This is a genomic window from Rhizobium sp. S96 (genome assembly GCF_030382195.1).
Classification (GTDB): Bacteria; Pseudomonadota; Alphaproteobacteria; order Rhizobiales; family Rhizobiaceae; genus Rhizobium.
In genome coordinates, this window is the sequence record NZ_JAUDRY010000008.1 from 170271 (window position 1) to 226689 (window position 56419).

The window sequence follows — 56419 nt, forward strand, 5'->3', positions numbered from 1 at the left end:
GTGGGAGGACAAGCTACTAAAGCATGTCCCCGAGGCTCCAGTGATTGCCCCAGCGAGCGTCGATCTCGTCGTCGACGTTCTGGTAGCGGATATCCGTCGATAGCCTGATTCGGTTGGCGGCGCTCTGGTTCGCCGTCGAGGCGTGGATCATGTAGGGACTGTGCAGCACGACGTCGCCCGCCTCGTAGTCGGCAACGAGCCACCGCGTATCGAAGCGTTCGGCCATCTCCGGCAGGTCCTTGGATACCCAGCCGCCCGCCGTCATGTTCCGGTTGAACGCACTGATCCTTTCTTCCGGCGAGAGCTCCTTGCTCTTCTCGTGAAACTCGCCCTCCATGCGCGTACCGATCGCATGCGACCCCTCGAGATAGACCAGCCCTCCCATCTCGACAGGCGTATCGCCAAGCGGGATCCACGCCGTCACGATCCGGCTGGTGCCACCGCGCAGATAGACGAGATCGTAGTGCGCGGGCGTCACCACCGGCGTTCCCGGGCGGGTGAACCGCATGATCTTGCGCTTGTGCAGGTAGGAGATACCCGACAGGAACTGATCCATGAAATCCGCCAGGCGTGGCTGCGCACAAAAGCCTTCGAAAACGACCGAGCGCACCAGCGACATCAATATCCGGTCGGCCAAATGCTTCTCCGGCTCCCCGCTGGCGGCCAAGCCCAACACCGGGTCAGACCCGGCTTCGGTCAGCCCGGATTTTTCCAGATGCGAGAACACCCAGCCGCGAAACGCCAGCACGTCATCCCGCTTCAGAAACCCTTTCAGCCACACATACCCGTGCTGATCGTAGCGCTCCCGGATTGCCTGCAGCCCGATCGCCGGATCGGTCGGCATCAGCCTGCCCATCCGGTTCGGCGCCGTCGACAGCCGCTTGCCCTCGGCAAACAGCTCAAGCGCAGCCTCGTTCGTGGATTGAAGCGCAAGACTTGACATTTCGATCGCCTCCCAAGCGAATGCAATATCGAATTCTCACTCGGAAACATGACAAAAGCCATGGACGGAAAAACATGCTGGACTTTTCGCTCATGAACGACGCAGCCATCGCGCTCTATCGCTCGCCGCCGGCCGGTGCAGCGAGCCTTGCCGTGACCGGCTTCGGACGCCAGCGCGTCGCGACCCGAATAGATAACCGCCGACTACCGACGCATGCCGTGGTGCTGGTGGAAAAGGGAAGCGGCATGTTGCGGACGGAGATCGCCGGCACAGTGGAGGTTACCGGCCCGGCGCTTTTCTGGCTTCCCGCCGGAACACCGCATGGCTATGGGCCCCATCCGGGAGAAAGCTGGCAGGAGCGTTGGGCATTGTTCACCGGCACCTTCGCCGACGAGTGGATCCGCCAGCGCCTGATCGACGAGGCTGCGCCCTTGGTGCCACTCGAAAACCTGCGCGAGATGCAGCATCTCTTCGCCAGCCTTCATACCGAATTCGCCGAAGACAATTCGCTGGGCCTTGCCGCATCGGCGGCGACCTTGCACCGGATCGTCGTGGAAACCGCCCGGCAGGCAGCCCGCGTGGCAGAAACCAGGAAGACAGATGCGGTCATCGAGGAGGTGATGGAGGCGCTGCAGCAGCGGGCATTCCACCCGGTCGACATGGCAGCACTCGCCAGGGAATTCGGCCTCTCACCGGCGACCCTGCGCCGCCGCTTCGCTGCGGCAACAGGTCTGTCACCCAAGGCCTTTCAGCTGCGTCTGCGCATCGACCACGCCAAGCAGCTGCTGACAACATCGGCCCTGACAATCGACGCGATCTCGCTTGCCACCGGCATCGACGACGCCTTCTACTTTTCCCGGTTGTTCCAGGATCGCGAACGGTGCTCGCCGAGCGAATTTCGCCGCCGGCACCGCCGCGCCTAATCGGATCAGCCGGCCGCCAGTTCCTTGTCGATCGCCTGCAGCAGCCGCTGGTCGTCGGCCGTAACATCGGGCGCGAAACGGGCGACGACCTTGCCGTCGCGGCCGACGAGGAACTTCTCGAAGTTCCACAGCACGCCCTTGTCGCCTTCGGTCGCGAGGCCGCGATCCACCAGCTTCTCGCGCATCGGTCCTTCGCCCGTGGTCGGCAGGCCCATGCCCGTCAACAGCTTGTAGAGCGGATGCTGGTCGTCGCCCTTGACCGAGATCTTCGAGAAGATCGGGAATTTCACGTCATAGGTCAGCGTGCAGAACTCGACGATCTCGGCGTCCGTGCCCGGCTCCTGCCCCTTGAAATTGTTCGCCGGAAAGGCAGCGATCACGAAGCCGCGCTCGCGCTTGTCCTCGTACAGCTTTTCCAGCCCTTCGTACTGCACCGTCAGGCCGCACTTGGACGCGACATTGACGACAAGGACCACCTTGCCGCGATATTCGCTCAGCGTCGTTTCGCGGCCATCGGCAAGCGTCACCGGCACAGACAAAAGATCGGTCATTGAAACTCTCCAACATGAAATTGCGACGGGGAAGCTATACCCACTCATGCGTTTGTCCAGCGGATAGATCAGCGCGCGCCTGCAAAAGTTCGCGAGCGACCGACGATCGGAACTTTGACCGGCCCCCGGCATTGATAAGTGGTTCTTCCGGCACAGTTATCGGGTGAAGAAACGCCTCGCCGCCAGCCCAGATCCTCGGAGCAGCATGACAACCCCGCAGATTCTCGCCTTCAGCGTCATTGGCCTCATGATGGCGGTCTTCATATGGGACCGATTTCGCTACGATCTTGTGGCCTGTTGCGCACTGGTACTGGCGGTTTGCGTGGGCATTGTACCCTTCGACAAGGCATTCTCCGGTTTCAGCGACGATATCGTCATCATCGTCGGCAGTGCGCTCGTGGTCAGCGCTGGCGTTGCCCGTTCCGGCATCGTCGACATGATGATCAAGCGCTTCTTTCCGAACCTCAACACACCGCATACGCAGCTTGCGCTTCTGCTCGTGGTGGTCGCGGTGCTATCCGCTTTCATCAAGAACATCGGCGCGCTGGCGATCATGATCCCGGTCGCCTTCCAGTTTTCGCGCAAGAGCGGCAAGCCGCCATCGCTCTACCTCATGCCGATGAGCTTTGCAGCACTGCTGGGCGGCCTCATGACGCAGATCGGCACATCGCCCAACATCGTGGTTTCGCGTTTGCGTGCCGAAATCACCGGCCAGCCGTTCACGATGTTCGACTTCACCCCTGTCGGTGCCACGCTGGCGCTGGTCGGCGTGGTTTTCCTGATCTTCTTTCATTGGCTCGTGCCCGAGCGCCGAAACGAAAATCCTTCGCTGGAAGAGGCGCTGGATACCAAGGCGTATTTTTCCGAGGCCACGATCGGCGAGGCATCGCCCGCCGAGGGCAAACCGCTCAACGACCTCCTGAAACTTGCCGATGGCGATGCGGTGGCCACCGCCATCCTGCGCGGTCATACCCGGATGTCGCCGTTTCCCGACGTCGTGCTGAAAAGCGGCGACACGGTGCTCCTCGAGGGCAGCCCGGATGCACTCGACCGCATGGTCTCGAACGCCAAGCTCAAACTATCCGGCAAGCCGATCGCCGAACCGACCGAACGCAGCAACCTCATCTCCATCGAGGCGGTCATAACATCGGAATCGCAGCTGATCGGCTGGTCGGCACGGCAGCTGTCGCTGTCCAACCGCCGAAACGTCAATCTCCTCGCCGTCTCCAGGAAGGGGCACCGGCTGAACGAGCGCTTGAGCGAAGTGCGGCTGCGCGCCGGCGACGTGCTGGTGCTGCAGGGCAGCCGCCGCACGCTACCGGCCTTCCTGCAGGAACTTGCCTGCCTTCCGCTGGCTCAGCGCGAGATCATGCTCGGCACGTCACGCCGTGCGTACCTGCCGCTGCTCATCCTGCTTGCGGCAATGGGCGCGACGGCGACCGGCTTCGTGCCCGTCGCTGTCTCCTTCTTCTGCGCGGCCCTCGCAATGGTCGTCTTCCGGGTGATCCCGCTGGTCGATGTGTACAAGGCGCTTGATGCGCCGATCCTGATCATGCTCGCCGCCCTGATCCCGGTATCCGACACCTTGAGAGCAACAGGCGGCAGCGAGCTGATCGCAGGTTGGCTCGGCCATCTCGCCGCCCAGATGCCGCACTACGGCGCGCTGGCACTGATCCTGATAACGGCAATGGCGGTGACGCCCTTCCTCAACAATGCCGCCACCGTGCTGGTCATGGCACCGATCGCGGCGAGCTTTGCCCAGACGCTCGGCTACAAGCCCGACGCGTTCCTGATGGCGGTCGCCATCGGCGCCGGCTGCGATTTCCTCACCCCGATCGGCCACCAGTGCAACACGCTGGTCTTCGGCCCGGGCGGCTACCGCTTCAGCGATTATCCGCGTCTCGGATTGCCGCTGTCCTTCATCATCATTTTCGTCAGCGTGCCGCTGCTGCTCTTTGTCTGGCCCGTCACCTGAGCTGCCTGGGCGGCATTTTCCTTGACGTGTGCAACCGAATATGGCCTTAAAGCCAGCCAAACGGACAATTGGCGGAAGAAGCACCAAAAATGCCCTTTTCCGGCCGGTTTCCTGATCCAGTTATCTGCATTCTTTCCGGCCGAGCGTCGCTTTCTCAGGGAAAGCCGTCCGGCATCTATTTGACGGGCACATAAAATGACAGCTTCCGGCGTCCGCGTCCGCATTGCTCCCTCGCCGACCGGCGAGCCGCATGTCGGCACCGCATATATCGCACTCTTCAATTATCTTTTCGCCAAGAAGCACGGCGGCGAGTTCATCCTGCGTATCGAAGACACCGATGCCACGCGCTCGACACCAGAGTTCGAGACCAAGGTGCTCGACGCTCTGAAGTGGTGCGGCCTGAAGTGGTCGGAAGGTCCGGATATTGGTGGTCCCTATGGCCCTTACCGCCAGAGCGACCGCAAGGATATGTATCAGCCCTACGCCCAGCAGCTGCTGGACAAGGGCCATGCCTTCCGCTGTTTCTGCACGCCTGAGCGTCTGACCGAAATGCGCGAAGCCCAACGCGCCGCCGGCAAGCCGCCGAAGTACGACGGTCTCTGCCTCAAATACTCTGCCGAGGAAGTCTCTTCCAAGCTCGCATCGGGCGAAAGCTCCGTCATCCGCATGAAGATCCCGACCGAGGGCTCCTGCGACTTCACCGACGGCGTTTACGGCGACGTCTCGATTCCGTGGGACAGCGTCGACATGCAGGTCCTCATCAAAGGCGACGGCATGCCGACCTATCACATGGCCAACGTCATCGACGACCATCTGATGAAGATCACCCACGTCGCTCGCGGCGAGGAGTGGCTGGCCTCCGTGCCGAAGCACATCCTGCTTTATCGCTACTTCGAATGGGACCAGCCGGTGTTCATGCACCTGTCGCTGATGCGCAATGCTGACAAGTCAAAGCTGTCGAAGCGCAAGAACCCGACTTCGATTTCCTATTACACGGCGCTCGGCTACATCCCCGAAGCGTTGATGAACTTCCTTGGCCTGTTCTTCGTGCAGATCGCCGAAGGCGAAGAGCTGCTCGATATCGATGAACTCGCGGGCAAGTTCGACCCTGAAAACCTCTCGAAGGCCGGCGCCATCTTCGACATCCAGAAGCTCGACTGGCTGAACGGCCGCTGGATCCGCGAGAAGATGTCGGAAGAAGAGTTCCAGAGCCGCGTACTGACCTGGGCGATGGAAAACGATCGCCTGAAGGCCGGCCTGGCGCTGTCGCAGTCGCGCATCTCGAAGCTCGGCGAGCTTCCCGATCTGATGGGCTTCCTTCTGAAGTCGGACCTCAACCTCGATCCGTCCGCCTTCGCCAAGATCAAGTCGCCGCCCGAAGAGATCCTTGAGATCCTGAATACCGTGCAGCCGGATCTGGAAAAGATCCTCGAGTGGAACGTCGAATCCATCGAAGCCGAACTGCGCGCCATCGGCGACCGCATGGGCAAGAAGCTCAAGGTCATCGTGGCCCCGCTCTTCGTTGCCGTATCAGGCTCGTCCCGCTCGCTGCCGCTGTTCGACTCGATGGCAATCCTCGGCCGTTCGGTCGTGCGCCAGCGCCTGAAGCTTGCCGCCCAGGCCGTTGCCTCCCTCGTCGGCCCGAAGAACTGAACCGGACGTTTGCATCATGACTGAAAAGACCGAAACAGCGACCCTTTCCTCCGACGCAACCGAAGTCCGCGCCCAGAAGCTGAAGCTGCTGCGCGAACAGATCGGAGACGTCTATCCGGCGCATTTCCACCGGACGATGACAAACGCCGAGCTGGCGGAGAAGTACAAGGACCTCGAGGCAGACGTCGAGACACAGGATGTCGTGACCGTTGCCGGCCGCGTCTATTCCTCGCGCAACTCGGGCATGTTCATGGATATCCATGACGCCGGCGGCAAGATCCAGATCTTCAGCCACAAGGATGTGACGCCGGAAGAAGCCCGCAACATGCTGGGTATGATCGACATCGGCGACATCATCGGCGTAACCGGCACCGTGCGCCGCACCAAGCGTGGCGAGCTGTCGATCAACGCTCGCGAAATCACCATGCTGACGAAGTCGCTGCTCCCCATGCCGGAGAAGTGGAACGGCATTGCCGACGTCGAGATCCGCTACCGCAAACGCCACCTCGATATCCTCAGCAACGAAGAGTCGAAGCTCCGCTTCCAGCAGCGTTCGAAGATCGTCTCCGGCATCCGTCGTTTCATGGAAAACGACGGCTTCATGGAAGTCGAAACGCCGATGCTGCATTCGGTTTACGGCGGCGCCACCGCCGAGCCGTTCAAGACGCATCACAACACGCTGAAGCTCGACATGTACCTGCGCATCGCGCCGGAACTGTTCCTGAAGCGTACGCTGGTCTCCGGCCTCACCGACAAGGTGTTCGAGATCAACCGCAACTTCCGCAACGAAGGCGTCTCGACCCGGCACAATCCTGAATTCACGATGATGGAATGCTACTGGGCCTACGCCGACTACGAGGACATCATGGACCTCGTGGAGCGGCTGTTCGAAGGCCTGGCGCTGTCGATCCACGGTACGACGGACTTCCCCTTCGGCGACAAGACGATCTCCTTCAAGGGTCCGTTCAAGCGCGTTCCGATGCCCGATGCCGTCAAGGAAGTGACCGGCCTCGACTTCCTCGCCATGAAGACGGACGAGGAAGCCCGCGCTGCTGCCAAGGCTGCCGGCTTCGAAGTCGAGAAGGATTGGACCTGGGGCGAATGCCTTGCCTTCATCTTCGAGGAGAAGGTCGAGGGCACGCTGATCCAGCCGAGCCACGTCACCCACTTCCCGAAGGACATCTCGCCCTTCGCCAAGGAAGTGCCGGGCGAGCCGCGCCTCGTCGAGCGCTTCGAGACCTATTGCAACGCCTGGGAACTCGGCAACGCCTTCTCCGAACTTAACGATCCGGAAGAACAGCGCCGCCGCATGGTCGAGCAGCTGGAGCAGGCGCATGCCCGCGGCGAAAAGGAAAAGCAGCTGGACGACGAGTTCCTCGATGCGATCGACCAGGGCATGCCGCCAGCAGGTGGCCTCGGTATCGGCGTTGACCGCCTGATCATGCTTTTGACCAACGCGCCGTCAATCCGCGACGTCATCCTCTTCCCGGCTCGCCGCAGCAAGACGGACTGAGCAGGTTCAGGAATACCAAAAGGCGGCGTGACCCATCGGTTCCGCCGCCTTTTTCTATGGCATGAAATCAGTGGCCGGCGGCCGGTGCGGCCTCAGCCTCGGCTGCGGGCGCTTCGGCGGGGGCGGCACCATGCCCGCCGCCTTCTGCCGGCTTCTCTTCCTTGGCTTTGCCCTTGGCGGGCTTGCCTTCGCCCTCACCGCCTTCAGTCGCGGCGACAGCGATCGGATCGATACAGTCCGAATAGTCCTTGAACGACGCGTTCAACGCCGTGATCTCGTCTTCCGGTAGATCGACGCGCTCGCCAAAGAAGAGGCCGTTCGAAGCGGCAGCGCCATCATAATAGCGCGCGGTATAGGTCTTGCCGTCCAAGCTTTCGACGATCGGATCCGGGTGCGGGATATAGACCACGTCCGCGCCGATGGCCCGGCCGCGAATATCGGAGCGCAGTGTCGGGCCATTCGTGTCGAGCACGACGACCTGCACGAGATCCGGCTTCTCTGCCTCGTAGACCGCCTTGGCCACACGCAGGGCCGTCTTGACCCGGGTCATCCCGTCCGTCGGCTCCGTCTTGATGTACTTACGGATCCAGACGCGGTCCTGCTTCTTGATGGTGACGAGGTTGACGTCAGTGCATGCGGCTCCGTTCACGGTCTCCGCTGCGGGACCGAGTAAATTGTCCTTACCGATATACAGTGCTGCACCGCCGGAAACGCCCGCGAGAAGGGCAATTCCGCCGATGATCAACACCAATTTCCGGGAAGGCCGGAAGATGCGCAGTAAGGCCTTCACGCCAACTGCTCCGCCATCAAGAGACTCCAACGAGATACAATCGCGTCCGACGCTAGAGAAATGACGTTTCTGAATGCTTAAATACCGACCTCAACTTTGCGTCAGTACGGGATTAATCCCAAAAAAGGTCCAAGCTTTTCGCATGCTTGCCACTGGGCTCGCCCCCATGCTCTAACAGCGCATGGTCTTCACGCTTCGCCAGATTCAGTATTTCGTCGCCGTTGCCGAGCAGGGGTCAGTAACGCGTGCCGCGCAGAACCTTTCGATCTCGCAATCCTCGGTTACGGAAGCGCTGAAGGAGCTGGAAACCGACCTCGGCGTCGAACTGTTCGACCGGCATCCGCGCGGGCTGTCCATTACCCACAATGGCCACCAGTTCCTGCGCCACGCGACGAAAATCCTCGCCAGTGTCTCCGACGCCCGCGGCAGCTTTTCCGGCAAGCAGAACGAGCTGTCCGGCAAGCTGAACATCGGCGTCACCTCGCTCGTGGCGGGCTATGTTCTCTCCGATCTGCTGGCGCGCTATCGCCGCGCCTGCCCAGGCGTGGAGGTCAGCGCCATCGAGGACAATGGCGGCTACCTCGAACATCTGCTCGTGGGCGGTGAGCTTGACGTCGCCGTCATGGTCATCTCCAACCTGCGCGACCGCATGGCATTGCAGGCGGAGATATTGGAAACCTCGCCCTACCGTCTCTGGCTGCCGCTCGGCCACCCGCTGGTCTCCGCGGATATCATCTCGATTGCCGATATCGCGCGCGAGCCGCTGATCATGCTGACCGTTGACGAAATCGAGGAAAACACCGGCAAGCTGCTCTCGGCCCTTGGCGCGCGACCGCATGTAGCCTTCCGCACGCGCTCGGTCGAAGCGGTGCGCAGCCTTGTGGCAACGGGCGCGGGTGTCGCGCTCCTTCCCGATCTCGTCTACCGCCCCTGGTCGCTGGAAGGCGACCGCATCGAAAGCCGCGACGTCTCCGGTTCGCTCCCGGTCGTTCAGGTCGGCATGGTCTGGCGCAAGGGCTCCAGCCTGCCGCAGGCCGCACGCGACTTCGTCGGCATCGCCGAAGCGATGCGTTCAGGCCGCACGCGATAGCCAGATATCGGAAATTCCGATAGCGGCTTTCTGATAAATGAATTTGCGAAAGCGGCTTTTTCGCGTCACCTTTCTCACGGGAACAAAACGCCGCAAAAGCGGCATCCAACCGGGAGACAGACGATGAAGTATCTTCTGAAATCGTGCACGGTTGCGCTCGCGAGCTTGAGCTTCGTGACGCAGGTTGTGGCCGCGGAACCGCTGAAGGCTTTGGGCAAGGGCGAAGGTGCGGTCAGCATCGTGGCCTGGGCTGGCTATATCGAGCGCGGCGAAAGCGACAAGAATTACGACTGGGTCACCGGCTTCGAGAAGGAGACCGGTTGCAAGGTATCCGTGAAGACGGCAGCGACCTCCGACGAAATGGTCTCGCTGATGAACGAAGGCGGCTTTGACCTCGTCACCGCCTCGGGCGACGCCTCGCTTCGCCTCGTCGCCGGCAAGCGCGTCCAGCCGATCAACACCGATCTGATCCCGAGCTTCAAGAACGTCGACAAGCGCCTGCAGGACGCACCCTGGTACACGGTGAATGGCGTCCATTACGGCGTTCCCTATCTCTGGGGACCGAACGTCTTGATGTATAACACGGACGCCTTCAAGGATAAGGCACCGACCAGCTGGAACGTCGTGTTCGAAGAACAGAACCTGCCGGATGGCAAGTCCAACAAGGGCCGCGTCCAGGCCTATGACGGCCCGATCTACATCGCAGACGCTGCCCTTTACCTGATGGCGCACAAGCCGGAACTCGGCATCAAGGATCCCTACGAGCTGAACGAAGACCAGTACAAGGCGGCCCTCGATCTGCTGCGCGGCCAGCGCAAGATCGTCTCCCGCTACTGGCACGACGCCATGATCCAGATCGACGACTTCAAGAACGAAGGCGTGGTTGCTTCGGGTTCGTGGCCGTTCCAGGTCAACCTGATGCAGGCAGACAAGCAGAAGATCGCCTCCACCTTCCCTGAAGAAGGCGTCACCGGCTGGGCCGATACCACCATGCTGCATGCCGACAGCGAACACCCGAACTGCGCCTACATGTGGATGGAACATTCGCTGCAGGCAAAGGTACAGGGCGATGCCGCTGCCTGGTTCGGCGCCGTTCCCTCCGTCCCGGCTGCCTGCAAAGGCAACGAGCTGATGACCGATACCGGTTGCGCCACGAATGGCTATGACCACTTCGACAAGATCAAGTTCTGGAGAACCCCGACGGCAAAGTGCACGACGCAGAGCGAATGCGTGCCCTACCACCGCTGGGTATCGGACTACATCGGCGTGATTGGCGGGCGATAAACCCGCGCAATGGCGAACTCTCCCTCCCCGCCCGGAGGGAGATGTCCGAAGGACGGATGACGCGGGAGACGCAAGAAGCGAGCGTCCCAGTGATCAGCGAAGACGAACTTAGCCGCGCACTGCTCGTCCGCCCTTCGGATGACCGACCGACTTGAAACAAATGGCACAGCCAATCGACCGAACCACCACGCTTGGCAGAGTGGGCATACCCATGCCCTCTCGACACTTCGCTCTCCCTCCGGGGAAGAGAACAAGACGAGCAAATCGGAGCCTACCATGACCCCCGCAGTCCGTTTCCAACAGGTCTCACGCCATTTCGGCCAGGTTCGGGCCGTCGACAGCGTCGACCTCGAAATCGCGCCGGGCGAATTCTTCGCGATGCTCGGTCCGTCCGGCTCCGGCAAGACCACCTGCCTGCGCCTGATCGCCGGCTTCGAGCAGCCGACCGGCGGCCACATCGAAATCTTTGGAGAGACGGCCGAGGGGATCCCGCCCTATCGACGCAACGTCAACACGGTCTTCCAGGACTACGCCCTGTTCCCGCACCTCAACATTCTCGACAACGTCGCCTACGGGCTGATGGTCAAGGGCGTAGCCAAGGCCGAGCGCACGAAGGCCGCCGAGCAGACACTGGAGCTGGTAAAGCTTCCGGGCTACGGCGCGCGCAAGCCCGGCCAGCTCTCCGGCGGACAGCGGCAGCGCGTGGCGCTCGCCCGCGCCCTCGTCAACAAGCCGAAGGTCCTTCTCCTTGACGAACCGCTCGGCGCGCTTGACCTGAAGCTGCGTGAGCAGATGCAGGAAGAGCTGAAGAGCCTGCAGCGTGCGCTTGGCATCACCTTCGTCTTCGTAACCCACGACCAGGGCGAGGCCCTGTCGATGGCCGACCGCGTCGCCGTCTTCAACAACGGCGGCATCGTCCAGGAAGGCACGCCGCACGACATCTACCGTCGTCCGAAAACGCGCTTTGTCGCCGATTTCGTCGGCTCCTCCAACGTCATCGCGCCAGACCTGATGACCGCGCTCGGCGGCGAGAAGCGCTGGGCGAGCCTGCGTCCAGAAGCGATCCATGTCACCGGCGACGGCGTCGAGGCCCGCGTCGAAAATGCCAGTTTCCTGGGTGCGGCAACCCGTCTGACGGTTGCGACCAAAGGCACGCGCCTGCATGTGATGCTGCCGGCCGGCGCCAATGTTCCCGATGTCGGCGCAAACGTCCGTCTGGCCTGGCAGCCTGTCGACGTACACTACATGGATGACGCAGCATGACCGTCCTTGCTCTCACCAAGCCGGCGGCGCTGCGCGAGACCTCGATCCTGCCGGGGCGGGGCGGGCTCTTCGGCCGGCTCTCCGACGCCTTCTGGCGGCACCCGAAGCTGCTGCTCATCCTGATGCTGACGCCGCCACTGCTGTGGCTCGGCATCATCTATATCGGCTCGCTGATCGCGCTGCTCCTGCAGAGCTTCTTCTCGATCGACGATTTCTCCGGCCTGGTGAACTACGAGTTCACGCTGGCGACTTACGCTCAGCTGCTCAGCCCGACGAATTTCGACATCATCATCCGCACCATCCTCATGGCGGCGCTGGTGACGCTGGCTTCCGCTGTCGTTGCCTTCCCGATCGCCTATTATGCGGCCCGCTACGCGCAGGGCAAATGGAAGGCGCTGTTCTATCTCGGCGTCATGCTGCCGCTGTGGTCCAGCTATCTCGTGAAGATCTACGCCTGGAAACTCATCCTCGCGAAGGAAGGCATCCTGACCTGGATCTTCGCCAAGCTGCACCTGTCCTGGCTGCTCGACGGCATCCTGAACCTGCCCGTCATCGGCGGCAACTCGCTGTCGGTCAGCTATCTCGGCACCTTCCTCGTCTTCGTCTACGTCTGGCTGCCCTACATGATCCTGCCGACACAGGCGGCGTTGGAGCGTGTCCAGGGCAATCTGATCGAGGCCTCATCCGATCTCGGCGCAACGCCAAGCCAGACGTTCCGCAACGTGCTGTTCCCGCTGGCGCTGCCCGGTATCGTCGCAGGATCGATCTTCACCTTCTCGCTGACACTAGGCGACTACATCATTCCGCAGATCATCGGCTCGTCGCGTCTCTTCATCGGCCAGGCGGTCTATGCCCAGCAGGGTACGGCCGGCAACGTCCCGCTCGCCGCCGCCTTCTCGGTCGTCCCGATCTTCATCATGGCCATCTATCTCTGGCTAGCCAAGAAACAGGGAGCCTTCGATGCGCTCTGACCGTTCACAGCGTTCGCCGCTGCTCCTGAAGATCGCCGCCGGCGGCGGCTTGCTCTTCCTGCACCTGCCGATCCTTCTGATCTTCGTCTACGCCTTCACGACGGAAGAGAAGAGCTATCAATGGCCGCCGCCGGGCCTGACCCTGCAGTGGTTCCCGATCGCCTGGAACCGGCCGGATGTCTGGGCAGCACTCGGACTGTCGGTGCAGGTTGCCGTCATCGCCACATCGATCGCGCTGGTGCTCGGCACGCTCTGCGCCGCCGCCGTCAGCCAGACGAAGTTCTTTGGACGTGAAGCAATCTCGCTGCTGGTCATCCTGCCGATCGCGCTGCCCGGTATCATCACCGGCATTGCGCTACGCTCCGCCTTCAGCCTGTTCGACATCCCGTTCTCGGTCTGGACGATCGTGCTCGGCCACGCGACCTTCTGCGTCGTCGTCGTCTACAACAACGCCGTCGCCCGTTTCCGCCGCACTTCCGGGTCGCTGATCGAAGCGTCGATGGATCTTGGCGCCGATGGCTTCCAGACCTTCCGGCATGTGATCCTGCCGAACATCGGCACGGCGCTTCTGGCCGGCGGCATGCTGGCCTTCGCGCTGTCCTTCGACGAGGTCATCGTCACCACCTTCACCGGCGGCCAGCAATCGACCCTGCCGATCTGGATGCTCGAAGAACTCATCCGCCCGCGCCAGCGCCCTGTTACCAACGTGGTCGCGATGGTCGTCGTGCTCGTCACCTTCCTGCCGATCCTGGCAGCCTACTACCTCACTCGCGACGGCGACCAGGTCGCCGGAGCCGGCAAATAAACAGGAAGCGGGATAAGCCCCATCCCGCCCCTCAAAGACAAGGGAGAACATAATGGACACCGCGATGCTGATTGGGTCCCGCTTCGAAGCGGGCACGGAAACGGAAGAGCACATCCTCAATCCGAAGACGGGTGAAACAGTGCTTGACCTGCCGGAAGCCTCGCTTGGCCAGATCGACGCCGCCGTGGACGCAGCGGAAAGCGCGTTCAAGCACTGGTCGCAGACGACGCCGGGCGAACGCTCCAGCTACCTCCTGAAGATCGCCGATGCGATCGAGAAGGATGCCGCAGGCTTTGCAGCACTCGAAGCGTTGAACTGCGGCAAGCCGATCAATGCCGTGCTCAACGACGAAATCCCCGCTATCGTCGATTGTTATCGCTTCTTCGCAGGCGCGGTGCGCAACCTGCACGGCCCAGTCGCTGGCGAATACCTGCCCGGCCACACCTCGATGATCCGCCGCGACGCCGTCGGCATCGTCGGCTCGATCGCCCCCTGGAACTACCCGCTGATGATGATGGCGTGGAAGCTGGCGCCGGCGATAGCGGGCGGCAATACCGTCGTCTTCAAGCCCTCGGAACAGACGCCGCTGACAGCCCTGAAGATGGCGAAGCTGCTCTCCGCAATCCTGCCTGAAGGCGTCGTCAACGTCATTCTCGGCCGTGGTGAAAGCGTCGGCAACGCGCTGATCAACCACCCGAAGATCTCGATGCTATCGATCACCGGCGACGTCGCGACCGGCAAGAAGGTGCTGCAGGCCGCTGCCAAGACCGTGAAACGCACGCATCTGGAACTCGGCGGCAAGGCGCCTGTAATCATTTTCGACGACGCCGATATCGATGCGGTCGTCTCAGGCATCCGCACCTTCGGCTACTACAACGCCGGCCAGGATTGCACCGCCGCCTGCCGCATCTATGCCGATGCGAAGGTCTACGACAAGTTCGTCGCCGACCTCTCCTCGGCCGTCTCCTCGATCAAGTTCAACCAGGCCGATGATACCGAAAACGAAATCGGCCCGCTGATCTCCAAGCGCCAGCGCGACCGCGTCGAAAGCTTCGTCGCCCGTGCCGGCGAGCACAAGCACATGGAAATCACCACGGGCGGCAAGACATCAGGCGACAAGGGCTTCTTCTACACGCCGACCGTTATCGCCGGCGCCACACAGGAAGACGAGATCGTCCGCCGCGAGGTCTTCGGCCCCGTCGTGTCTGTCACCCGCTTCACGGATGTCGAAAATGCGGTCACCTGGGCCAACGACAGCGACTATGGCCTCGCCTCGTCCGTCTGGACCAAGGATATCAGCCGCGGCATGAAGACCGCCGCCCGCCTTCAGTATGGCTGCACCTGGATCAACACCCACTTCATGCTCACCAACGAAATGCCGCATGGCGGCCTGAAGCAATCAGGCTACGGCAAGGACATGTCCGTCTACGCACTGGAAGACTACACGACCGTCCGCCACGTCATGATCAACCACGGTTGATCAGCGATTAAGCACGGTTGATCCGCGCGTGCCGGGCCAGCCGCCCGGCGCGCAACCCAAAAACAATAAATACGCAAAGGGGAGTCCACATGAAACGCCGTACCATTCTCGCCGCCTTCGGCGGCTTCTGCCTCGCCTCGACGCTTGCCACGGCACCTGTCTATGCCGCCGACCAGACGCCGCTCGAGGTCGTCCAGCAGTATCTCGCCGCCTGGAACGCCCATGACTCGGCCAAGGCTGCCTCCCACTTCGATGAAAAGGTGAGCTACTACGACGCATCCGTCGGCAAGCCGACGGTCGGAAAGGCCGAAGCCAAGGCCGGTGTCATCGACAGCTTCATGACCGCGGTGCCAGACCTGAAATGGGTGATGCGCGGCGATCCGATCGTCAGTGGAAACAAGGTTTCCTTCGAGTGGACCTTCTCGGGCAACAACAGCGGACCTTGGGCGGATGGCACCAAGGCCACCAACAAGTCCTTCTCCTTCGACGGCGCGTCTGTTTTCGTCATCGAAAACAACATGATCAAGCAGCAGTCGGATTATTACGATGCTCTCGGCTTCTACAAGCAGCTGGGCTTGATGTAACCGACAACAAACCTTCGGCGCCCGCAGAAAAGGGCGCCGTTGGCCTACCGCCTAGCCCACAGTCCGGCCTGTGCTGATTGCAGCGACCGCAATGGAACAAATTTCCTCGCACCGCGTCATCTAGACGATGGACACAGAGGAAAAAATCCATGCTTAAATGGGCTCTCATATTTTTCGTTATTTCGCTGCTCGCCGGCTTCTTTGGTTTCTCCGGGGTTTCGGCGGCAACCGCGACGATTGCCCGCGTTCTCTTCGGCATCGCGCTGGTGATCTTCCTGATCTTCCTCATCCTGGCGCTGATGGCCGGACAGGCGATCCTTTAACCTGTTTTCGTCCGTTGCGCGGCAAATAGAGGCACCGAGTCCTTGAAGCCTTTCAGCGACACGGCGCCCAGTCCCTGAAAAGCAAGACCACGTTCTGCCGCTTCCGCGGCAGTTCGTGTATTTGGGCAAACGAGTGTCTGCGACGGCCCGGCAACCGCTGAAACGCGGGCCGCGAGATTGACCGTCCTGCCGAAAATATCGCCGTCGCGCGGTACCACCTGCCCTGTCGCCACACCGACCCGTACGGGAGGAAGATCGTGCTCACGGCTTTGCTCGACCAGGCAAAGCGCTGCCTCGACCGCCGAAGCCGCGTCCGGGAACAGCATCATCACACCATCCCCCAAAGGCTTGACGATGCGTCCCTCGCAGGTGCCTGCAAGCCGTTGAGCGATCGCCTCGAAGCGAGCGGCCTTCTCCGCAGCAGGCGCGTCCCCGATCTCATGCGTCAGGCCGGTGAACCCCGAAAGATCGGCAAAGGCCACCGCCGGAAGGCTCTCCTCCTCGCCCTGCTCCATGCCATGTTCGCGCAAGGCTTCCTGAAGCCTGCCGACGATGTTGTCGAAAACCGCCTCCTCCAGCACTCTTCGTTGCAGCAGGAACAGCACGCGAAATCCGATCCGCTGCAACGCCAGACGCCGACCCGCCGAGATCTCCAGAAGCTGATGATAGCTGACGCCGGCATTCAGCATCGGCTCCTCGACCTCAGCGCGGAAGAGGTCACGCATGGTGTCGACGCAACGACGCACCGAATGGCCGAAGACGCGCAATACACGCTCCATGCCGGCGGCCGATGCGCCGAGCTGCATGCATTCGGCGATAAGGCGCACGAACTCGACATCGTCCTCGCGAAGCGGATGCCCGGGTGACAACAAGGGCAGGCTTGCGCTGGCTCTGAGACCATTCACCGTATCGAGATCGACATTTCCAGCCGCGACTTCATCGTCGACCGATGCGCTTGTCATGGTCACCGGCTCGAACATCAGTTGGCTGGCGAATTCGAACGAGAAGATCTGCCGTTTCAGCCCCTCAGCCAGGACATCGAGGCCGATGCCGGCATCCTGCAGCGCCAGGATCAGCCGAAGCCTGCTGACATCGCTGAGGGTGTAGCCCAGCGCGCCGGGGTCGAGGATCTGCCGTTGCTCGAGAACGGTGAGCCGCGCTTCATCGCAGCCGGCAAGCATCAACAATCTCTCACGCGTCAACGCTTCCATCGCGGCAACCTCTGGATAAAGAGACTGCTTTTTACATCAAAGCCGTGTGCCTCTCCACGCAGCCAATCGGGTTAGAGGAGGCTTGCTCCGACATTGATGGCAAGCGCCAGGATCGTTGTGTTGAACAGGAATGACAGGATGGAATGCAGCAGTGTCAGCTTGCGCATTCCGGTAGATGTCGTTGCCACATCAGCGGTCTGCGAGGCAACGCCGATGGTGAAGGAGTAATAGAGGAAATCCCAGTAGACTGGTTCCTCTACCCCCTCGGGGAACTTCAGCCCCTCACCCTTGTCGTCCCCACCATAGAAGCGATGCGCATAATGCACCGTGAACAGGGTATGCAGAAACACCCAGGAGATCAGGATGGTGACGATTGCCGCCAGCGCTCTTCCAAGCGCAACGCCCGGCGCCGCCTCCTTCACGGAATGCAGTTCGAGGCCGATGCCGGCGATGCTGGCAACCGCTGCCGAGATCGACAGGAAAAGCAGCAGTGTGTCGGAGAAGTCTAGATCTTCGGACCTTTTGCGGATCGACGCGACAGTTGCCCTCAGCATCCGCCGCCACGTGGCGGCAATGAAGACAACCGCGGCGACGTTCCAGCCCGCCAGTACGTTGCGGGCGTTGACCTCGCGCGTCGTTAAAAGCAGGAAAACCAGCAGGCCGACGAAGAGAGCAACGAACACGGCGGCATGCTTGCGTATCAACTGCACCAAGCGGTTTGTCTGGCCGTGTCGTTCGTATGCCATGAAATGCTCCGCCGGTACGAGATTACCTTTGATATCAGCTCGATACCGGCAAGAGCAATATAGGGCTCAGCCCGTCCAGCCGCCATCCACGACGTGGATCTGACCGGTGGTGAACCCGGCCTCATCACCAGCGAGATAGGTCACCAGCGCAGCGATTTCCTCCGGCGTTGCAATCCGTCCCATCGGCTGGCGGCCGATGAAATCCTTCAAGGCCTTCTCGTAGTCACCGGTGGCACGCAGGCGATCATGCAGCGACGGGCTGTCCACCGTGCCCGGGCAGATCGCATTGGCGCGGATGCCCTTGGCGACGAAATCGGAAGCGATCGACTTGGTAAGACCAATCACCGCCGCCTTCGAGGCGCTGTAGGCGAAACGGTTGGGAACGCCTTTCACGCTCGATGCAACTGACGCCATGTTGACGATCGAGCCCTTCCCTTTCGCGAGCATGCCCGGCAGGAAGGTCCGGCAGGTCGTGTACATGGCCTTGGCATTAAGGTTGAAGGAGAAATCCCAATCCTTCTCCTCGCATTCCAGAATCGTCCCGGCATGGACAAAGCCGGCGCAGTTGAAGAGAACGTCGATCGGACCGACCTCGGCCGCGAAGGCGCGAACGGCATCGCCATTCAGGACATCGAGCACATGCTTTTCAGCGCCCTCCAGCGTGGAAAGCGTCGCCTGGTTAATGTCGGTGGCATACACTTGGGCGCCGAGTGAGATGAAGCGCTCCGCGCTGGCGCGACCGATACCCTGCCCGGCCGCCGTGATGACGACCTTCTTGCCTTCCAAACCGTGGCTCATGACCTCTCCCATATGCTGTGGCGCTTGCGGCGCATTCATTCATATGCAAACATTATATTCATTATGCCGTCAATCACATTGTCCCAGACAGGATGCTGACTCAGCGCACGGGAGGCCTGTTCAGCGTGGCGCCATCGGGCGCGAAATCCGGTGTTTGGGAAATAGGCGGCGGAAGCCAGAGCATGGATGGGAGGAACCGCATGCTGTTCGACACACACCTGCACATCATCGACCGGGGGCGGCTTGACTACCCCTGGCTTCCCGATGTGCCGGCGCTCAATCACGATAGCCTCTATGAAGACTATGCCCGCGACGCCCTGCGCTGCGGCATCACCAATGTCCTGCACATGGAGGTCGATGTCGCGCCACAGCAGATCGGCAGCGAGACCACCTACGTCAAGGAAATCAGCGCGCGCCCGGGCAGCCTCGTGCGTGGCGCCATTGCCGCATGCCGTCCGGAGGAGGATGGCTTCGCCGCCCATCTGGAAAGTTGCCTCGCCGATCCTTTCATCAAGGGCTTCCGCCGCGTGCTGCATGTGGCGCCTGATGACACGTCGGAACGGCCGCTCTTCCGTGACAACATCAGGCGCTTGGCAAATACCCGCCTGACCTTCGACCTCTGCGTCTTCCCGCATCAATTCGAACGCATCCTGACGCTGGTCGATCTCAATCCGGATGTGCGTTTCATCCTCGACCATTGCGCCAACCCGCCGATCAAGGACGGAATGAGCACCCTCTGGCGCCAGGGAATCACTGAATTTTCCCGCCGCCCCAACGTCACCGCGAAAATCTCCGGCGTCATCGCCTATGGCGATCTCGAAGGATGGTCGGCTGAGAGCCTGCGTCCCTATGTCGAGCACACGATCCAAAGCTTCGGCTGGGACCGCGTCGTCTGGGGTAGCGACTGGCCCGTCTGCACGCTGGGCGGAGGCCTGACGCCATGGGTGGCGGCAACCTATGCCCTGACCGCTGGCTGCAGCGCCGACGAGCGCGACAAGCTCTACCAGACCAACGCCAAACGCATCTGGTCGGTCTGATCGCAGAACGACCCGTGCCAAAACCGAGACAAGTGGATTTCACTCAAATCCACTTGCGGGTACTATGTGACGCGTTTGCTTCCAGCGGTTGTTTCCATATGCAGGAGACTTCAGGCATGGCCGAGACATCGATACACCGCCGCCTCGCCGCAATACTCGTCGCCGACGTGGTCGGTTACTCGCGGATGATGGAGGCCGACGAGGTCGGAACATTCGAGCTACTGAAGGAACGCCGCGCTCAGGTGCTAGACCCCGTCATACGCGACCATAGCGGTCGCATCGTCAAACTGCTGGGTGATGGAGTTCTGGTCGAATTCGCCAGCGCAATCAACGCGGTCGAGGCCGCGCTAGCGCTTCAGCAAAGGATGACGGAAGCGAACAAGGGCCTTCCCGAGCAAGGACGGGTCGTGCTCAGAATCGGCATCAATCTCGGCGACGTGATCGGCGAAGGCTCGGACATCTACGGGGAAGGCGTCAATGTCGCAGCGCGGCTCGAAGCGCTGGCCGAACCGGGCGGAATCTGCCTCTCCGAAAAGGTCCACAATGAGGTTCGAGGCAAGATCCCCGTTGCCATGAAAGACTTGGGACTGGTGCAGCTCAAAAACATTGCAGCACCAGTCAGGATTTTTGGCATGGAAACCGCTCGCACGATATCATCTGCCATCCCCCCACCTGGAAAGGAGTTCACAACCGTCGCCATTCTCCCGCTGACAAACATATCGGGAAGCGCGGAACAGGACTATTTCGCGGACGGCATCACCGAAGACATCATTACCGAACTGAGCCGGTTCAAGAACCTTTCGGTCGTCGCACGAAATACGACATTCGCCTACAAGGGCCAGTCGGTGAATGTCGCCGAGCTCGGCCGGCAACTCGGCGCGGATTTCATCCTCGAGGGTAGCATACGGTTGCTCGGGCAGCGAATTCGCGCCACTGTGCAACTCATCGACGCGCAGACGGGCGCGCAGGCATTTGCCGAGAAATTCCATCGCTAAATGGCCGACATCTTCGCTGTCCAGGACGAGATCGTCGAAGCGATTGTCGGCCGGCTGTTCTTCAATCTTCAGGATGTCGCTGGCGTCGTCCGTGGAAGAACCTCCACGACAAGCATCTCCGCGTATACGTCCTGGCTGCGAGCTGGTGCGGCCTGGCGCAACGGCGACGAGCCAGGTGCCCGCGCACACATGCACGAGGCGATACGGATCGATCCGCAATATGCGCCCGCGCTCGCATCACTCGGGCTGCTTTACGCATACTGGCGGTTCAGCGAGCCAAGTGCGGCGACAGATCTTGAACGCGACGAGCAATGCCGACACTTCATCGCGCGTGCGATCGCCCTGGACAAGAATGATCCGTTCGTCCTGACGAGCGTCGCTGCCAGCCTTTTGCTGATCGGTGACATTCAAGATGCCCTTCGCTACTCGGAGATCGCCATCTCCATCAGTCCGCGAGACATAAACGTTCTTGTCGCCAGGGGCATGATCGTCTCCTACGCCGGAAGGCATGAGGAAGGCCTCGCCATGGTCGAGCGCGGCTGCAAGTTCGAGCCGATCTTGCCTCCGGCGTTTCTTTCGAGCCCCGGAGACTGCTACTATCTGGCACGCAGGTTCGACGAAGCGCTGACTGCTTATGGAGCACTGATCGATCCGCCGTATTTTTTCCGGTTAAATCAAGCCGCCTGTCTCGCCCAGCTCGGCAGAACAGAAGAGGCTTTCGTCATGGCGCGGCAGAAACCCCATGCATTCGACGTCGAGATTTATGCTCGGAACACAGTAAAGCTATGTGCTTTGCCGGAAGATGGGAGACTTTGGCTCGACGGCATCCGCAAAACGGGACTACTTGCTTCTTCCAGCAGTCTCTAGCGATCGGCCAAAAATAAAGGGCGGCGCCATCGGCACCGCCCTCTCTGTTCGAATGCTGGAAAGCCTTAAGCGGCGGCCAGCTGCAGTTCCTTCTGAACCATCGCACGCAGCGTGCCGAGATCCTTGGCGAAGGCGCGGATGCCTTCGGCGAGCTTTTCGGTCGCCATTGCGTCTTCGTTCATCATCCAGCGGAAGGTCTTTTCGTCGATCGCGATCTTTGGAGCAGGCTTCGTCACCTCAGGCGACAGCTTGCGCTCGAGCTTGCCCTGATCGTTGGAGAGCTCGTCGAGCAGGTTCGGCGCGATCGTCAGGCGGTCGCAGCCGGCCAGCGCTTCGATTTCGCCGGCGCTGCGGAACGAGGCACCCATGACGATCGTCTTGATGTCATTGGCCTTGTAGTAGTTGTAGATGTCGCGGACGGAGAGAACGCCCGGATCTTCCTCAGGCGTGTAGTCCTTGCCAGTGGACTTCTTGTACCAGTCGAGGATACGGCCGACGAAGGGCGAGATCAGGAACACCTTGGCATCGGCGCAGGCAACGGCCTGAGCCTTCGAGAAGAGAAGCGTCAGATTGCAATCGATGCCTTCCTTCTGCAGGACCTCGGCGGCGCGAATGCCTTCCCAGGTGGATGCAAGCTTGATCAGGATGCGATCCTTCTCGATGCCGCGTTCCTTGTAGCCGGCGATGATGCTGTGAGCCTTTTCGATGGAAGCCTTGGTATCGAAGGACAGATCGGCATCGACTTCCGTCGATACGCGGCCGGGAACCAGCTTGGAGAGCGCGGCGCCGACGGAAATCGCGAGGCGATCCGCGACCGCAGACGATACGGCTTCGGTGTTGCCGCCCTGCTTCTTGCCCCAGGCAACGGCTTCCTTGATCGCATCGGCGAACATCGGCGTGCCGAGCGCCTTGAGAACGATGCTCGGGTTGGTCGTGCAATCGACCGGCTTCAGGCGGGCAACAGCCTCGATGTCGCCGGTGTCGGCAACGACCGTGGTAATCTCGCGGAGTTGGTCAAGCTTGGATGTCATGATCGATAGTCCTTTTGACTTGAGCTGCGAACCGGGACGAAACCGCCCGGAAAAGAGGTGATCTACGGACATGTCCGCACATAAAACTGGGCCGCTTCTGCGCGATAGGCATGACGCAAGTCATCGCTGGTGACCTGCCGTTTGCCTGCACCTTTCCTCCTCGAACAGACAGTGCGACGTGTTGCAAAGACTATCGCTATTCCAGTCACTATATGTCAAGGACATTTGTGTATTTCAATTGACATAAGTGTCACACCCGTCATTATCGGCGCACATGCTCATGCCACGGATCTCGGAAGAGATAGGGCGCAATTCGGTTCGGAGGAGATGTGGTCAAGCTCAAACGCGGCACGCACACCGCTTATTCGGAAGCCTCCTCCCTCAGACTGCGCGCGGCGTGGCTCTATTATAACCAGGGATTGACGCAAAAGGATGTCGCCGAGCAACTCGGCATCAGCCGCACCACCGTCATCCGTTTGCTCGACGAGGCGATGAAGCGCAGCGAAGTCCAGATCTGGATCAACGATTCGATCGGCGACTGCGTCGAGCTTTCGGTGAAGCTGGAGCGGGCTTACGGCCTCGATGAGGCGATCGTCGTGCCCGCACCCGCGAGCAGCGATGCGAGCGCGCTCGCCAAGAGCGTCGGCCTGGCGCTGGGGCAATTCCTGTCCGAGGCCATACCCGACAACTATACGATCGGCGTTGGCTGGGGTCGCACCATGACGGCCTCGCTGTCCAGCTTCCGTCCGCCGCGCCGCGACAATTGCAAGGTCGTCTCGCTGCTCGGCGGCATCGTCGCCGTGCACCAGACCAACCCGATCGATTACACCTGGCGGCTGGCAAGCCAGCTTGGCGCCGAATGTTACATGTTCCTCGCGCCGCTGCTGGTGGATTCCACCGAGACCAAGCGCAACCTCATCGAAAAGTGCGGTCTCGACGCGATCTATCGCCTCGCGGAAACCCTCGACCTCGCCATCGTCAGCTGCGGCGACATCGGCCCCCACTCGACGTCCCTGTCGGAAGGCTGGATATCGAAGGCTGAATTGCAGGAACTGATCGATGCCGGCTGCGTCTGCGATACCATGTTCAATTTCCTCGACAAAGACGGCAACACGGTCGACCATTCGATCAACAGCCGCGTCATGTCGGTCGATCTCGATACGCTGAAGAAGGCAAAGCATATCGTGCTGTCCTCGGGCGGCGCTCACCGCGCCGTCGCGATCAGCGCCACCATCAAGCGCATCGGCTGCAACACACTGATCACCGACGAGAGCGCGGCAAAGGCGCTGCTGGAACTCGCCGAGGCAGCCTAGAACCAGACATCGCCGACCGTGCGCCCGTCCAACGGCAGGTCGTCGAAACTGTGCAGTCCATCGAACCGCTGCAGGGGCACGTCGTCGACATCGGCCGGCTCGGCAAGGCGCAGATTGACGGCAATCCGCGTCCGTCCGTCGTCACCTGAAGTCAGGCTGCGCCAGCTCACGAGGTTTCCACAACGATTGCAGAAGTTGAAGGAAATCTGTCGGGAGCCGCGAATGTAGGAGGTGAGCGACGCGTTCGGATCCTCCACATGAATGCCCTCGCCGTCATAATCGTAGGCCCAGAGCACGCCGTAACGGCGGCAGACCGTACAATTGCAGATCGTCGCGTCCGGAATGTTGCCCCGGAAGGTCCAACGAACCTCTCCGCAGTGGCAGGATCCGTGGGTTATCTTGCCAGCGCTATGCTCATGTTCATCCCCAGCCATCGACGCCTCCTCAGCGCAACCGGCACAGCCGCGACAATTGCGATTGCGCCCAGTTGCGCGCGAAGTCCTGCGTATCGGAAAGCCCCGACAGCAGACCGCCCATTTCGCCGTCTATATCAAGGTGAGCGTCGGTGATCTTGCAGGCCGCCGGGTCGAGCGACACGGTGACGGTCACCTTGCCGTCCACCGGATCCATCTGAAAGAGCGAGTCGTTGCCAGTCTCGCAGGTCAACAGCGCCGTTGCCCTGACGGACGCCAGACCATTGTCTTCCGCGCAGACATCCGCGGACAAGACCTTGAAGCTGCTTGTCCGATTGGGGCCCACCGGAAGCTGTTCGCATAAACGCGCGGTCGAAATCGCCTTCGCGACGGCCGGCCATTCCGGACTCTCGGTCGCCGATTTACAGGCTGCCCAGGCCGGGGCCAGCGATACCGCAAATAGGCCAATTGCAATCAAGACGATCCTGCAAGGCATCTCCCCAGGCTTCATTCCCGCCTCCTCCAGACCCAGCCAGAGGATCAAACCCGTGATTCCCGGATTTTTGATGGCAACGATGGGAGCTCGTCGAAAGAAGGGCCCTTTTGGCGGCTCCAGCCTCAATGCGGAAGCTCCCTAGCCTTGTTGGTTCCAATGGCGACAGGCAATTGGCGAAGGAAATGAACCAGGGCCGCCGTCCTACTCAATGACTTCGGTGACCGCTTCACGACGCCAGCAACATGCGCCTCGCCCGGCTGAGCGCTCGCTTCTGGCACGATCTGATCCTCACGCGCATCGGGAGCCGGCCGATAGATTTTACCTTGGTCGAGAGAGAGAATGGTCAAGGTCGTCAGCATCGTGAACCCTCCTGGCAACTCGCGCTCGGTAGCGCGGCAAGGAGCAATCTCGATCAGACGATCGTTTTGTGTCATTAAGCGAGGCGTAAAAAGCTGCAAAATATTCCAAAGGTGCTGACCGCTGTCAGCCTTCGGGCAGGCCAGCGAGCCGCAGCCCGTCGAGGATGGCGGCAAGACGGCTCGGATCCTTGGCGGGCTGCCCGGCCCTGATGCTCGCAATCGTCACCCCCGGAGCCATCCTCATCAGCTCATCCAGGAAGTGATGCGCCTCAGGCATGCGCCCGAGATGCGCATTGGCCGCGATCAGCATCCAGTAGGTCGGATCGAAGTTCGGATTGACGGCAAGTGCCCGCGTCGCCGAAGCCACGGCCTCCTCATAGTCCCCCAGAACGACCTGCGCATGCGCTGTTCCGCACAGCGAGAGGTGCGCAAACATATCGCGTGGCGAAAGCCTGCTTGCCCGGCGCAACAAGGCGAGCGCCATGCTCAGCTCTCCACAATGGAGCGTCGCCACCCCAGCCGCAGCGACGACGAGCATATTGTTCGGATTGGCCTCGACGGCTGCGGCGAGGACGGCCATCCCCCAATCATATTCCCTCGCCACCTGCACCAGCGCCATGGCGCAATGCGCCATCACGGTCGGATCGCCGGCCGCCTTCTCCAGCCCGCCCCGCGCAAACTCGAAACAGGCCTGGCGATCATTGGGGCCGACGGACGGCCAGCCCATGGTGATACGGTGCTCCAGCGCCCAGGCGGCAAGGCCGAGCAGTTGGGCATTGTCGGGCTCAAGTGCCAGGGCTTCGGTCAGCAGCGCATAGGCCTGTACGTTTTCGCCGATCGATTCCGCCAGGATCTTGGAGAGTGCCGATAGCGCGGCGTCGTAGGCTGCGATGCTGCCCGGCCGCTCTCGTCGCGTACGCTCTATTTCCGCTGTGCGGATACGTGGCTCGACAACCGTTGCGACCTTCTCGGTGATCCGATCCTGAAAATCGAACACGTCGTCGAGCTCACCGTCGAAATTCTGAGCCCACAGATGCGCGCCGCCAACTCCGTCGACCAACTGAGCCGTGATCCTCAGTCGATCCCCCGCCCGCCGAATGCTGCCTTCCAGCACGTAGCGGACGCCCAGTTCCTCCGCCACCTGCCGCACGTCGACATTACGGCCCTTGTAGACGAAGGAGGAGTTGCGGGCGATGACGGAGAAGCTTCGAAAGCGGCTGAGTGCCGTTATGATGTCGTCCACCACGCCATCGGCAAAGTAGTCCTGATCGGCACCGGCCCCGAGATTGGCAAAGGGCAGAACGGCAAGCACCGGCAAGGGGCCATCAGTTTCCTCTGATGCCGCACCCACCCCGGCGAGGCGATAGCCGACGCGTGGCACCGTTGCGATCCACTCGTCGCCTGTCGGCATTCTGCCGAGCGCCTTGCGGAGCGCTGCGATCTGGACCGTCAGATTGCCTTCCTCGACCACCAGCCCCGGCCAGCCACGCTCCATGAGCTCCATCTTCGAGACGGTTTTCCCACCGGCGTCGAAAAGGGCTTCGAGAAGAGCCAGACCGCGCTGGCCGAGAGCAACGGATTTTCCGTTCCGCTGCAGCGTTCCGCCGGCGGAATCGAGGACAAACGGACCAAAAGCCTGGCGGGACCGTATCATGCGGACAATATATCGCACGGCCGGCACAGTGAAAACCGGCAACTCCGCGCGCCGTTGCCCGCGTCGGCCATCCTCGTGATGGCCGACCCGCTTCAATCAGGCGTGCCCGTATTCCCAGCCGAGCATTGCGCGCTTGCGCGTCAAACCCCAGTGATAGCCCGTCAGGGCTCCGCTCTTGCCGAGTGCGCGATGGCACGGGACCACGAAGGAAATCGGGTTCGCACCGACCGCAGCACCCACCGCGCGCATCGCTGTCGGCTTGCCTATGTCGTTGGCGATGTCGCTGTATGTCACCGCTTTGCCAAACGGGATCTTCAACAGGCTTTCCCATACCCGCACCTGGAAATCCGTGCCGATCAGCACCACACGCAACGGCTGGTCGGATGTCCAGCGGCCCGGCTCGAAAATCCGCTCGGCGTAGGAGACGGTCGCCTGCCGGTCCTCGACGTATTCCGCATTCGGCCAGCGGCAGGTCATATCCTCGAGGCAGGCGGCCTCGTCGCCGATATCGCTGAAGGCAAGGCCAGCGAGGCCGCGATCGGTGACCATGACCAGCGCGATGCCGAAAGGCGACGGGTGGAAGCCATAACGGATGGTCAACCCGCCACCACGCGCCTTCCATTCGCCCGGCGACATTGCCTCATGGGTCACGAACAGATCGTGCAGGCGGCTCGGGCCAGAGAGACCGACCTCGATCGAAGTCTCGAGCAACGGCAGCTCTTCCTTGCGCAGCAGGCGCTTGGCATGGTCGAGCGTGACGGCCTGCAGGAAGGCCTTCGGCGAGAGCCCCGCCCAGCGGGTGAACGTCTTCTGCAGCTGTGTCGGCGACTGCTTGAGGCGCACGGCGATCGTTTCCAGCGAAGGCTGGTCGCGATAATCCTCGGTAATCAGCTCGATGACCTGGCGAACGGTCTCGTAGTCGGGACCGTCGGGCGTGATGTCATTGTTCAGGTTGGCTATCATGTTCATGATCTTTCTCCTTGTACCAAGGAGATAGTCAAGTGGGGCCCGCCGAGCCACCCGTTTCTTGCGTTGCGGCTATATGCGTTGCCTGACCGTCGCAAGCGCCCTCTTGAACGCCTTGGCGAAGCTCTCGCGATCGTCAGGGTTGAGAAACGAGCCGATATCCGTGCCCTGCCCGCCGCCCGAGATATGCATGGACAAAATGCCGATCTCCTCGTGACGGCGCACGAAGAAGCGCGTCCAGAACGGGTTGAAATGATGCTCGACCACTCGTCCGGACGGCGCAAACTTCCGCACGGAGATATCGGTGCGCGAGACCATCACTTCCTCGCGCACCCGGCCGGAGCGGTAGTTCAGCCAGAACGCACCGTAGAGCAGCAGGAAATCCAGCCCGAAGAAGAAGCCGATCGGCCACGCGCCCGTTACAATGAAGAACATGCCGTACATCAAGCACACGCCGCCCGTCAGCAGCAGAAGCACCTTGAAACCCTTGCGGCCAAGAGACCGGTAGGGAAAGAGTTCGGCTGCAAAAACAGGCTGTTCGTCGGCTCTGTCGGCGTTGCTTTCCATCATGGCTGCCGAGTATAGATTTTCCATGCCCAATCCGAAACTCAAATCCGCCGCCACATCGTCGCAGACGACGAAAGTGATCGTTCGCCGCAAGACGTCGAAAGCTGTCCGCTCCGCCTATACCGAGGCCGAGCGCGAGGAGATTTTTCGCCGCTTCTCGATCCAGCGTCCTGAGCCCAAGGGAGAGCTGGAGCATTCCAATCCCTTCACGCTGGTCGTGGCCGTCGCCCTTTCCGCGCAGGCAACGGACGCCGGTGTCAACAAGGCAACGCGCGCGCTTTTCAAGGTCGCCGACACGCCGCAGAAGATGCTGGATCTCGGCGAGGAGCGGGTTCGCGACTACATCAAGACCATCGGGCTCTACCGCAACAAGGCAAAGAACGTCATTGCGCTCTCACGGATGCTGGTCGACGTTTTCGGTGGTGTGGTGCCGCAGACGCGCGACGAACTGGTGATGCTTCCGGGGGTGGGCCGCAAGACGGCGAATGTCGTGCTCTCGATGGCTTTCGGCCAGGCAACCATGGCCGTAGACACCCACATATTCCGTATCGCCAACCGCATCAAGCTCGCGCCCGGCAAGACGCCCGACGAGGTCGAGGAACGCCTGATGAAGGTGATCCCCAAGCATTACCTCTACCACGCCCATCACTGGCTGATCCTGCACGGCCGTTACACCTGCAAGGCGCGCCGCCCCGAATGCGAGCGCTGCGTCATCGCCGACATCTGCAAGTCCCCCGAAAAGAGCTGTGATATTCCCGCACCGCTGGTCGAGCTTCCGCCCCAGGTGATCGGCGAAGCGGTCGAGTAAGGCGCCGCCTACGGCATGCGGACCCCAAGGTCCTTTCGCGACAGCAGCTTGTGCAGGTGCACCATCATGCCGGCGGCAAACAGCGGCGTCAGCAGGTTGACGATCGGAACGGCCAGAAATGCGGCGATCACGAGCCCGGCGAGAAACACGGTCGTTGCATGCTTGGCGCGAAACAGCCGCGCCTCCTCGGGCGACCTGAACCGCATGGCGGCAAACTCGAAAAACTCGCGACCGAGCAGATAGCCATTCACCAGAAAGAACGCGATCAGATTGACGCCCGGCACGAAGAGCAGAAGAACTGCCACGATATTGCCGGCAATGACCACACCGAGAAACTTGATCGAACTGACAAGTGCGGATGCGAGCGGCATCGCCGTGCCGGGGGTGTCTTCGCGATAGTCGCGTTTCTCGATCACCTCCGCCACATCATCGAGGAACAGGCCGGCAATCAGCGCTGTCACAGGCGAGAGCAGAAGCGCCAATCCAAGCGCCAACCCGATGCCTGCCAGCACCAGAAAGACAAAGCTCAGCCACCCCGCCCAGTCCGGCAGCGCAGGAAAGAAGCTGGCAATCCAGGGAAATACCAGCGTGATGAAGGTGCTGCGCAGCGCAAGCCATAGACCGACAAGAACGAGGATCGTGAGCCCCAGCACCTTCCAGAACACCGATCGCGTTTCCGCCGCGAAAAGATTAGCAACTGCAAGGCGCGCGGCGTGAAAGATCATTTTGACGTCTCCGGTTGTGGCCAAGATGTATGAATCTGATCTTTGAACGGCAAGGCTGAAAATAATTGGGTGCTTTGTCGGAAATCTTGTTCAGAAATACATATTAATATATAGTCATCTAACATTAGAAATTGCTTTGGCCTGGGCAGCTTCCGGAATATTTGCAAACGGCAGGGTTTTCCTTGTGCATCCGAGAAACGGGTCCGGAAGATCAGGAAAGGCGCCGTGGAAGACTTCGTTCACAAACTCCGGCAGTATGCAAAATCCGGCACACCGGCGGAGCGGCGCATTGCAAAATACTTTGCCGAACATCTGAGCGACCTGCCATTTGAAACCGCCGCATCCGTAGCCGACAGACTTGACCTCAGCCCCATGACGGTTGGGCGTTTTCTGCGCGCTCTGGGCTACCAGGGGCTAGACAGCGTCAAGGTCCAGATCCGCGAGGTTTCCCCCGTTTCGGCCACACAGATGCAAGCGTCCATGACCGAACTGCAGACCGACGTCGCGGAAGGCAAGCCGCTTGCAGTGCTGGTGTCGGAGCAGATCCAGGGTCTCCACCACATATACCATCTCACTGGTCAGTCGCAGTGGCGCGAGGCGGTATCGATGATCGGCACGGCGCGCGAAGTCTTCGTTGCGACGCATGCGGGTCTTTCGGGCTTCGCATCACACTTCTGCCAGCAACTGACGCAGGCCCGAGACGGCGTGCACTCGCTCGATGGCACCGGTAGCCGCTTCGCTGAGCTTTTCGCGCGCTTGAACGGCGATGATGCGTTGCTGATCATCCTCGACAGCCATCGCTTCGGCAAGGCCCGCCTTCTGGCGCGCACAGCAAGGCGATACGGATACAAGGTCATCCTGATCACCGCTCAAAGTACCAACTGGATGCCTGACCAGGCCAACCTCATACTTCCCCTGCCCGCAGCCCGCACCGGCGATGCCGACAGCCTGCCGCCCCTGATGGCCCTGCTCGACTGTCTGTCGACAGCCGTTATCCTTGCGGCGGGCGACGAAGCGACACAGCGCACGCGACGCATGGGCGAGTTCGGCACCATGCTTGGCGAAGGCTCAAACCGCTGACGCCTGCGTAAGCGCCAACGGATACGCGGAAGCTCACTCCATCGTCTCCAGCTCGGCGCGATGCCGATACATCGCCAGCAGACGGCGGTAGTCGCGATCATAGATCGCGCGCTTGTCCTCGTTGGGCAGCAGAACATCGCCCCCCGGATACATCGCAAGGCCAGCGCTGGGCAGATCCCCATGTAGCCCGCAGGACACGGCCGCCGCCATCGCGGTCCCGAGCAGCACCGCTTCGTTCATCTTGGGAACCACGACCTTGCAGCCGGTCGCATCCGCATAGAGCTCCATGAGGACAGGGTTCTTCACATGACCGCCGGCCAGGTGAAGTGTGTCCGGCGCATAGCCGTAGTCCCGCATCTGCTCGAGGATGTGACGAATTCCGAGCGCAATCGCCACGCCCGTGCGCCAATAGAGCGCGCAGAGTCCATCGAACGAGGTGTCCAGCGTAAGCCCGCTGATGCCGCCCACCGCATGCGGATCGGCATGCGGCGATCGGTTGCCGTGAAAGTCGGGCAGTACGAAAATCCGGGCGCCGAAATTGTCTCCCTCCTCCACGCGCAATTGCGCGATGCGGGCAACGATCCTCTGATGGATCGCAGCCGTCGGCTCACCGCCCGCCGCATGCATCCGAACAATATGATCGAGCAGCGCCCCTGTCGCCGATTGGCCCGCCTCGACAAGCCAGGATTCGGGCAGCACGGCTTCGTAATACGGCCCCCACATGCCATGGCTTGGCTTCCGCTCCCGCGAAAAGGAGACGATGCAGCTCGACGTGCCGGCAATCAGCGCCAGCTGCCGCTCGAGCTTGTGCGGGTCATGGGCAGCGCCGCCAAGTGTGCCGAGCGCTCCGGCATAGGCATCGACCATGCCTGCCGAGACGTGGCAACCGGTCGTCAGGCCGAGCGCCGACGCGGCCTCCTTCGTGAGTGTCCCCACACTCTGGCCCACGGCGACCGTATCGTCAGGCAGCCGCCCCCGCTCCTGCAGGTCTTCAAGACCGATCTGCTCGAGAAAATCTACCTGCCAGCCCTTGTCGAGATGCGCGAGATAATTCCACTTTGCCGTCAGCGTACAGCGCGACCTTGCCAGCGCGCCTGACGCCTTCCACGTCATGAAGTCGGCGAGGTCGAAGAGATAGCCGGTGTTCATCCATGTGCCCGGCAGCTTCTTCTTCAGCCACATCAGCTTCGGCATTTCCATCTCGGGCGACATGAAATGCCCGGAATGCTCCATGACGGGATGTTTCGTGGCCGTGCAGAAATCGGCCTCCTTCAGCGCCCGGTGGTCGAGCCAGACGATGGTATCGAACCGCCGCTCGCCGCCGGTGGAAACGCTGATCTGGCCGCCGTCGACGTCGCGCACGACGAGCGAGCAGGTGGCGTCGAAACCGATCGCTCCGACCGATTCCGGTGCCGCGCCGGATTGTTCCATGGCCTTGCGCACGGAGATGCAGACGGCAGACCAGATATCTTCGGAATCATGCTCGGCGTGGTTCTCACGCGGCCGGTTCATGAGGATCGGGTGTTCGGCCTTGCCCAGAAGCTGGCCACGGATATCGAAGACGCCAGCGCGCGCGCTGCCGGTGCCGATATCGACCGCGACCACATGCTGAGGCATTAAAGGTGCATCCCGTCCCGTTTATGTTTTCGGACAAGGTGTATCAAATCCGGCATCGCGTCAAACACCGCTTCGGGCGAAAGCCGGTCAAGTTCAGCGCGATAGCCCGCGAAATTGGCGTGCGAGCCACCGGTGAAGGCAAACACCGTCATGCCCGCGGCCTTCGCAGCTTCGATGCCCGCGGGGCTATCCTCGATCACGATGCAATCGGCCGGGTCGACATGCATCTCGCGCGCCGCATGCAGGAAAAGGTCCGGCGCCGGCTTGCCGTTCTTCACCATCGTTGCGCTGAAGATGTCGGGCAGGCGATCGATCAGGCCGGTCACCGTCAGCGACAGGCGAATGCGCTCCACCTGGCTCGAGGACGCGACGCAACAGGGAATGCCGAGACTATCGATGGTAGCGGCAACTCCATCGATAGGCTTCAGCTCCTTGCGAAAACGCGCATAGAGATTGGTGCGCAACTGCTCGAGGAATTCCTGTCCGGGGTGAACGTTGTACTCGTTCTTCATCGCGTCGATGACAGTCGCCAGACTGCGCCCGAGGAAGCGGCCATAGACCTCATCCTCGGTAATCGGCACCCCCAGATCGTTCATCGCCTTGACGAGAACGCTGACCGAGATCGGCTCGCTATCGACGAGCACGCCGTCGCAGTCGAAGATGACCAGCCGTGTTTCAGCTTCAGCCATGACAGATCCAATCGCAGTTGGTGCAGAATATCCCCTCCGCCGGACGGCGGAGGGTGGCGGCAGCAGCGCCGCCACCTAATCCTTACACGGCAAGCTTGTTGTCGAGATAGAGCTGCAGGGTTTCGCGCGTGCCCTTTTCCCACAGGGTTTTCAGCGCGTGAGCAAAGCGCTTTCGGAACACCTCGGATTTCGACACCTCGCCGAAAATGTCGTCGAAGGCGAGGAAGGCCATCGGATCATCCTTGGCTTTCAGTGCCGCGGCATGCAGCCGGTCTGCGCTGGCGTCGTTGAAGGCGATGTCCTTGCCGCTATCGGTCTTGCCCGCGAAATAGCGGCACCACAGCGCCGACACCAGAGCCAGGCCGACGACATCCCGGCCCTGGGTGAGATTGTCGAGCGTCGACGGCAGAATGAATTTCGGCTGCCGGTTCGATCCGTCCTGTGCCAGACGCGGGATGGTGTCGGCAATCTTCGGGTTGAGCAGCCGATGTTCGATCAGCGCGAAATAATCCGTCAACGACGTATCCGGCACCGGCGGAACGATCGGGATGATCTCTTCCTTTTCCAGCTTGGCAAGGAAGGCGCGGATCAGAGGATCTTCCATCGAATCATGCACGAAATGGATGTCCATCAGCGCCGCCGGATAGGCAATCGCCGCGTGCCCGCCGTTCAGGATGCGGATCTTCATGTGCTCGTAGGGTGTCACATCCGGCACGAAGGTCACGCCGACCTTCTCCAGCGCAGGCCGCCCTGCGGTGAACTTGTCTTCCAGCACCCACTGCTTGAACTCTTCGCAATAGACAGGCCAGTTGTCCTCGATGCCGAAGGCATCCTTCAGGAGATCGATCTCGCGCTGTCCCGTGGCTGGAGTGATGCGGTCCACCATCGCGTTCGGGAAGGCGACATTCGCCTTGATCCAGTCGGCAAAGGCCGGATCGGACAGGCGCGCGGTACCGACGACGGCATTCGACGTGACGACGCCGTTATGCGGAATGTTATCGCAGGACATGACGGTGAACGGCACGATGCCCTTGTCCTTGCGCGCCTTGAGGCCGGCAACGACCAGGCCAAAGACCGTCTTCGGTTCCGACGGATTCTGTCCATCAGCGGCAATTGCCGGATGGCCTGGATTGAACTTGCCCGACGCGTCGATGAAATAGCCGCCTTCGGTGATCGTCATCGAAACGATACGGATCGTGGGATCGGCGAGCTTGGCGATGATCGTCGTTGCGTCGCCGACCGGCAGGATGTCGATCATCGGTGCGGTAACCCGCGCGGCCGTCTTGTTGTTGTCCTGCTCGACGACGGTCGTCAGGAAATCCTGGGCGGCGAGCTTGTCGCGCATCGCCGCATCGGAGGGGAGAATGCCCGCGCCGATGATCGCCCAGTCATGATCCTTGCCAAGGTTGAACAGGTCGTCGAGATAGATCGCCTGATGGGCGCGGTGGAAATTGCCGACGCCGAAGTGCACGATGCCTGCCTTCAGCGACGCACGCTCATAGGCCGGCACAGTGGCCGTCTTTGCCGCGTCGGAAAGCGTTGCCAGCGATAGTTTGCACGTCATGTCTCAGTCCTCTTGAAGGTCTTCGGGGCCAGCCATGACCCCGGGGGCCTGTCGGCCCCGGTATCGGCGCGCCGGGCACCTCGTCCGGCACGCGCTGTCATCCCTACCCCGGAAGCCTTGCTCAGATGGCGAGGCCTTGCTCGTTGAACTTGTGAATGCGGGCCTTGTCGGCCGTAAGGTAGACGGTGTCGCCGGCCTTGGCCGGAAAGTCGCCGCCGCCGCGCGCCGTCATCTGCCCGATGCCCTCGACGTCGACATGCAGGAAGGTGTCGGAGCCGAGATGTTCGGCGACGGTAATCTTGCCCTTCCATTCGCCGCTCTCTGTCGAAAGCTGGATATGTTCGGGACGCACGCCGAGCGTCTGCGAACCCTGCTTAACGAAGTTCATCTTCGGCGAACCGATGAAGCCGGCGACGAACAGGTTGCGCGGCTTGGAGTAAAGCTCCATCGGCGAGCCGACCTGCTCGATGTTGCCGCGGTTCAAGACGACGATCTTGTCGGCCATGGTCATGGCCTCGACCTGGTCGTGGGTGACATAGATCATCGTCGTCTTCAGCTGTTGGTGCAGCTCGCTGATCTCCAGGCGCATATTGACGCGCAGCGCCGCATCGAGGTTCGACAGCGGTTCGTCGAACAGGAAGGCCGAAGGCTGGCGCACGATGGCGCGGCCGATCGCGACGCGCTGGCGCTGACCGCCCGAGAGCGCACGCGGCTTGCGGTCGAGATAGTCGGTGAGGTTGAGCACGCGGGCCGCGTCCGCCACCTTCTTGTCGATGTCGGGCTTTGCCATGCCGGCCATCTTCAGCGGGAAGGCGATATTGCTGCGCACGCTCATATGCGGATAGAGCGCGTAGGACTGGAACACCATGGCAAGCCGGCGGTCCGACGGCGCGGTCTCGGTGGCGTCCTTGCCGTCGATGACGATCTTGCCGGCGCTGACATCCTCGAGGCCCGCGATCAGCCTGAGAAGCGTGGACTTGCCGCAGCCCGAGGGGCCGACGAAGACGACGAACTCGCCGTCCTTGATCTCGAGGTCGATCGACGGGATGACCTTGGCTTCACCGAAGACCTTCGAGACTTTCTGAAGGGTAATGCTGCCCATGTTTCTCTCCCTGGTATCTTATTTCACCGCGCCGAAGGTCAGGCCACGGACGAGTTGTTTCTGCGAGAACCAGCCGAGGATCAGGATCGGGGCGATCGCCATGGTGGAGGCTGCCGAAAGCTTGGCATAGAACAGGCCTTCGGGGCTGGAATAGGAGGCAATGAACGCTGTCAGCGGCGCCGCTTTCGAGGCACTGAGGTTCAACGTCCAGAAGGCTTCGTTCCAGGCCAGGATGATATTGAGGAGCAGCGTCGAGGCAATGCCCGGCACCGCCATCGGCGTCAGCACGTAGATGATTTCCTTGGCAAGCGATGCACCGTCCATGCGCGCCGCCTCCAGGATCTCGCCGGGAATTTCCTTGAAGTAGGTGTAGAGCATCCAGATGATGATCGGCAGGTTGATCAAGGTCAGGATGATCACCAGGCCGAGGCGGCTGTCGAGCAGGCCCGAGTTGCGGAACATCAGGTAGATCGGGATCAGCGCGCCGACCGGCGGCATCATCTTCGTCGACAGCATCCACATCAGGACATCCTTCGTCCGCTTGGTCGGCGAGAACGCCATCGCCCAGGCGGCCGGGATCGCGATGATCAGGCCGATCAGCGTCGAGCCGAAGGAAATGATCACCGAGTTCATGAAGTGGCTGAGATAGTTGGAGCGGCTCTGCACCTCCGAATAGCTCTCCGTCGTCCAGTGGAAGAACAGGAACTGCGGCGGCGAAGCGATGGCGTCCGCTTCCGTCTTGAAGCTCGTCAGGAACGTCCAGAGGATCGGGAAGAAGATCAGGATGCCGAGCGTCCAGGCGATGGCGGTCATGACGACCTTGCGCTGGGTTGTGACTTTTCTAGCCATCTCAAGCCTCCAGATTCTTGCCGACGAGGCGTACGAGGAAGATCGCAACGATATTGGCGAGGATGACCGCGACGATGCCGCCCGCCGAAGCGCCACCGATATCGAACTGCAGGAGCGCCTGCACATAGACGAGATAGGTAAGGTTCGTGCTCTGCGTGCCGGGGCCGCCGTTGGTGGTGACGAGGATTTCGGCAAACACAGAGAGCAGGAAGATCGTCTGGATCAGGATCACGACCGTGATGGCGCGGGCCATGTGCGGCAGGATGATATAGATGAATTTCGACACGACGCCGGCGCCATCCATTTCGGCGGCTTCCTGCTGCTCTTCGTCCAGCGACTGCAGGGCGGTCAGCATGATGAGCGTCGCAAACGGCAGCCACTGCCAGGCAACGATCAGGATGATCGAAAAGAGCGGCGCATTGGCAAGCCAGTCATAGGGCTGCAATCCGAACGCCTTGGCGAGATGCGCGAAGAGCCCGTTGACGGGATTCATGAACATGTTCTTCCACACCAGAGCGGCAACCGTCGGCATGACGAAGAAGGGCGCGATGACCAGAATGCGAACGATCCCTTGCCCGTAGATATCCTGGTTCAGGAGCAGCGCGAAGGCGATACCGCCCACGACGGTGATCAGCAGCACGCCGAGCACCAGCAGCAGCGTATTGATCAACGCCGAGAAAAAGGCCGGATCGGTCAGGAAGTATTTATAGTTCAGGAAGCCGACGAAGGTTTCCATCCCCGGGCTGAGCAGATTGTAGTTCAGCGTCGAGAAATAGATCGTCATCACGAGCGGGACGATCATCCACAGGAAGAGCAGGATCACGGATGGCGCAATCATCATTCGTGCTGCGGAGCGGGTGTGTAACGTTGCCATGGCGACGACCGATCATGTCAGGAGGGGGCGAACGGCTGCAGGACAGCTAAGTAAAAAGGGCCGCCGACGCAATTTCGGGCACCGGCGGCCTAGACGGGCGGGGAGGTCAAATCCCCCGCCTCTCAGGAGGTTATTTATTTGATGTAACCAGCCTTCGTCATTTCGCGTGTCGTCAGCTGCTGTGCGCTCTGCAGGGCCTGGTCGACCGAAACCTGGCCGGCAAGCGCTGCGGAGAACTGCTGGCCGACGGCCGTGCCGATACCCTGGAATTCAGGAATGGCGACGAACTGCACACCAACATAAGGAACCGGCTTGACGGTCGGCTTGGTCGGGTCGGCGGAGTTGATGCTGTCGAGCGTCATCTTCGCAAACGGTGCTGCCTTCTGGTAGTCGGCGTTCGCATAGAGCGAAGAGCGCGTACCGGGAGGTGCGTTCAGCCAGCCTTCCTTCTCGGCGACGAGGTTCGTGTAGTCCTTGCTCGTTGCCCAGGCGACGAACTTCTCAGCAGCTTCGACCTTCTGCGAGCCTGCCGGGATGGCGAGGTTCCAGGCCCAGAGCCAGTTGCCGCGCTTGCCGAGCCCCTTGTCCGGAGCCAGAGCGAAGCCGACCTTGTCGGCCACGGTGGATTCCTTCGGGTTGCTGACGAAGGACGCAGCAACGGTCGCATCGATCCACATGCCGCACTTGCCGGTCTGGAAGAGCGCCAGGTTTTCGTTGAAGCCGTTGGACGAAGCACCGGGAGGGCCGGCTTCCTTCATCAGGTTGACGTAGAAGTTCAGCGTGTCCTTCCACTCCGGCTGATCGAACTGCGGCTTCCACTGTTCATCGAACCAGCGAGCGCCGAAGGAGTTCGACATGGCCGTCAGGAAGGCCATGTTTTCGCCCCAGCCAGCCTTGCCGCGCAGGCAGATACCGTAGATTTCCTTGTCCTTGTTGGTGATCTTCTTCGCAGCATCCGCGATGAAGTCCCAGGTCGGCGCGTCAGGCATCTTCAGGCCGGCGGCGTCGAACAGGTCCTTGCGGTACATGACCATCGAGCTTTCGCCGTAGAACGGTGCTGCATAGAGCTTGCCGTCTGTGGTCAGACCGCTGCGGATAGCTGGCAGCAGATCGTCAGCATCGTAGTCCTTGCCGAGATTGTCGAGCGGCAGCAGCCAGCCCTGCTTTGCCCAGATCGGAACTTCGTAGGTGCCGATCGTCAGAACGTCGTACTGGCCGCCCTTGGTCGCGATGTCGGTCGTAACCTTCTGACGCAGGACGTTTTCTTCGAGGGTTACCCACTCGAGATCAATGCCGGGGTTCTTTTTCTTGAAGTCGTCCGTCAGCTTCTGCATCCGGATCATGTCGCCGTTGTTGACGGTCGCGATCGTCAGCGTCTCGGCCGAAGCCATGCCGGCAAACGCCAGTGCCGAGCAGGCGCCCAGCAGGAGAGTTCTCAATGTCATATCTTCCTCCCAGAAGATGAGTGCGAGCATTCGCTTTGCTCATGGGCAATTACTCATCGCGAAGGAAAAAAAGTCAATCACCATTCGTTGCTGCAACAGCGAATGAATGCATTATCTAACTGATTTCAAATATAAATTTTTTTGCTCACGCTTTGAGCAAATAATCGGCAGCTTCCTCATCGGTGATCAAACCGTTGATCTGGTGGCCCAGCACGGCCGCCTTCATCGCCTTGAATTTCCGCTTGCCCTTGGCAATGCCGATGACAGTCGACGAATCGCGCGATGGGATCGATGCGGACGCGACGCGATCATTGATCGGGTGGTCCAGTAGCTTGCCTTCGCTGTCGAAAACCCAGCCGCAGATTTCGCCAACCGCGCCGTTGCGCATCAGCTCCATCATTTCGTCTTTCTCGAGAAACCCATCGACGCAAAGCGGCCCATCGATCCCGAGTTCGCCGATGCCGACGAAGGTGACATCCGCCTGCGCGCTCATCTCCAGCGTCGCGTGCACCAGCTGTTGCGCATGCAGCGTTTCCCGCTCCTTGGCTGACGTTACGAGAACCGGAAGCGGCATTGGAAAGTGCCGTGCCTTCACCGCATCCGCCATGCTGAAGATGACGTTATAGTAGGCAGCCGAGCCGTCGGGCGCGATATTGCCGGTCAATGACACGATACGATGGTTGGGACATTCGATCGCGGGCAGTTGGTCGACCGCAGCCTTCAACGTGCGCCCGGTCCCGACAGCCAACACGATCGGATCCGGCCGCTTCAGCCAGCGTTCGATCTCGGCGGCTGCTGCCTCGGCAATGCCGATGGTCGTTGAAGCAGATCCCGGGTCGCTGGGCACGATCTCGACGTGCTTCAGGCCATACTTCTTGCGAACGGCATTGGCCAGCTCGAGGCAGGCGGCAATGGGATGGTCCAGGCGCACCTTGATCAACCGCTCGGCCACGGCGAGCGAAACCAGGCGCTGCGCAGACTGTCGGGAAATGCCCATCGTCGCAGCGATCTCATCCTGCGTCCGGCCCGCGACGTAATACAGCCAACCGGCGCGCGCGGCGTCATCCAGCCTTCCGGGTGTCTCGGATCTCTTCACCATCAACTATATCTACCGTGCAGGATGTGCCGGCTTCCGCCGGTAAAGCTCATGAGTCGCTACTAGATGAAAACAAAATTCGGGTAAATGTCGAGTACGTCGTGGCAATATGCCGCCTAATTCGGGTCGTATGAAGCCTGTCTCCGTCATCGTCCAGCCATCTTCGCCGCAGAAGCCTCTGCTTGACCGAATGCCGAACTGCAAGCTAACTGTGGTTGAGAGGAAAAACCGTGCGAATCCTGCTGGTTGAAGACGACAAGATGATTGGCGAAGCCGTGCGGGACCACGTCACGGCTGCAAATCATGCTGTGGACTGGGTCAGCAACCTCGCCAACGCCGACGTTGCGACCGGTCCCGTCGAATATGGCCTCATCCTGCTCGATCTTCAGCTTCCCGACGGAAGCGGCGTTGACTTCCTCCGGCGCATTCGCGCCCGGGACGTCAGAACGCCTGTTATCATCCTTACCGCCCGCGACCAGATCTCGGACCGCATCGAGGGATTGAATGCCGGTGCCGACGACTACCTCGTCAAGCCCTTCAACCTCGGCGAACTGGAAGCACGGATAATGGCCGTCGCGCGACGCTACGAAGGCAATCCGCATCCCGTTCTCCGCATTTCCGATATCGAGATCGACAGGCCCCAACATAAGCTGTCGGTGGCAGGCGAGCCTATCATTCTCACAAGCCGGGAGTGGGCCGTTCTCGATCTCTTGACAGCACGCCCCGGCGCGATCGTTTCCAAAGATCGCATCGAGGAGGCGCTCTATGCCTTCGGCTCCGAGATCGAGAGCAACACCGTTGAGGTCTACGTCAGCCGGCTTCGCAAAAAGATCGGCAAGGAACGCATCCGCACCGCGCGCGGCATAGGCTACACCCTTGGATGACGATGAAGTCTGAACGCAGTATTACCCGCCCGCTTATTCTTGCCCTGACAACCGTCATGGTCATCTTCTGGTTGCTGGCAATCGGCCTGAGCATTCGTGTCATGCAACACGAGTTCGACGAGATCTTCGATAGCGCCCAGCAGGAGACGACGGAGCGTTTGCTGGCTCTCATCATCGACGACATGGCGCAGGGCAACATGGATGACCCGCGCAGTGTCGCAATATTGAGAACGGCAGCAAACCGCGAGTATCTGACCTACCAGGTGCGCGACGCCAGCGGCAAGGTCGTGCTTCGTTCCAACGACGCCTCTGCCGAACCGTTCCAGGTTCCGCTTAAAACCGGCTTCCACGATACCGACACGGCACGGATCTACACGGAGCGGTCGGCTGATGGCAGCCTGTTTCTGCAAGTCGCAGACCGCTTCAAGAATCGCCGGGAGGCCGTGCGCGAAAGCGCCGCTACGCTGCTCATTCCGCTCATCGCTCTCATCCCGGCCAGCATCTTCGCTGTCTGGTTCATCGTGAGCCGCGCGATGAGGCCGCTGGATACCCTGCGGCAGGATATCGGAACGAAGGACGGCGGCAATCTGGCGCCGCTTGCAGGCAACAGCTTGCCGAAGGAACTGAGGCCGATCGCGCGCTCCGTGAACCTGTTGCTCGACCGGCTGCGCGCGGCCCTGGAGGCGGAGCGCGAGTTCACCGCCAACAGCGCCCATGAACTGCGTACACCGATCGCGGGAGCACTGGCACAGACCCAGCGCCTTGCCGAAGAGCTTGGACCTGGGCAAACGCAACTGCGTGCCCGACAGGTCGAAACCTCGCTCATCAATCTGGGACGGCTCGCAGAGAAGTTGTTGCAGTTGTCCCGCGCCGAAGCGGGGATCGGCGGCAGCGCCACGCCTGCCGATCTGCGGCCGGTGCTGGACATGGTGGTATCGGACTTTGAGCGCGACAGCCGCTCGCACGGCCGATTGCGCTACTCGGCGGCGAAAGGCGCGACGTTGACCCGCAACGCCGACATGGACGCCTTCGGCATCGTCATCCGCAACCTGATCGAAAACGCTCTGACGCACGGGGATCCCGAAATGCCGGTCAATGTCAGCCTAGAGGGCGACGGCGTCATTCGCGTCGTCAACGACGGGCCGGCTGTACGAGAGATCGACATCCAGACGCTGAAAAAGCGCTTCCGGCGCGGCAAGACCACGGGCGCTGGCTCCGGCCTCGGCTTGGCGATCGCCGATCGGATTGTCTCGCAAATGGGCGGGACCCTGGAGCTGTTTTCGCCCGCGAGCGGCGAGGCATCCGGTTTCGAGGCCCGCATCATCCTGCCCGCCTGAGCGTTGGTTTTGGCTTGCAAATCATGCCGAACGGTGCGAGCAGACGCTGAGCTTCTCGAACAAGCAGAATCCGAATGATCATCTCTTTCGATATTGGCGGTTCGGCCATCAAGGGCGGCATCGCCCGCTCTGAAACCGACATCACTCCACTCGGTCGTCACCCGACACCCGTCGATGACTTTGCCGCCTTCATCGCCACTTTGCGCGCGATCATTGCCGAGACCGGCGAACAGCCGACGCGGCTTTCCTTCTCGATCGCTGGTGTGGTCGATCCGGATACGCAGCGGCTGACCTGCGCCAACATCCCCTGCATCCACGGGCGCAATCTCGCCGCCGACCTCGAGGCTGAGTTCGGTCTTCCTGTCCTGATTGCCAACGATGCGGATTGCTTTGCAATGGCCGAAGCCGGCCTTGGCGCCGGCAGGGGACATCGCATCGTGCTCGGTGCCATTCTCGGCACCGGCGTCGGCGGCGGCGTGGTGGCCAATGGCCGGCTGATCAACGAAGCGGGCGGTTTTGCAGGTGAATGGGGCCACGGCTCTATCGTCGCCCTGCGTGCCGGCAACCCACCCGTCGAAATCCCCCATTTCCAGTGCGGTTGCGGCCAGAAGGGCTGCGTCGATACCATTGGCGGAGCCCGCGGCGTCGAGCGGCTGCACAAGACGCTGCATGATCTCGATTTCTCGAGCCAGGAGATCATCGAGCAGTGGCTGAAGGGCGAAGAGAAGGCGACGCGGACGATGGACGTCTACGTGGATCTCGTCGCCTCCCCGCTGGCGCTGACAATCAACATTACCGGCGCAACCATTGTACCGGTGGCCGGTGGACTGTCGAACGTCGAGCCTCTGCTTGCCGAACTCGACAAAGCCGTGCGGCAGCGAATCCTGCGCAAGTTCGACCGCCCGATCGTCGTACGCAGCGAATGCCGCGTCGAACCCGGGCTGATCGGCGCAGCGCTGCTCGGGTTGAGAGCGGAAGCCGATCTGACGGCTTGAACTGACCGAGCGGGATCCTTCACCAAAAAGAAATGGCGCGGTCTTCACCGCGCCATTTTTGTTTACTCTGCCGCCACCGCCGGAGGCTGATGGTGATCGGGCGCCGCGTCGTTGCTGTTCGACGCGAGGCTCTTTTCGTCTTCCTTCGTCTTCGGCTCCTTGCCGAAGAACAGTGCGTAGGCCGCCGGCAACACCAGGATCGTCAGAACCGTTGCGACCAGAATGCCGCCCATCATGGCGTAGGCGAGCGGACCCCAGAACACGCCGCGCGAGATCGGGATCAGCGCCAGAACCGCCGTTAGCGCCGTCAGCATGATCGGGCGGAAACGGCGCACCGCCGCGCCGACAATCGCCTCCTGTCGATGCATCCCCGCCTTGATATCCTGGTCGATCTGATCGACGAGAATGATCGAGTTACGGATGATGATGCCGAGCAGCGCGATGACGCCGAGGATCGCGACGAAGCCGAAGGGCGCGCCGGAGATCAGCAGTGCCGCAGCAGCGCCGATGATGCCGAGCGGGCCAGTCGCCAGCACCAGCATCGCTTTGCCAAAGTGCTGCAGCTGCGCCATCAGGAGCAGGACGATGACGACAAGCATGATCGGTGCCTTGGCTGCGATCGATGCCTGGCTTTCGGCGGAATCTTCCGCGCCACCCTGGATCTCGACCTTGTAGCCGGCCGGCAGATTGTCACGCAGCGGCTGCAGATCGGCATACATCTTCATGACGACGTCATTTGACTGCACGCCATCGGGAAGCGTCGCACGGATGCTGATCGTCGGCAGACGATCACGCCGCCACTCGATACCCTGCTCGAGAACAGGCACCACCTTGGCGATCTGCGAGACCGGCACGAAGCCGCCGAAGTCCGTCGGCACGTAGACCGAGTTGACGGCCGACAGCAGCGAGCGATTGGCATCCGGCTCGCGGGCAACGATCGAAACCGTTTCCTCGCCATCGCGGAAATCATCGAGCGGTGCGCCGGACATCGCCGTCTGCAGCATCTGGCGGACGCGTTGCGAGGTAACGCCCAGCGCACGGGCACGATCCTGGTCGATCACCAGCTTCATCGCCGGCACCTGCTCCAGCCAGTCATCGTGAATGGCGCCGAGCAGCGGATTGGCCTGGAATTTCGCCTTCACCTCGTCAGCGATCTTACGGACTTCCTGGCGATCCGGACCCATGACGCGCATCTGCACGGGCCAACCGGTCGGCGGGCCGAGGAACAGACGGTCGACCTTGCCACGAATGTCAGGGAAGTCCTCGGCAAGGATCGTCCGCAGCTTGACGATCAGCCGTTCGCGGGCCGGCTCGTCGTTTGCCATGATCAGCAGCTGCGCGAAGTTCGGGTTCGGAAGCTGCTGGTCGAGCGGCAGGAAGAAGCGTGGTGCGCCTTCGCCGATATAGGTGGCGACGAACTTCTTGTCCTTGTCATCCATGATCTTGGCTTCGAGCGCCTTCGATTGCTTCTCGACTTCCTTGATGCTGGTACCCTCAGGCAGCCAGAGATCGACGAGGATCTCGGGACGCGAGGACTGCGGGAAGAAGTTCTGCGGAATGAACTGGAAGGCCCAAAGGCTGGTGGCGAAGGTCACCAGCGTCATGGCGACAACGATGATCCGATGGCGGACCGCCCAGCCGACCGTCGATCGCAGCCGGCGATAGAAGCTGGTGTCGAAGGCATCATGATGCGCGCCGCCGGCATGCTGGCGCTGCTTCAGGATCATGTAGCCGAGCCACGGCGTGAAATAGACCGCCACGAACCACGAGACCACAAGCGCGATGCCGACGACATAAAACAGCGTGCGCACATATTCGCCGGCGGTGGAGGCCGCGAAACCAACCGGAATAAAACCGGCCGTGGTGATGAGAGTACCCGTCAGCATCGGAAAAGCGGTCGAGGAGTAGGCGAAACTCGCCGCCTCGATCTTCACCAGCCCCTCTTCGAGCTTTCGCTCCATCAACTCGACCACGATCATCGCATCGTCGACCAGCAACCCGAGCGCGATGATCAACGCGCCCAGCGAAATACGCTGCAGGTCGATACCGAGCTCGTACATGATGGCAAAGGTCGCGGCCAGCACCAGCGGGATAGCGATCGCGATGACGAGACCCGAGCGCCAGCCGATCGACAGGAACGAGACGACGAGAACGATGGCCAGCGCTTCACCAAGCGCGTGCATGAACTCGCTCACCGCATCGGTGACGACATCAGGCTGGTTGGAGATCTGGTCGACAGCCACGCCATAGGGCAGCGATTCTTCGAAGTGCTTGTAGGTCGCCTCGACATCCTTGCCGACATCGGTGACCTTGAAGCCCTTGGCCATAACGACGCCCACCTGGACGCTCTCGTGGCCATTGAAGCGGTACTTCTTCTGATAGGGATCTTCGAGACCGGAATAGACGGTGGCAATATCGCCGAGACGCGTCACCTGATTGCCGGCCTTGAGCCGGAGCTCGCGGATATCGGCGGCCTTGGTCACGTCGCCTTCGACGGCGATGCGCACCGAGCGCGTGCCGGTATCGACCGAGCCTGCCGGATCGACACTGTTCTGGCCCTTGATAGCATTCTGCAGGTCGAGAATGGTCAGCCCGCGTTCTGCGAGCGCCTTGGAGGAGACGTCGATATAGATCTTCTCCGGCTGATCACCGATGATGACCGCCTTCTCGACGCCCGGCGTCGTCAGAAGCATGTCGCGTGCCTGGATCGCGAATTTCTTCAGCTCCGGATAGCTGTAGCCGTCGCCGCTGATCGAATGCAGCGTGATGAAGGTGTCGCCGAACTCGTCGTTGAAATAGGGACCGAGCAGGCCTTCCGGCAATTCGTTCGCGATATCGCCGACCTTCTTGCGCACCTGGTAGAAGGCGTCGGCAACCTGCGCCGCGTTGGTGTCGCCCTTGACCTGCAGGGTAATGACGGCGGAACCGGCGCGCGTATAGGACTTCACCCAGTCGATATGCGGAGTTTCCTGCAGCTTGCGTTCGATCTTGTTGACCACCTGGTCTTCCATCTCCTGGATGGACGAGCCCGGCCACACGGCCTGCACGACCATGACGCGGAAGGTGAAGTCAGGATCTTCCTTCTGGCCCATGCGCGTCAGCCCGAGCACGCCGGTGATCAGGATGAGCCCGAACAGGAAGCGCGCGATGCTCGGATGGCCGATCGCCCAGCGCGACAGGTTGAAGGGCTTCTTCTCGGTGGTGGAGTTGTCCATTGTCCCGTTCCCTCTCCTGACCGCTTAGCGAACGACGTCGCCAGTTTCGGACCCAGCTTCGGCGGATGCCGACTGCTGGCCCGGCAGCTTGACCTTGAGATTGTCGTTCATGAACTGTGTGCCGGCGGCGACGACGAGATCGCCGGTCTTCAGGCCGTCGGAGACGTTGACGCCATCGCCGGTGAAGTCCGCCACCGTGACATCGCGGGCATGAACCGTCGCCGCATCGCGATCGACGACCCAGACGATCTTCTTGCCATCCTTCTCGGAGAGCGCTGCAAGCGGGATAACGACATGGGCATTCGTGTTGTTGACATCAGCCTCGATCGTCGCCGTCATGCCGAGCAGAACGCGGTCATCGTTCGGCAGGCTGACGCGAACCGCAAATGTCCGCGACTGCGCATCGGCGCTTCCCGAAACTTCGCGCACCTTGCCTTCAAGAACCAGTTTGTTGTCTGACCAGAAGCTTGCCTTCACCCCCTTGCCCGGCTTGAACTGCGCGATGTCGTTTTCCGGCACCGCGATCTGCACTTCCTTTTCGCCGTCGAGCGCGACCGTCGCTACCGGCGTACCGGCTGCAACGACCGCACCGACATCGGCACTGATCGCCGTGACGATGCCGCTCTGGTCGGCCTTCAGCTCGGCATAGCTCACCTGGTTTCTAGCCTGATCGAGCGAGGAAGCTGCGGCATCGCGGGTGGAGACGGCCTGGTCGTAGCTCAGCGACGCCTGCTCCAACTGCGATTTTGCTGTCACGCTCCTATCGAACAGCTGCTGCGCGCGCTTGTTGGCAAGATCGGCGGTGCCGACGCCCTTTTCAGCGGCGGCAAGGTTCGCCTCGGCCGTTTTCGTTGCAAGTTCGTAATCGGTCGCGTCGATGCGCGCGATAAGATCGCCCGGCTGCACGCGGTCGCCGATATTGACACGCCGCTCGGTGATCTTGCCGGCAACGCGGAAGCCGAGGTTCATCTCGACTCGCGCCTTGACGGCACCGGAATAGTCAAGCGAGCGCGTATCGCCGGCCTTGGTGATCTCGACCACCTTGACGGGCCGCAGGATCTCCTTCGTCTCAGCCTTCTTCTCATCGCTGCAGCCGGAAACGGCGAGCGATACCACGCCGAGAAGCACGAAACTGGCAACGGACGGCAACTTGACTGTCTTCAGCGAAATCATCTTTCGCACTCCTAAAATGGTTTTGTGTGTTGAGCTGCGCGGCGGCCTGACCGTCGGGCTATTTCTTCAGTGCCCTGATCGAGAAATCGATCAGTTCATCCACCGTCGCGCGGTTGGTCTTGGCAAGACATTGGGCCACCATGATCGGGTGGCAGAGCGTCGTCGTCGCAGCCCCGAAGCAGCGCGATGCCGCGGCGGGGTCCTGATCGACGAATTCGCCGGCCTCGATGCCCTCGCGGATCACCTCGGCCAGCAGGTCGTGAATGCTATCGACATGCTTTTCGATCACGTGCCAGTCGCGCTCGATGGCAACGACGACCATCTCATGCACCTTCTCCTGGTCGATCATGGTCTCGACGGTCATCTCGTACTGACCACGGACGAAACGGCTGAGCCGCTCGGAAGCACTGAGGGGGAGATGACAAATGTCATAGGCCTGCTGGTAGCTGGCAGCCAGCATCCGGCCGCAGATTGCCTGGTGGATTTCGACCTTGGAAGAGAAGAAGCGATAGACGTTGGCGGGCGACATGCCTAGGTCGCGGGCGATGTCCGCAACCGTGGTCTTCGAGTAACCGTAGTGGCGAAACAGCCTTTCGGCGGCATCGAGAATGCGGGTCACATTCTCCTGTCGCGTTGAATCAAGGGCGTTTTCGGCGATGTCGTTCATGAGTTCTGCACACCTGAATTACGACTGACGATTTTTGAATTTCGTCAGTCGTAAAACATCAAGTGGCATTTGTCAATCTGCTGTGCTGCGGCAGAACGACCTAGAAGCCGGCCACAACTGGGCGAAAGCGGCGAAGGCTGAGATAGCCGACAATCAGAAATGCAAGGAAAACAATTGCCTGCACGATGCCGATGATCGGCTCTCCCCCGGTCGGCGCCAGCGCGTTGAGGGGTGTTATCTTCTGGAATGACTGAACGACGAAGACCAGACAGTTGAAGTAGAAGAGCGCGAGCGCGCCCACGATGAAGACGGGGCGCCAGAAACCAGCCATCCCAAAACGATAGCGGGCGAGTGCCGTGGGTATGAAGACCAGGACGCAAATGATGCCGACGCCGATCCCCGGCGTGAAGCCATTATAGGGAAAGACGAAGCCCGTCAGGACCGTGACCGCCGTGGTCAGCATGAACAAGGCGGTCCACCGGTCGAAGCGCTTTCCTGAAATAAGCCCATAGGCAAGCGCGACACCGGCAACGATCGCGATCAGGCTGACAATGACATGAAACAAAGTAAGAGCTGCTATTCCCGACATGGTTTAACTCCCTTGATGAAGGCGGGTCAAAAGAATGGGCAATGAAAATGCGGGATGATGGCAGGACACACTACGGACCTGCGCAGCGGATGCTGCAGTGTAATCGCTTCAAATGAAAGAGAAATTTAAAGAGAGCAACGTGATGTATGCGTGCCGCTAGCCGCGGCACGCGGCATTTCTGCTCACTGGAACCTAGATGAGCTGAACATCCAGGGAAATCGGAACCGCCGACAGTGCCTTCGAAACCGGGCAACCGGCCTTCGCCTTGTTTGCAAGTTCGATGAAGGTCTTTTCATCTGCATTCGGAACACTGCCGCGCAGCGTCAGCTGGATCGCGCTGATGGCAAAACCACCTTCAACGCTCTCCAGCGTTACCTTTGCGGTTGTTTCCATATTGTCGGCCGTAAAGCCAGCCTCGTTGAGTATCAACGACAGGGCCATCGTGAAGCAGCCGGCATGGGCCGCGCCGATCAGTTCTTCCGGGTTGGTGCCCGGGAGGCCTTCGAAGCGGCTTGCAAAGCCATAAGGGTAGGACTTCAGCGCGCCGCTTTGCGTCGAAATCTGGCCCTTGCCGTCCTTGAGACCGCCCGACCACTGTGCGGAAGCTGTACGATTGATCTGCATGCCGTTCTCCTGTTGATTGAGTTTTCGTCGAACGCAGCGAACAAGCCGCGCCGTTCGTTCGAGAGGCGCAACGGACCCTCGCCGCTGGATATAATCCTCTAAATCAGGAAGGCGACAGGCATGCGAAATTTGATCGCCTCGGCCTGCGCGATCAGCTCATGATGCGGCCGGTATCGAGCGTGTAGAGTTCCTGGGCTCGCTGCACGCCCCGCAACGCGTAGCGACCGACGCAGGCCAACCGATCACGGGTCTCTTGCGGAATGTTCGCAACGAAGTCCGAGGACATCAGCACGTTGAAATCAACCGACCGGCACATCGACGCAATGCGGCTCACCTCGTTCACCGCGGGTCCGATGACCGTGAAGTCCAGCCGCTCCATGCTGCCGATATTGCCGTAGAAGACATCGCCGATGTGGAGGCCGAGATAAACATCGGTGGTCGGTCGTTCCTCCAGCGCACGCTCGTCATTCAACCGCGCGAGCTTCTCCCTGAGGAGCCGTTCGGCGCTCAGTGCGGCGCTGCAGGCGTCCACCGGGTCATCGGCCTTGAAAATTGCCAGCACGCCGTCGCCGATCAGCTTCAGAACGTTTCCCCCAGCCTCGTGAATAGCCGAAATGACCACGTCGCTATACGCATTCAGCATTGGAAGGATCTCTTCCGGCGGCGCGCTGTCGGATATCTTCGTGTAGTTCATGAGATCGGAAAACCACAGCGCAGCGGAGATGCGCTCGGACTTTCCGCGCATGATCTTGCCGTCGAGAACCTGGCGCGCGGCATCCTCTCCGAGATAGACCTCCGCAATGGTGCGCGCGATCCGCCCGAGCGCGATGCACTTGATCGCAAGCGCCAGTACCGGCACGAGCTTGCGAAGGATCATCATTTCATGATCCGAAAACCCCTCCGGATGGCGCGTCGAGAAATGTGAGAAGAAGCAATCCATCTCACCGATCGTGCCGGCCTTGGCAAAACGGTGGACCATCGCGACGAAATCAGTATGTCCGTCCTTGGCCATCTTCTCGAGCATCGAGAAGTCGGTCGGATCGCCGAAGCCGATGCGGCGGCGCACCTCGTTTTCAGTCCCGGCCCAGAGATAATAGAAGGCCGACCTGTGCCAGCTCTCGAGCGAGTTTCCCTCGCCGCCGGTGGGGCCGTAGGCGAATTCCGGCTCTATGTCTTCTTGGCTGTCCCAGCGGAACGCGCGACCTTCGTGTACTGGATGCAGCGTATCCATCAGCGCCATGCCGCGATCGATCGGCAGGCCGAAGTCGCGGCATATGCCGCAAAAGCCCGTCAGCAGATCGGACTCCGAGACGCCCTTCAGCCCCTGTTCGGTCAACCAGGCCGCAACCGTTCCAATATCGCTGTGTTCCATGTCACCACCTCGCTGCCGGAAAAGAACTAGCCTGATTTTCCCGGCGAGGAAAAGACAAACCTCCGTTCGCGATCTGCGCATGCGGCCCCGGTCGATCTCGAAACCGCACCTACGGCAAAGCAGCCACACTATCGATTTTTGCGCTGTTGGCATCTGGCACGCTCCTCCGTTTACGTTTACGAAGGGAGTCACATCGCTTTGGGAGGAGCCAGATCGTGTCGCAAGATGCGCCTTACGAGGTTCGTGACGAACGTTTCCGCAGTCTGATCGCCGGTAGTGCCAGGCTTGAAGAGCTTTATTCCGGGTGCCGCTGGGCGGAAGGACCGGTCTGGTTTTCCGATCTCAATTGCCTGCTTTGGAGCGACATTCCCAACGAGCGCATCATGCGCTGGGTGCCGGATGGCGGCGTATCGGTCTTTCGCGCACCGTCCAATTATGTGAACGGCAACACCCGAGACCGGCAGGGTCGCCTCGTGTCCTGTGAACATGGCGGCCGGCGCGTGACGCGCACCGAACCCGATGGCCGCATCACCGTGCTCGCCGACAGCTACCAGGGCAAACGTCTGAATTCGCCGAACGACGTGGTCGTCAAGTCGGACGGCTCGATCTGGTTCAGCGATCCGAGCTACGGCATCATGTCTGACTATGAGGGCCACAAAGCCGAGCCCGAGCAGGAAACCCGGAACGTCTACCGGATCGATGCCGCAACGGGCGAAATCGATGCCGTCGCGACCGATTTCATCCAACCGAACGGCCTCGCCTTCTCGCCCGACGAAAAGCAGCTCTACATCGCCGATTCCGGCTCGTCCGATCACGATGTGCCCCGCCATATCCGCATCTTCGATGTCTCCGACGGCCGCAAACTGACAAACAGCCGCTACTTCTGCTCGATCGAAACCGGCGTTCCAGACGGTTTCCGTTTCGATGTTCAGGGGAACCTGTGGAGCAGCGCGGCGGATGGCGTTCACTGCATCGCGCCGGACGGCACGCTGCTGGGCAAGATAAAGGTGCCGCAGACCGTCTCGAACCTGACCTTCGGCGGGCCCAAGAAGAACCGTCTGTTCATAACGGCGACACAATCGGTGTACTCGATCTACACCACGACCAACGGCGCACAATATCCCTAACGCCGTCCTCTGCAATTTTCTTTCCAAGGAGCATGAGATGCGTTCCGTCGTCTCGTTCAATGAATCATGGGCTTTTCACGAAGGGTTCGCCCAGCGCCTGCTCGACAGTTTCGACGGCAGACAATTGGTCAGCCTGCCGCACACGGCGGTAGAGCTGCCGTTCAATTATTTCGATGAAAAGTCTTACCAGCGGGCCTTCACCTATCAGAAGCTCCTGCGCTGGATGCCGGAGTTCACGGGTCGCGAGGTGTCGCTCGTTTTCGACGCGGCCATGGCCGATGCCGTCGTTTATCTGAATGGTGAGGAGATCATTGCGCACAAGGATGGTTACACACCCTTCGAGGCACGGCTCACCGGCAAGCTCATCAAGGGCGACAACCTGATCGCCGTGAAGATCGACGGCAGCGAAAACCCGGCTATTCCGCCCTTCGGCGGCGCGATCGATTACCTCACCTATGCCGGCATCTATCGCGACGTATGGCTCAAGGTTACCGATCCGGTCTCTATCAGCAATCTCAAGATCGAAACCCGGGACGTTCTGAATGACGAGAAAACAGCGACGGTCCGGATCGACCTCGCCAATCCGCAGGCTGTCGACTTCCTCGGCACGTTGACGGCGACATTGAAAGATGCCAACGGGACGGTGCTTGCGACCACATCGGGCGAAACGACTGGAGAAGCGGTTACGCTATCCTTCCACGGCCTGACCGACATAGCGCTCTGGAGTCTCGACACCCCGGCGCTTTACAGCATCAACGTCGAACTGGCGACGAGCCACGGTTCCGATCGGCTCTCCTCCCATTTCGGCTTCCGCTCGGCCGAGTTCACACCGGACGGCTTTCTGCTGAACGGCAAGCCGCTGAAACTGCGCGGGCTCAACCGCCATCAGGCCTTCCCCTATGTCGGCTATGCCGCCGGGCGCTCCGCGCAGGAGCGCGATGCCGACATCATGAAGACCGTGTTGAAATGCAACATGGTGCGCACGTCGCACTATCCGCAGTCGAAGTGGTTTCTCGACCAATGCGACCGTATCGGCCTCCTGGTTTTCGAGGAAATTCCGGGCTGGCAGCATATCGGCGACGAGGAGTGGCAGCAGGAGTCGATCCGCAACGTACGGCGCATGATCGAGCGAGACTGGAACCATCCGTCCATCGTCATATGGGGCGTGCGCATCAATGAATCGCAGGACAGCCACGATTTCTATGCGGAAACGAACCGCCTTGCGCGCGAACTCGACCCGACCCGGCAGACCGGGGGCGTCCGCTACATCACCGACAGCGAACTGCTCGAAGACGTCTACACGATGAACGACTTCATCCTCGGCAACGAGGAACTGCCCGGCGTCAATCGCCCGCGCACCGCACTACGCCCACAGCAGGAAAGCACGGGACTGTCTCGCAAGGTGCCGTACATGATCACCGAGTTCGGTGGCCACATGTATCCGACCAAGATCTATGACCAGGAGGCGCGCCAGGCCGAACATGTGCGCCGCCACCTCGAAGTGCTGAACGCCGCCTACGGTGATCCCGATATCGCGGGCGCGATCGGCTGGTGCATGTTCGACTACAACACACACAAGGATTTCGGCTCAGGCGACCGCATCTGCTACCACGGCGTCATGGACATGTTTCGCGAACCGAAATTCGCGGCTTACGTTTACGCCAGCCAATGTGACCCGTCCGACGAAGTCATCATGAAGCCCGTAACCTTCTGGGCGCGTGGCGAACGCAACATCGGCGGTGTTCTGCCGCTTATCGTGCTGACCAACTGCGACGAGGTGGAGTTGACCTACGGCTCGGTGACGAAGCGTATCGGCCCGGACCGCGAGAACTACCCTCACCTGCCGCATCCCCCGGTCGTTCTCGATCATCGCCACTTTACGGCGGACGAGTTGGGCACCTGGGGCCTCGCCTGGATCGACGGGAAATTCACGGGCTATATCGACGGAGAACCGGTTGCCCATCTGACGTTCGCAGCCGATCCGCTGCCAACAACGCTGGAGCTGGTTGCCGACAACAGCACGCTCAAGGCGCGTGAACGCGACATGACGCGTGTGATCATCCGCGCGCTCGACCAGCACGGTCACCGACTGCCGTTCCTCAACGAGAGCATCACCCTTCGGGTCAATGGGCCGGCCAAGATCGTCGGCCCGAACTGCGTGCCGCTGCAAGGCGGAACGGCCGGCTTCTGGCTGGAGGCAACGGGATTGACCGGGACTGTTACCGTGGAAGCGACATCGGCCCGTTTTGAGACGGTCGTCGTCACCGTAACCGCCGTTTGAGTTGTCGCTCGCCGGTCAGCCGGCGAGCACACAAGCCTTAGGCCGCTGCCGGCGTCACCGAACGCACCGTGCCGTTGTTGTCGACGACACAGGAGAATTTCTTGCCGCCGGCATCAAGGTCGACACCAAAAGTGCCGTCCGGCAATGCGCGCGAACCGGTTGGCAGAACCTTGGCGCCCGCGCCGGCAACCCCGGCTGCGGAATTCGCGCACAACAGCTGCAGATCCGCCGGCGCCGTTTGCAGGGTCGTTCGTGCCATGGCATCCGGCGGCGGGGCGGGAGGTGTGCAACCGCCGATTACGGCCCCTCCCACCACGACAAGAATACTCCACCGGCCTGCAATTCGCGTCATAAGGTCATTGTGCGGCACGTATCCCACCCTCCGGAATTTGTCGGTACTTCCTGCACGTCTTCTTCTGCGAGTCTCGGCCTGGCTTCACGCAATTCCAGACGCAAAACCACGGCAGCCCTCTGCCGAAATTGCGTCAGCCGGTGCTCAGACGCCCTTGTAGAGCGCGGCACCCTGCATCAGCACGATCACCTTGGCGCCGATCTGTATCCGTGAATGCAGATCGATGATGTCATTGTTGTTCATGCGAATGCAGCCTGACGACACATCGAGGCCGATTGTCCAAGGCTCCGCCGTCCCGTGGATGCGATAGATCGTGTCCTGGCCACCGTCGTAGAGGTAAAGCGCTCTCGCCCCCAGCGGATTGTCCGGCCCGCCTGGCATCCCGGCTGCCCATTTCGCGGCATTCGGGTCGCGCGCCACCATCTCGGCCGGCGGCGTCCACGTCGGCCACTCCGCCGTTCGTCCGACCCGCACGATTCCTGCCCAGCCGAAGCCTTCGCGCCCGACACCGATGCCGTACCGAATAGCCTGACCACCCGGCTGCACGAGATAGAGAAAATGCTGGTTGCCATCGATGATGATCGTGCCCGGTGGTTCCGCCGTACGGAAGGGCACCGTCTGCATGCGGAATGCCTCGGGTGGCTGATTGTTGCGGGCATAATATTGCCGCGCTTTCTTCTTGTCGTAATCGACCCAGGTGTGCGTCTTGGGATCATAGATCTGCGTTTGCGCCCAGGCGATCAACGGAACCAGCGAGGCAAAGGCCGCGACCACGATGGCGGCTGCCTTGGTCTTTCGGAGATGTTGGAAGCTTGCCGTCATTGTTTCGCCCACCCATCGACCCGGTTTGCGTTATCCGCGACCCATTTCTTTGCGTAGTCCGACGGCGTCTGGCGCTCCACCTCGAGCGCATAGCTCATCGCGGTTACCTCCTCCGGGGAGAAGTCGACCTTCTCCAGAAATGCCGCGATATTGGCGTGCTTCTTTTCGAACGTCTTCGAGTAGGCGATGTGGAATTCCGCGGCACTCCACGCCGTAGAGGCCGTTGATTTGCTGATCCACAGCGGATCGGCAGCGCTGACGAGCTTCCATTTGCCGGCGTCGTGCGGCGGTTCCTTGATCCGCGCGATCTTGTGGAGATCGAAGATGAAGTGTGGCGCGTAGCACGCGAAAACCATCGGCTGGTTGGTCGCGACTGCCGCGTCGAGCCCTGCCATGGCGACTTCCTCCTCGGCTTCGACCAAGGTCAGGTTCTTCGCATAACCATAGGTATTCGCCCGAACGCGCTCGATTCCTGTCGATGACCATGTAGGGGCGCCGATCCACATCTCGCCCTTGCCATCACCATCGGTG

At 61.1% G+C, this 56419-nt stretch carries 54 protein-coding genes (1 of these 54 running past the window's edge); 23 read left to right on the forward strand and 31 right to left on the reverse strand.

Features of this window, described 5'->3' with window-relative positions; genetic code table 11:
- Positions 1–16: 16 nt before the first annotated feature.
- On the reverse strand, positions 17–943 hold the full coding sequence (locus QTL94_RS10620) for a phytanoyl-CoA dioxygenase family protein (RefSeq protein WP_289801497.1): 927 nt from the start codon (positions 941–943) through the stop codon (positions 17–19).
- A gap of 92 nt (positions 944–1035) precedes the next feature.
- On the opposite strand from QTL94_RS10620, the gene QTL94_RS10625 reads away from it, so the two are divergent.
- Complete coding sequence (locus tag QTL94_RS10625) at positions 1036–1866, forward strand: AraC family transcriptional regulator (protein ID WP_289801563.1); 831 nt, start codon at positions 1036–1038, stop codon at positions 1864–1866.
- A gap of 5 nt (positions 1867–1871) precedes the next feature.
- Here the strand turns inward: QTL94_RS10625 and QTL94_RS10630 are convergent, their stop codons facing one another.
- The gene (locus tag QTL94_RS10630) at positions 1872–2417 is read right to left on the reverse strand and encodes a glutathione peroxidase (RefSeq protein WP_289801498.1); all 546 of its coding nucleotides are present in this window, start codon (positions 2415–2417) and stop codon (positions 1872–1874) included.
- Positions 2418–2622: 205 nt separating this feature from the next.
- Between QTL94_RS10630 and QTL94_RS10635 the strand changes: the two genes are divergently transcribed.
- The 3 genes from QTL94_RS10635 (at position 2623) to lysS (ending at position 7558) form a co-directional block, all read left to right on the forward strand.
- Positions 2623–4392: an SLC13 family permease gene (locus QTL94_RS10635; RefSeq protein WP_289801499.1), complete on the forward strand. Its 1770-nt coding sequence runs from the start codon at positions 2623–2625 to the stop codon at positions 4390–4392.
- Between the two features lie 195 nt (positions 4393–4587).
- Entirely contained in the window at positions 4588–6045 is a 1458-nt protein-coding gene (gltX, locus tag QTL94_RS10640; RefSeq protein ID WP_065694686.1) for a glutamate--tRNA ligase, read from the forward strand.
- A gap of 16 nt (positions 6046–6061) precedes the next feature.
- The gene (gene lysS / locus QTL94_RS10645; RefSeq protein ID WP_289801500.1) at positions 6062–7558 is read left to right on the forward strand and encodes a lysine--tRNA ligase; all 1497 of its coding nucleotides are present in this window, start codon (positions 6062–6064) and stop codon (positions 7556–7558) included.
- A 67-nt stretch (positions 7559–7625) separates the two neighbouring features.
- Here lysS and QTL94_RS10650 read toward each other — a convergent pair whose 3' ends face one another.
- Positions 7626–8348 (reverse strand): hypothetical protein, encoded by a 723-nt coding sequence (locus QTL94_RS10650; RefSeq protein ID WP_289801501.1) that lies wholly within the window; start codon positions 8346–8348, stop codon positions 7626–7628.
- 181 nt (positions 8349–8529) lie between these two features.
- On the opposite strand from QTL94_RS10650, the gene QTL94_RS10655 reads away from it, so the two are divergent.
- The 8 genes from QTL94_RS10655 to QTL94_RS10690 all read left to right on the forward strand — a co-directional run bounded on the left by QTL94_RS10655 (position 8530) and on the right by QTL94_RS10690 (position 16148).
- Entirely contained in the window at positions 8530–9438 is a 909-nt protein-coding gene (locus QTL94_RS10655; protein WP_289801502.1) for a LysR family transcriptional regulator, read from the forward strand.
- A gap of 123 nt (positions 9439–9561) precedes the next feature.
- Positions 9562–10722 carry an ABC transporter substrate-binding protein gene (locus tag QTL94_RS10660; protein ID WP_289801503.1) on the forward strand — a complete coding sequence of 387 codons (1161 nt, stop codon included), beginning with the start codon at positions 9562–9564 and terminating at the stop codon, positions 10720–10722.
- A gap of 276 nt (positions 10723–10998) precedes the next feature.
- A complete protein-coding gene (locus QTL94_RS10665) occupies positions 10999–11985 on the forward strand; it encodes an ABC transporter ATP-binding protein (protein ID WP_289801504.1) in 987 nt (328 codons plus the stop codon).
- Positions 11982–12956: an ABC transporter permease gene (locus QTL94_RS10670; protein ID WP_289801505.1), complete on the forward strand. Its 975-nt coding sequence runs from the start codon at positions 11982–11984 to the stop codon at positions 12954–12956. The genes QTL94_RS10665 and QTL94_RS10670 overlap by 4 nt, the downstream gene beginning before the upstream one ends.
- On the forward strand, positions 12946–13761 hold the full coding sequence (locus QTL94_RS10675; protein ID WP_016556961.1) for an ABC transporter permease: 816 nt from the start codon (positions 12946–12948) through the stop codon (positions 13759–13761). Before QTL94_RS10670 ends, QTL94_RS10675 begins: the two co-directional genes overlap by 11 nt.
- A 52-nt stretch (positions 13762–13813) precedes the next feature.
- Positions 13814–15241, forward strand: a complete 1428-nt coding sequence (locus QTL94_RS10680; protein ID WP_289801506.1) for a gamma-aminobutyraldehyde dehydrogenase — start codon at positions 13814–13816, stop codon at positions 15239–15241.
- Positions 15242–15330: 89 nt separating this feature from the next.
- Positions 15331–15825 (forward strand): ester cyclase, encoded by a 495-nt coding sequence (locus QTL94_RS10685; RefSeq protein WP_289801507.1) that lies wholly within the window; start codon positions 15331–15333, stop codon positions 15823–15825.
- A gap of 149 nt (positions 15826–15974) precedes the next feature.
- A complete protein-coding gene (locus tag QTL94_RS10690) occupies positions 15975–16148 on the forward strand; it encodes a DUF1328 domain-containing protein (protein ID WP_065694676.1) in 174 nt (57 codons plus the stop codon).
- Here the strand turns inward: QTL94_RS10690 and QTL94_RS10695 are convergent.
- From QTL94_RS10695 to QTL94_RS10705, 3 genes are all read right to left on the reverse strand, one after another.
- A complete protein-coding gene (locus QTL94_RS10695; RefSeq protein ID WP_289801508.1) occupies positions 16145–17359 on the reverse strand; it encodes an adenylate/guanylate cyclase domain-containing protein in 1215 nt (404 codons plus the stop codon). The two genes, QTL94_RS10690 and QTL94_RS10695, sit on opposite strands and share 4 nt — an antisense overlap.
- Positions 17360–17430: 71 nt before the next feature.
- Positions 17431–18105: a DUF1345 domain-containing protein gene (locus QTL94_RS10700; RefSeq protein ID WP_289801509.1), complete on the reverse strand. Its 675-nt coding sequence runs from the start codon at positions 18103–18105 to the stop codon at positions 17431–17433.
- 66 nt (positions 18106–18171) lie between these two features.
- Entirely contained in the window at positions 18172–18903 is a 732-nt protein-coding gene (locus QTL94_RS10705) for an SDR family oxidoreductase (protein WP_065694673.1), read from the reverse strand.
- Positions 18904–19103: 200 nt separating this feature from the next.
- Between QTL94_RS10705 and QTL94_RS10710 the strand changes: the two genes are divergently transcribed.
- The 3 genes from QTL94_RS10710 to QTL94_RS10720 all read left to right on the forward strand — a co-directional run bounded on the left by QTL94_RS10710 (position 19104) and on the right by QTL94_RS10720 (position 21802).
- Positions 19104–19940: an amidohydrolase family protein gene (locus tag QTL94_RS10710; protein ID WP_289801510.1), complete on the forward strand. Its 837-nt coding sequence runs from the start codon at positions 19104–19106 to the stop codon at positions 19938–19940.
- A 116-nt stretch (positions 19941–20056) separates the two neighbouring features.
- Positions 20057–20935 carry an adenylate/guanylate cyclase domain-containing protein gene (locus tag QTL94_RS10715; RefSeq protein ID WP_289801511.1) on the forward strand — a complete coding sequence of 293 codons (879 nt, stop codon included), beginning with the start codon at positions 20057–20059 and terminating at the stop codon, positions 20933–20935.
- Positions 20936–21802 (forward strand): tetratricopeptide repeat protein, encoded by an 867-nt coding sequence (locus tag QTL94_RS10720; RefSeq protein WP_289801512.1) that lies wholly within the window; start codon positions 20936–20938, stop codon positions 21800–21802.
- Between the two features lie 65 nt (positions 21803–21867).
- Here the strand turns inward: QTL94_RS10720 and tal are convergent, their stop codons facing one another.
- Positions 21868–22833, reverse strand: a complete 966-nt coding sequence (tal, locus tag QTL94_RS10725; RefSeq protein WP_065694800.1) for a transaldolase — start codon at positions 22831–22833, stop codon at positions 21868–21870.
- Between the two features lie 329 nt (positions 22834–23162).
- Between tal and QTL94_RS10730 the strand changes: the two genes are divergently transcribed.
- Entirely contained in the window at positions 23163–24146 is a 984-nt protein-coding gene (locus QTL94_RS10730; RefSeq protein WP_289801513.1) for a sugar-binding transcriptional regulator, read from the forward strand.
- Here QTL94_RS10730 and QTL94_RS10735 read toward each other — a convergent pair.
- The 6 genes from QTL94_RS10735 to QTL94_RS10760 all read right to left on the reverse strand — a co-directional run bounded on the left by QTL94_RS10735 (position 24143) and on the right by QTL94_RS10760 (position 28604).
- A complete protein-coding gene (locus QTL94_RS10735) occupies positions 24143–24580 on the reverse strand; it encodes a GFA family protein (protein WP_289801514.1) in 438 nt (145 codons plus the stop codon). The genes QTL94_RS10730 and QTL94_RS10735 overlap by 4 nt on opposite strands.
- 10 nt (positions 24581–24590) lie before the next feature.
- Positions 24591–25181, reverse strand: coding sequence for a hypothetical protein (locus QTL94_RS10740; RefSeq protein WP_289801515.1), 591 nt, complete (start codon positions 25179–25181; stop codon positions 24591–24593).
- A complete protein-coding gene (locus tag QTL94_RS10745) occupies positions 25178–25414 on the reverse strand; it encodes a hypothetical protein (protein ID WP_289801516.1) in 237 nt (78 codons plus the stop codon). Before QTL94_RS10745 ends, QTL94_RS10740 begins: the two co-directional genes overlap by 4 nt.
- Positions 25415–25538: 124 nt before the next feature.
- A complete protein-coding gene (locus QTL94_RS10750; RefSeq protein ID WP_289801517.1) occupies positions 25539–27068 on the reverse strand; it encodes a winged helix-turn-helix domain-containing tetratricopeptide repeat protein in 1530 nt (509 codons plus the stop codon).
- Between the two features lie 96 nt (positions 27069–27164).
- Positions 27165–28037, reverse strand: coding sequence for a methylated-DNA--[protein]-cysteine S-methyltransferase (locus QTL94_RS10755; RefSeq protein ID WP_289801518.1), 873 nt, complete (start codon positions 28035–28037; stop codon positions 27165–27167).
- A gap of 69 nt (positions 28038–28106) precedes the next feature.
- On the reverse strand, positions 28107–28604 hold the full coding sequence (locus QTL94_RS10760; protein WP_289801564.1) for a DUF2244 domain-containing protein: 498 nt from the start codon (positions 28602–28604) through the stop codon (positions 28107–28109).
- On the opposite strand from QTL94_RS10760, the gene nth reads away from it, so the two are divergent.
- A complete protein-coding gene (nth, locus tag QTL94_RS10765) occupies positions 28603–29409 on the forward strand; it encodes an endonuclease III (RefSeq protein ID WP_502944118.1) in 807 nt (268 codons plus the stop codon). The two genes, QTL94_RS10760 and nth, sit on opposite strands and share 2 nt — an antisense overlap.
- 8 nt (positions 29410–29417) lie before the next feature.
- Here the strand turns inward: nth and QTL94_RS10770 are convergent, their stop codons facing one another.
- Positions 29418–30134, reverse strand: coding sequence for a sulfate transporter family protein (locus QTL94_RS10770; RefSeq protein ID WP_289801520.1), 717 nt, complete (start codon positions 30132–30134; stop codon positions 29418–29420).
- 225 nt (positions 30135–30359) lie between these two features.
- Here QTL94_RS10770 and QTL94_RS10775 point away from each other — a divergent pair, with 225 nt between their 5' ends.
- A complete protein-coding gene (locus QTL94_RS10775) occupies positions 30360–31214 on the forward strand; it encodes a MurR/RpiR family transcriptional regulator (RefSeq protein ID WP_289801521.1) in 855 nt (284 codons plus the stop codon).
- A gap of 33 nt (positions 31215–31247) precedes the next feature.
- On the opposite strand, the gene QTL94_RS10780 is transcribed toward QTL94_RS10775, so the two are convergent.
- The 8 genes from QTL94_RS10780 to QTL94_RS10815 form a co-directional block, all read right to left on the reverse strand.
- On the reverse strand, positions 31248–32831 hold the full coding sequence (locus QTL94_RS10780; RefSeq protein ID WP_289801522.1) for an FGGY-family carbohydrate kinase: 1584 nt from the start codon (positions 32829–32831) through the stop codon (positions 31248–31250).
- Positions 32831–33520 (reverse strand): HAD family hydrolase, encoded by a 690-nt coding sequence (locus QTL94_RS10785; RefSeq protein WP_289801523.1) that lies wholly within the window; start codon positions 33518–33520, stop codon positions 32831–32833. The genes QTL94_RS10780 and QTL94_RS10785 overlap by 1 nt, the downstream gene beginning before the upstream one ends.
- 82 nt (positions 33521–33602) lie before the next feature.
- Positions 33603–35084: a mannitol dehydrogenase family protein gene (locus QTL94_RS10790; protein WP_289801524.1), complete on the reverse strand. Its 1482-nt coding sequence runs from the start codon at positions 35082–35084 to the stop codon at positions 33603–33605.
- 121 nt (positions 35085–35205) lie between these two features.
- Positions 35206–36186: an ABC transporter ATP-binding protein gene (locus QTL94_RS10795; protein WP_289801525.1), complete on the reverse strand. Its 981-nt coding sequence runs from the start codon at positions 36184–36186 to the stop codon at positions 35206–35208.
- Between the two features lie 18 nt (positions 36187–36204).
- The gene (locus QTL94_RS10800) at positions 36205–37035 is read right to left on the reverse strand and encodes a carbohydrate ABC transporter permease (protein WP_065694657.1); all 831 of its coding nucleotides are present in this window, start codon (positions 37033–37035) and stop codon (positions 36205–36207) included.
- 1 nt (position 37036) lies between these two features.
- The gene (locus tag QTL94_RS10805; RefSeq protein ID WP_153271588.1) at positions 37037–37909 is read right to left on the reverse strand and encodes a carbohydrate ABC transporter permease; all 873 of its coding nucleotides are present in this window, start codon (positions 37907–37909) and stop codon (positions 37037–37039) included.
- Between the two features lie 134 nt (positions 37910–38043).
- Positions 38044–39354: an ABC transporter substrate-binding protein gene (locus QTL94_RS10810; RefSeq protein WP_065694798.1), complete on the reverse strand. Its 1311-nt coding sequence runs from the start codon at positions 39352–39354 to the stop codon at positions 38044–38046.
- 145 nt (positions 39355–39499) lie between these two features.
- Entirely contained in the window at positions 39500–40453 is a 954-nt protein-coding gene (locus QTL94_RS10815; protein ID WP_289801526.1) for a sugar-binding transcriptional regulator, read from the reverse strand.
- A gap of 227 nt (positions 40454–40680) precedes the next feature.
- Between QTL94_RS10815 and QTL94_RS10820 the strand changes: the two genes are divergently transcribed.
- From QTL94_RS10820 to QTL94_RS10830, 3 genes are all read left to right on the forward strand, one after another.
- Positions 40681–41334 (forward strand): response regulator, encoded by a 654-nt coding sequence (locus tag QTL94_RS10820; protein WP_065694654.1) that lies wholly within the window; start codon positions 40681–40683, stop codon positions 41332–41334.
- Between the two features lie 2 nt (positions 41335–41336).
- Entirely contained in the window at positions 41337–42671 is a 1335-nt protein-coding gene (locus QTL94_RS10825; protein ID WP_289801565.1) for a sensor histidine kinase, read from the forward strand.
- Between the two features lie 74 nt (positions 42672–42745).
- Complete coding sequence (locus tag QTL94_RS10830) at positions 42746–43666, forward strand: ROK family protein (RefSeq protein ID WP_289801527.1); 921 nt, start codon at positions 42746–42748, stop codon at positions 43664–43666.
- A 62-nt stretch (positions 43667–43728) separates the two neighbouring features.
- Here the strand turns inward: QTL94_RS10830 and QTL94_RS10835 are convergent, their stop codons facing one another.
- The 6 genes from QTL94_RS10835 to QTL94_RS10860 all read right to left on the reverse strand — a co-directional run bounded on the left by QTL94_RS10835 (position 43729) and on the right by QTL94_RS10860 (position 51306).
- Positions 43729–46881 (reverse strand): efflux RND transporter permease subunit, encoded by a 3153-nt coding sequence (locus QTL94_RS10835; RefSeq protein ID WP_289801528.1) that lies wholly within the window; start codon positions 46879–46881, stop codon positions 43729–43731.
- Positions 46882–46905: 24 nt separating this feature from the next.
- Positions 46906–48054: an efflux RND transporter periplasmic adaptor subunit gene (locus tag QTL94_RS10840; protein WP_289801529.1), complete on the reverse strand. Its 1149-nt coding sequence runs from the start codon at positions 48052–48054 to the stop codon at positions 46906–46908.
- Between the two features lie 58 nt (positions 48055–48112).
- Positions 48113–48721: a TetR/AcrR family transcriptional regulator gene (locus QTL94_RS10845; RefSeq protein ID WP_289801530.1), complete on the reverse strand. Its 609-nt coding sequence runs from the start codon at positions 48719–48721 to the stop codon at positions 48113–48115.
- Positions 48722–48821: 100 nt separating this feature from the next.
- Positions 48822–49310, reverse strand: coding sequence for a hypothetical protein (locus QTL94_RS10850; RefSeq protein WP_289801531.1), 489 nt, complete (start codon positions 49308–49310; stop codon positions 48822–48824).
- 192 nt (positions 49311–49502) lie between these two features.
- Entirely contained in the window at positions 49503–49934 is a 432-nt protein-coding gene (locus QTL94_RS10855; protein ID WP_065694648.1) for an OsmC family protein, read from the reverse strand.
- Positions 49935–50085: 151 nt separating this feature from the next.
- Positions 50086–51306, reverse strand: coding sequence for an adenylate/guanylate cyclase domain-containing protein (locus QTL94_RS10860; protein ID WP_065694647.1), 1221 nt, complete (start codon positions 51304–51306; stop codon positions 50086–50088).
- Between the two features lie 215 nt (positions 51307–51521).
- Here QTL94_RS10860 and QTL94_RS10865 point away from each other — a divergent pair, with 215 nt between their 5' ends.
- Entirely contained in the window at positions 51522–52433 is a 912-nt protein-coding gene (locus tag QTL94_RS10865) for an SMP-30/gluconolactonase/LRE family protein (protein WP_065694646.1), read from the forward strand.
- A gap of 37 nt (positions 52434–52470) precedes the next feature.
- The gene (locus QTL94_RS10870) at positions 52471–54714 is read left to right on the forward strand and encodes a glycoside hydrolase family 2 protein (RefSeq protein WP_289801532.1); all 2244 of its coding nucleotides are present in this window, start codon (positions 52471–52473) and stop codon (positions 54712–54714) included.
- Positions 54715–54751: 37 nt separating this feature from the next.
- Here the strand turns inward: QTL94_RS10870 and QTL94_RS10875 are convergent, their stop codons facing one another.
- The 3 genes from QTL94_RS10875 to QTL94_RS10885 form a co-directional block, all read right to left on the reverse strand.
- Positions 54752–55066, reverse strand: a complete 315-nt coding sequence (locus QTL94_RS10875; protein WP_502944119.1) for a hypothetical protein — start codon at positions 55064–55066, stop codon at positions 54752–54754.
- Positions 55067–55210: 144 nt separating this feature from the next.
- Positions 55211–55888: a L,D-transpeptidase gene (locus QTL94_RS10880; protein WP_113523701.1), complete on the reverse strand. Its 678-nt coding sequence runs from the start codon at positions 55886–55888 to the stop codon at positions 55211–55213.
- Positions 55885–56419, reverse strand: the 3' portion of a protein-coding gene (locus QTL94_RS10885; protein WP_289801566.1) for an ABC transporter substrate-binding protein. 329 nt of this gene lie beyond the right edge of the window; only the last 535 of its 864 coding nucleotides appear in the window; its start codon lies beyond the right edge, outside the window; it ends in the stop codon at positions 55885–55887. The genes QTL94_RS10880 and QTL94_RS10885 overlap by 4 nt, the downstream gene beginning before the upstream one ends.

Coding starts and splice junctions, on each gene's coding strand:
- QTL94_RS10830 (WP_289801527.1), top strand. CDS start 42,746: ATGATCATCTCTTTCGATATTGGCGGTTCGGCCATCAAGGGCGGCATC.
- QTL94_RS10835 (WP_289801528.1), bottom strand. CDS start 46,881: ATGGACAACTCCACCACCGAGAAGAAGCCCTTCAACCTGTCGCGCTGG.
- QTL94_RS10845 (WP_289801530.1), bottom strand. CDS start 48,721: ATGAACGACATCGCCGAAAACGCCCTTGATTCAACGCGACAGGAGAAT.
- QTL94_RS10880 (WP_113523701.1), bottom strand. CDS start 55,888: ATGACGGCAAGCTTCCAACATCTCCGAAAGACCAAGGCAGCCGCCATC.
- QTL94_RS10735 (WP_289801514.1), bottom strand. CDS start 24,580: ATGGCTGGGGATGAACATGAGCATAGCGCTGGCAAGATAACCCACGGA.
- QTL94_RS10715 (WP_289801511.1), top strand. CDS start 20,057: ATGGCCGAGACATCGATACACCGCCGCCTCGCCGCAATACTCGTCGCC.
- QTL94_RS10760 (WP_289801564.1), bottom strand. CDS start 28,604: ATGATGGAAAGCAACGCCGACAGAGCCGACGAACAGCCTGTTTTTGCA.
- QTL94_RS10800 (WP_065694657.1), bottom strand. CDS start 37,035: ATGGCTAGAAAAGTCACAACCCAGCGCAAGGTCGTCATGACCGCCATC.
- QTL94_RS10780 (WP_289801522.1), bottom strand. CDS start 32,831: ATGCCTCAGCATGTGGTCGCGGTCGATATCGGCACCGGCAGCGCGCGC.
- QTL94_RS10755 (WP_289801518.1), bottom strand. CDS start 28,037: ATGAACATGATAGCCAACCTGAACAATGACATCACGCCCGACGGTCCC.
- QTL94_RS10670 (WP_289801505.1), top strand. CDS start 11,982: ATGACCGTCCTTGCTCTCACCAAGCCGGCGGCGCTGCGCGAGACCTCG.
- QTL94_RS10705 (WP_065694673.1), bottom strand. CDS start 18,903: ATGAGCCACGGTTTGGAAGGCAAGAAGGTCGTCATCACGGCGGCCGGG.
- QTL94_RS10790 (WP_289801524.1), bottom strand. CDS start 35,084: ATGACGTGCAAACTATCGCTGGCAACGCTTTCCGACGCGGCAAAGACG.
- QTL94_RS10875 (WP_502944119.1), bottom strand. CDS start 55,066: ATGACGCGAATTGCAGGCCGGTGGAGTATTCTTGTCGTGGTGGGAGGG.
- QTL94_RS10690 (WP_065694676.1), top strand. CDS start 15,975: ATGCTTAAATGGGCTCTCATATTTTTCGTTATTTCGCTGCTCGCCGGC.
- QTL94_RS10620 (WP_289801497.1), bottom strand. CDS start 943: ATGTCAAGTCTTGCGCTTCAATCCACGAACGAGGCTGCGCTTGAGCTG.
- QTL94_RS10825 (WP_289801565.1), top strand. CDS start 41,337: ATGAAGTCTGAACGCAGTATTACCCGCCCGCTTATTCTTGCCCTGACA.
- QTL94_RS10860 (WP_065694647.1), bottom strand. CDS start 51,306: ATGGAACACAGCGATATTGGAACGGTTGCGGCCTGGTTGACCGAACAG.
- nth (WP_502944118.1), top strand. CDS start 28,603: ATGGCTGCCGAGTATAGATTTTCCATGCCCAATCCGAAACTCAAATCC.
- QTL94_RS10855 (WP_065694648.1), bottom strand. CDS start 49,934: ATGCAGATCAATCGTACAGCTTCCGCACAGTGGTCGGGCGGTCTCAAG.
- QTL94_RS10770 (WP_289801520.1), bottom strand. CDS start 30,134: ATGATCTTTCACGCCGCGCGCCTTGCAGTTGCTAATCTTTTCGCGGCG.
- QTL94_RS10810 (WP_065694798.1), bottom strand. CDS start 39,354: ATGACATTGAGAACTCTCCTGCTGGGCGCCTGCTCGGCACTGGCGTTT.
- gltX (WP_065694686.1), top strand. CDS start 4,588: ATGACAGCTTCCGGCGTCCGCGTCCGCATTGCTCCCTCGCCGACCGGC.
- lysS (WP_289801500.1), top strand. CDS start 6,062: ATGACTGAAAAGACCGAAACAGCGACCCTTTCCTCCGACGCAACCGAA.
- QTL94_RS10745 (WP_289801516.1), bottom strand. CDS start 25,414: ATGCTGACGACCTTGACCATTCTCTCTCTCGACCAAGGTAAAATCTAT.
- QTL94_RS10655 (WP_289801502.1), top strand. CDS start 8,530: ATGGTCTTCACGCTTCGCCAGATTCAGTATTTCGTCGCCGTTGCCGAG.
- QTL94_RS10750 (WP_289801517.1), bottom strand. CDS start 27,068: ATGATACGGTCCCGCCAGGCTTTTGGTCCGTTTGTCCTCGATTCCGCC.
- QTL94_RS10840 (WP_289801529.1), bottom strand. CDS start 48,054: ATGATTTCGCTGAAGACAGTCAAGTTGCCGTCCGTTGCCAGTTTCGTG.
- QTL94_RS10795 (WP_289801525.1), bottom strand. CDS start 36,186: ATGGGCAGCATTACCCTTCAGAAAGTCTCGAAGGTCTTCGGTGAAGCC.
- QTL94_RS10625 (WP_289801563.1), top strand. CDS start 1,036: ATGAACGACGCAGCCATCGCGCTCTATCGCTCGCCGCCGGCCGGTGCA.
- QTL94_RS10630 (WP_289801498.1), bottom strand. CDS start 2,417: ATGACCGATCTTTTGTCTGTGCCGGTGACGCTTGCCGATGGCCGCGAA.
- QTL94_RS10805 (WP_153271588.1), bottom strand. CDS start 37,909: ATGGCAACGTTACACACCCGCTCCGCAGCACGAATGATGATTGCGCCA.
- QTL94_RS10695 (WP_289801508.1), bottom strand. CDS start 17,359: ATGGAAGCGTTGACGCGTGAGAGATTGTTGATGCTTGCCGGCTGCGAT.
- QTL94_RS10675 (WP_016556961.1), top strand. CDS start 12,946: ATGCGCTCTGACCGTTCACAGCGTTCGCCGCTGCTCCTGAAGATCGCC.
- QTL94_RS10700 (WP_289801509.1), bottom strand. CDS start 18,105: ATGGCATACGAACGACACGGCCAGACAAACCGCTTGGTGCAGTTGATA.
- QTL94_RS10680 (WP_289801506.1), top strand. CDS start 13,814: ATGGACACCGCGATGCTGATTGGGTCCCGCTTCGAAGCGGGCACGGAA.
- QTL94_RS10815 (WP_289801526.1), bottom strand. CDS start 40,453: ATGGTGAAGAGATCCGAGACACCCGGAAGGCTGGATGACGCCGCGCGC.
- QTL94_RS10710 (WP_289801510.1), top strand. CDS start 19,104: ATGCTGTTCGACACACACCTGCACATCATCGACCGGGGGCGGCTTGAC.
- QTL94_RS10635 (WP_289801499.1), top strand. CDS start 2,623: ATGACAACCCCGCAGATTCTCGCCTTCAGCGTCATTGGCCTCATGATG.
- QTL94_RS10870 (WP_289801532.1), top strand. CDS start 52,471: ATGCGTTCCGTCGTCTCGTTCAATGAATCATGGGCTTTTCACGAAGGG.
- QTL94_RS10785 (WP_289801523.1), bottom strand. CDS start 33,520: ATGGCTGAAGCTGAAACACGGCTGGTCATCTTCGACTGCGACGGCGTG.
- QTL94_RS10665 (WP_289801504.1), top strand. CDS start 10,999: ATGACCCCCGCAGTCCGTTTCCAACAGGTCTCACGCCATTTCGGCCAG.
- QTL94_RS10850 (WP_289801531.1), bottom strand. CDS start 49,310: ATGTCGGGAATAGCAGCTCTTACTTTGTTTCATGTCATTGTCAGCCTG.
- QTL94_RS10720 (WP_289801512.1), top strand. CDS start 20,936: ATGGCCGACATCTTCGCTGTCCAGGACGAGATCGTCGAAGCGATTGTC.
- QTL94_RS10685 (WP_289801507.1), top strand. CDS start 15,331: ATGAAACGCCGTACCATTCTCGCCGCCTTCGGCGGCTTCTGCCTCGCC.
- tal (WP_065694800.1), bottom strand. CDS start 22,833: ATGACATCCAAGCTTGACCAACTCCGCGAGATTACCACGGTCGTTGCC.
- QTL94_RS10660 (WP_289801503.1), top strand. CDS start 9,562: ATGAAGTATCTTCTGAAATCGTGCACGGTTGCGCTCGCGAGCTTGAGC.